Raw genomic sequence first — 57059 nt, 5'->3', positions numbered from 1 at the left:
AGCCTTCGCGCCTGGCCGCCTGACACGGAGCAGTCGATGACCCAGACCACCAGCTTGAATCAGGGCGACATCATCGTCGCCAGCCAGTTCGACCCCAAGGTCAACGCGCTGCTGGCCCAGCGTACCGGCCTGGCCGTGCGCGACGTGCCACCCGGGCCGCTGACGGCGCTGCCGCGGGGCGCCGACGTGCTGTTCGCGCTGCCCGCCCCGAAGGGCCAGACGCTGTTGCAGACCCCCGCGCCGGCGGGCTGGAACGAGGTGCGGTGGGTGCAACTGGCTTCGGTCGGCATCGACTACTATCCCGACTGGCTGTTCGACGGCCCGGTGGTCACCTCGGCGCGCGGTACCGCCTCTGTGGCCATCGCCGAATACGTGCTGGCGGCGATCTTCACGGCCGCCAAGCACATTCCGGAAATCTGGCTAGGTCAGGCCGCCGACTGGCGCCGCCTGTCGCTTGGCCTGGTGCAGGGGACCACGCTGGGCCTGTACGGCTTCGGCTCGATCGGCCAGGCGCTGGCGCAGCGGGCGCTCGCGCTGGGCATCAAGGTGGTCGCGCTGCGCCGCTCGGACGCGCCGTTCGGTGTCGAGGGCGTCGAGCGGGTCGACTCGCTCGATCAGCTGGTGGCGCGCTCGGACCATCTGGTCCTGGCGGCGCCGTCGACCGCCGAAACGCGCCACGCCATCAGCCGGTCCGCGCTGGCCCATGCCAGACCCGGTCTGCACCTGATTAATATCGCGCGCGGCAACCTTGTCGACCACCAGGCGCTGCTCGACGCGCTCAACGAAGGCAAGGTCGCGTTGGCGACGCTGGACGTGACCGACCCCGAGCCGCTGCCGGCCGGGCATGCGTTCTACGGCCATCCGCGCGTGCGCCTGTCGCCGCATATTTCGCCCAGCACCGATCAGATCGTGCCGGCGCTGATCGACAAGTTTGTTCTGAACCTGGACCGCTTCCGCAGCGGCGAACCATTGACCGACGTGGTCGACACCGCGCGCGGCTACTGAACCCACAAGGAACCACCATGAGCAGCTCCTCACCACTTTATTCGGCGCCGCTGTCGCGGCCACACCTGCGCCAGGTCGGCAAAAGCACACCGCGTCCGGCGATCTACGCGGCGCCGCGCGACGCCAACGGTAGTGTCATCTTCGCGGAGCCGCCGCCGCCGCCGACCATCGAAGGCCAGCGCCAGTACCGCAAGGAGCGGCTGGCCGTCTCCTTCCGCCTGTTCGCGCGCTATGGTTACGACATGGGCGGGGCGGGGCACATCACCGCGCGCGATCCGGAATACCCGGATCACTTCTGGGTCAATCCGGCCGGCGTCTACTTCGGTCACATTCGCGTATCGGACCTGATCCTGGTCAGCCACGACGGCAAGGTCGTGGAGGGCGACGGCCTGCTGAACCGCGCCGCGTTCGCGATCCACTCGGAGCTGCACAAGGCGCGGCCGGACGTCATCGCCGCCGCCCATTCGCACGGCTTGTATGGCAAGGCGTTCGCCGCGCAGGGCCGGCTGCTCGACCCGCTGACCCAGGACTCGTGCGCGTTCTACCAGGACCACGCGATCTTCTCGGATTTCAGCGGCGTGGTGCTCGATTCGAGCGAGGGTGAACGGATCGCCGCCACCCTGGGCCGGCGCAAGGCCGTGATCCTGCAGAACCACGGCTTGCTGACGGTGGGCGCGTCGGTGGAGTCGGCGGTGTGGCGCTACATCGCCTTCGAGAACGCCGCCCAGGCGCAGTTGTTGTCCGAAGCGGCCGGGCCGACCAAGCCGATCCCGCACGAGGTGGCGCTGCATACGGCCGGCCAGATCGGCTCCGACGCCGGCGGCTGGTTCAGCTTCCAGCCGCTGTGGGACGTGATCACGCGCGAAGAGCCGGACCTGTTCGACTAATCAAGGAGGACCATCATGTCTAGCGCCACATTGTCATTTCACGACGCATACCAGAGCGACCAGGTCGACGCGGTAGCGCTGCGTGCTGGATTCGCTACTTCCTACCTGAACGCGGCGGCGGCCAAGCCGGCCGGCTGGCTGCGCAGCCCCGGCGCCGCCGGCACGCTGCTGGTGCATGGCGCGGCGCTGCTGGCTATCTGGAGCTTCTCCAGCACCGTCGTCAAGCCGTCGGCGCCGCCGCCGGTGGTGGAGCTGATCCGCCTTCAGCCGGAGCCGAAGAAGGAACTGGCGCCACCGAAACCGGAGCCGGTGAAGGCGAAGCCGCTGCAACTGGCGCCGCCGAAACCGGTGGCCCGGCCCTTGCCGACGCCGAAGACGGTGGAGACCTCCGCCGACAAGGCCGAGACCTACACACCGCCCGCGCCGCCGGTGCAGGCCGCGCCCATCGGACCGGTGACGCCGGTGGCGCCGGCGCCGCCGCAGCCGCCGTCTCCAGCGCCGGTGGTTGCCGCCCCCAGGCAAATCAGCACCGAAGGCATTCCGACAGACTATGTCAACCAGGTCTACGCCCGCATCAACAGCAACACCGATTATCCGCGCGAAGCCAAGATGCGCCGCCAGCAGGGAAAGGTCGGCTACCGGCTGACGCTCAACCCGCAGGGTGCGCTGCTCTCCTTCGATATCCAGTCGTCCGGCGTGGAAGCGCTGGACGAGGCGGCGCGCGACGCGATACGGCGCGCGGCGCCATTCCCCCGGTTGCCCGATCTGGGCGGCAGCACTTATCTGCTGGCCGGGAACATTGTCTTCAAAATTAACTAGTCAAGGAAAACGCCATGAGTGCTACCCAAGTTGTCGCCCAGTCTGTCGCCCATCTTTCGCCGCTCCAGCTGTTCGAGCAGGCCGACTTTATCGTGAAATCCATCATGGTGGTGCTGGTGCTGGCGTCGCTCGCCAGCTGGGGCGTCATCATCGACAAGCTGCTGCGCTTTTCGCGCCTGCGCCGCAACGCCATCGCCTGGACCGGCGCGCTGGCCGGACAGCGCTCGCTGACGCGACTGGCGCAGGAGCTCAAGCAAAATACCGAGGACCCGTTCGCCCGCATTTATCACGCCATCGTCGACGAGTGGCACACCAGCCATCGCCAGCACCTGCATATCGACGCGGCGGGGCGCGACAGCCTGAAAGAGCGCATCAACCGGGTGGGCCAGATCAGCAGCAACGTCGAAGTGGAGCAACTGCAAAAGGGCCTGTCGATACTGGCGACGGTCGGTTCCGTGGCTCCTTTTGTCGGCCTGTTCGGCACCGTCTGGGGCATCATGAACGCGTTCCAGGGCATCGCCGCCAGCAACAGCACCAGCCTCGCCGTGGTGGCGCCGGGGATTGCCGAAGCCTTGTTCGCCACCGCGCTGGGCCTGGTGGCGGCGATTCCCGCCGTCGTCGCGTACAACCGCGCCTCCGGCGACTTGAATGGCTACGCCGCCCGCCTTTCCACCCTGGTCGGACTGGTGGAGGTGCAGCTATCGCGCCAACTGGAAGCCGGGGAGGCGCTGGTGGAGACTATCGATGCCGCGCCGGCGAAGTCCGACCGCGCCGCCCGCAACGTCACGCCGCTGGCGGCGCAGGGAGCCTGACATGGGTGTCCGCTTATCTTCAGGTCCGGCCCACCGTCCAGGTCCGGTCAGCGATATCAATGTCACGCCGCTGGTCGATGTCATGCTGGTGTTGCTGATTGTGTTCATGGTGGCTGCGCCGATGATGACGGCCGGCGTCAAGGTCGATCTGCCGACTTCCAGCGCCAAGCCGCTGGAGGAACCCAAGCCGCCTATCGTCGTCAGCATCGACGCCAGTGGAACGGTCTTCGTCAACCAGACCGCCGCCACCCCGGACACCTTGCTGCCGCTGATGGCGCGGGAGGCGGCCGGCGACAAGGAGCGCCGCATCCACCTGCGCGGCGACCAAGCGCTGGCTTACGGGCGGATCGTCAAGACGATGGGAACCTTGAACGACGCCGGCTACGCCCGCATCGCGCTGGTCTCGGAAGCGCCAGCGCCCTAAACATTCACTTATCACAGAGGCTGGAAAATGGATTCGATCACTTCGAAGGGCGGCACTCGCCGTCAATTCCTGCGCCGCGGCGCGCGATTGGGCGCCGGCGCGGGACTGGCCGCGCTGCTGGGCGGCTGGAGCAGCGCCACCCGCGCGGCGGCCGTTCAGCTGCGGGACGCCACGCTGCGTGTGGGTACCTACAAGGGCGGCGACTCCTATTACTTTAACGAGGCTGGCGTCGCCGGCATTCCGTACAAAACGGCATTGGCCGAATTCGCGGCCGGGAATCTGATCGTCGAGGCGCTGGCATCGGGTTCGCTGGATTTCGGCTCCATGAGCGAGATTCCGCCGATCTTCGCCGCCGCCAGCGGGGCACCGCTCAAGGTCATCGCCGTGCTGCGCGGTGACGTCAACAACCAGGTGGTGCTGGTGCCGAAAAACTCGCCCATCACCGATCCCGCGCAGTTCAAGGGCAAGCGCATCGGCTATGCGCGGTCGACCACGTCGCACTATTTCCTGCTGCAGCTGCTGAAGGAGAATGGCCTTGGATTCAAGGATATCCAACCCGTGGCGCTGCCACCGCAGGACGCGTTCGCGGCCTTCAAGAGCGGCCAGATCGACGCCTGGGTGATCTACGGCCTGGTGGTGGAACTGGCCAAAAGCCAGGAGGGTGCGCGCGTGCTGCGTACGGCGGACGGCTACCTGTCGGGGAACTACGTAATCAGCACGTCCGCCACCGCGATCGCGGATCCGCTCAAGCACGCCGCCATAGGCGACTACCTTCAGCGCGTGGCGAAGGTCTACGACTGGATCAACCGCAACCCGAAACCGTGGGCGGCCAAGAGCGGGCAGATCGCCGGCGTACCGCCGCAGTTCTTCCTCAACCAGGCCACGCACCGCAGCCAGCCTTACAAGCTGGCGGCGGTGGACGACGCGGCGATCAAGTCGCAGCAGCAGGTGGCCGATGTGTTCTCCGATGCCGGCCTGCTGGCGCGCCGCATCGACGTCAAACCAATCTGGGACCGCAGCTTTGCCAAGTACCTGGCCTGACCAAATATACATAACGATATAGGGAATCAACGCATGCAGCACTATAAGAAAAATCAACCAAAACTGAATGCCTTGCGCCTGGCGCTGCTGACAACCGGCCTGCTGGGAGGGGCCGGTGCCTTGGCGCAGACCAGCGTCGGGCAGGTGCAGGACGTCGTGGTCACCACCGGCGTGCGCGGCGAAGCGCGCACCGTGGCGGACAGCCCGGCGCCGATCGACGTGATCAGCGGCGAGCAGTTGATCCACACCGGCCGCGCGGAACTGGCCGAGGCGCTGGGGCGCCTGCTGCCATCGTTTAATTTTGGCACCAACCAGGCGGGCGTCAATTCGGTGGTGCGGCCGGTCAGCAACCGTGGCCTGGGGCCTGCCTACACGCTGGTACTGGTCAATGGCAAGCGCCGTCACAATTCGGCGCTGCTGACCAATGGCGGCGGCGACACCAGCGGCGTGAACGCCATCGATCTCGATACCATTCCGCTCAGCGCCATCGACCATATCGAAGTGCTCAAGGACAGCGCGGCCGCGCAGTACGGATCGGACGCCGTGGCCGGGGTGGTCAACGTCATCCTCAAAACAGGCAATCATGGCGGCCAGATCTCGGCCAGCTATGGAGAGTTGAAGAGCGGCGCCGGCGACCTGTCCAACAAAAAGCTGGAAGGCGACGTTGGCTTCGCGCTAGGCGACGATGGTTTCGTCCACATCGCCACCGCGCTGCGCAAGCGCGGCCAGTCCTGGGACAACTTCCCGTCGAAGAACCTGGTCGCGTATTCGCCCGCGTCGAATCCCAAGAACGCCACCTGGAACCGCGACGGCGCGCACAACGGCGATCCGGGGATCGAAGCCTACGACCTGGCCTTCAACGCCGAGAAACCGTTCAGCAAGGACATCACGCTGTATGCCTTCGGCACCGCCGGCACCCGCAACACGGTGGCGGGTAATAACTTCCGTCGGCCCAACGGGTTGGCGACAATCGCGCAGGTCTACCCGGACGGTTACTTCGCGCTCAATAATATGAGCGCCTTCGACTTCCAGTTGAACGCCGGCGCGCGCGGACGCAACGCCGGCTGGAACTGGGATATCAGCACCGGCTACGGTAAGAACCGCGCCCGCCAATACAGCAACCTGACCTTGAATCCTTCGCTGGGACCGACGTCGCCGACCAGTTTCGATAACCTGGCCGTGTATCAGTTCGAGCAGTGGACCACCAACGAGGACTTCACGCGCGCCTTCGACATCGGCCTCAAAAAGCCGTTGCAGTGGTCGTGGGGGCTGGAGCAGCGTGTCGAGCGCTTCACCACCTATGCCGGCGATCCTCTGGGTTACATCAACGGCGGCTACATCTTCAAGCCCGGCGACCAGGAGGGCAATCCGAATGTCGGCAAGCCGGCCGCCGTCGGCGCGCAGGCCGGCGTGGCGCTGTCGCCAGCCGACGCGACCAGCATCCAACGCACGGTGCTGGCGGTCTACAACGATATCGGCTTTTATCCGATCGAGAACCTGTTCGTCGATGGCGCGGTGCGCGCGGAGCATTACAACGACAGCGCGGGCAACACCGCCAGCGGGAAAATCAACAGCCGCTACGACTTCTCGCCGAAGTTCGCGGTGCGCGGCACCGTCGGTTCCGGGTTCCGGGCGCCTTCGCTGACGCAATCGGGCTATTCGCAGACCGACAACCGCACCAACATCAATCCCGTCAGCGGCGTGGTGGAACCGAGTTTGTCCAAGCTGCTGCGCAACGACTCGGCGCTGGCCCGCCAGTTCGGCGCACGCGATCTCGATCCCGAGAAGTCGGTCAACTTCGGTCTCGGCCTGGTGCTCAAGCCGGCCGACAACATCAATATCACGCTGGACGGCTACCAGGTCAAGGTCAAGGACCGCATCATACGCACCGGCTACATGTTCGGCCCGGCCTTCGCGCCGACGCTGATCGCCGGTGGACTGACCGGCACCGAGTGGGTGCAGTACTTCGCCAATGGCGTCGACACGCGCACCCGCGGAGCCGACCTGGTGGCCGACATCACCAGCGACTACGGCAGCTATGGATTGGTGCGGTGGGGCGCGGCGGTCAACTGGAACCGCACCACGATCACCAACATCAAGGCCACGCCGTCGGAAATCACAGGATTGGGCGCGAATCCGGGCGGCAGCTCGGTGTGGTTCGGCTACTCGGCCGGCGGGGGCATTGGCGATCTGACCGCCACGCCGAGGACCAAGCTGATATTGTCGGCGCGCTGGTTCTTTGGGCCGGTGGAGGCCAACCTGCAAACCACCCGCTACGATTCCTCCACCTGGCAGACCACCGCCGATCGCGCCAGGGATTACCACTTCGGCGCCAAGTGGCTGACCGACCTCGATGTCAGCTATGCCGTCACCAAGCGCGCCAAGCTGGTGGTGGGGGCGGCCAACCTGTTCGACACCAGACCGGATCGCAACGGCCCCGGCGACGCCAATTCCGGCAGCAGCGGCTTTGTCTACGGCCCCGCGCCATTCGCGCCAAGCGGCGCCTACTACTACGGCAAGGTCACCTATGACTTCTGATCCCAATCGCATCCGGCGCATGCTGGCGATGCTGCCGGCGGCCGCGCTGCTGGGCGCCTGCGGCAAGGCAGGCGATGTCGGCGAGGCGCCAAACACCGGTGCTCCGGTCGACCTTTCCAAGGTCACCGTGGTGCTGGGCGACCAGGTCAAGCTGCTGCGCACCAAGGCGGAAGCGGCCGGCGTGCTGCGCGACGTGCCTTACAAGATCCAGTGGGCCAGCTTCCAGGGCGCGGCGCCGCTGTTCGAGGCGGTGGTGTCGGGCGACGTGGACACGGCGATGGCGGCCGATACGCCGGCCCTCGCGGCGGCGGCGGGAGGCGCGCGCGTCAAGGTGGTGGCGGCCAGCGTGTCGTCGCCGACCGGCGTGGCGATACTGGTACCCGCCGGCTCTGCGATCAAGTCGGTGGCCGATCTCAAAGGCCGTAACGTCATCGTCTCGTCGGCGCGCGGCAGCGTTGCGCACTACCTGCTGTTTGGCGCGCTGCGCGAGGCGGGGCTCAAGCCGGACGACGTCACCACCGGTTTCCTGCTGCCGAGCGACGCCGCCGTCGCCTTCTCCAGCGGGAAGATCGAAGCCTGGGCCACCTTCGGCACCTACCAGGCCAACGCCGAGATCCACGGCGCGCGCGTTTTGCGCGACGGCGTAGGCATCAATTCCGGCATCGGTGTGATCGCCGCGTCGGACGCGGCGCTGGCCGATCCGGGCAAGCGTGCCGCCCTGGCCGACGTGCTGCGCCGCCTCGCGCTCTCCAACACCTGGGCCAATGCGCATCCCAAGGAATACGCCGAAGTTTTCCAGCGGCTGACCGGTTTGCCGGCCGATGTGGTCAAGCTGGTGGTCGATCGCGACCGCCCGCAGCTACGCCCGGTCGATCGGCAGATCGTCACGCAGCTGCAGCAAGTGGCCGATACATTTTTTGAAGCGAAGCTGTTCCCGCGCCGGGTCGATGCCAGCCAACTGGTCGACACCACGCTTTTCCGGCCGGCCTAACGCCGGTTCCGATCCCCGGTTTCCATCTCATTCAGGAGCATCGTCATGACCACATCACACACAAAGCGTCAACTCAAACTCGGTTTTATCCTGCACGGCGTCGGCCCCGGTTGGGGCGACTGGCGTCATCCGGACGCCGACCCAAGCGCCAGCACCAATATCGATTTCTACCTGCGCCAGGCCAGGCTGGCGGAGCAGGGCAAGTTCGATTTCCTGTTCGTGGCCGACAGCGTCCACATCACCGAGAAATCCAGCCCGCACTACCTGAACCGCTTCGAGCCATTGACCATCCTCTCGGCGCTGGCCACCGCCACCAGGAACATCGGGCTGGTGGGCACGCTGACGGTCAGTTACAGCGAGCCGTACACGGTGGCCCGGCAGTTCGCGTCGCTGGACCACATCAGCAAAGGCCGCGCCGGCTGGAACGTCGTCACGTCCTGGCTGTCGGGCAGCGCCGAGAACTACGGCAAGCCGACGCACCCGCCGCACGAGGTGCGCTACCGGATCGCCGCCGAGCATCTGCAAACCGTGCAGGGGCTGTGGGATTCGTGGGAGGACGACGCGCTGGTGCACGACAAGGCCAGCGGTCAGTTCATCGATCCCGACAAGCTGCACACGCTGCACCACCAGGGCGAGTTCTTTTCGGTGCGCGGCCCGCTCAACATCAGCCGCTCGCCGCAGGGGCAGCCGGTGATCTTCCAGGCCGGCGCCTCCGAGGACGGCCGCAATTTCTCGGCACGCCACGCCGAGGCCTTCTTCACAGAGGGATCGAGCTTCGAATCGTCGCAGGCCTACTACGCCGATATCAAGAAGCGCGCCGCCGCCTTCGGCCGTCCCGCCGGCAAGCTGGCGGTGCTGCCGGCCCTGCGCGCCATCGTCGGCAAAACCGAAGAGGATGCCCAGCGCCTCTACCGGGAAGCGGTGGCGCTGGTGCGCATCGAGGACGCGCTGGTGGCGCTGGCGCGTTCCTTCAACGAGCATGATTTGACGCAGTATCCGCTCGACGGCCCGTTCCCCGACATTGCCCAATACGGCGCCGAGAGCAACCGCAGCGCTTCCGAGCGCATCATCCGCACCGCGCGGGACGAAAGCCTGACCTTGCGCGAGACCGCGCTGCGCTACGCCAGCCCGCGCAAGGAGTTCGTCGGCACCGGTGTGCAGGTGGCCAACGCGATCCAGCACTGGTTCGATGGCGGCGCGGCCGACGGGTTTATACTGTTTGAATCGCTGCCTCGCCAGCTGGACGCGTTTGTCGCCGAGGTGGTGCCGGTGTTGCAGCAGCGCGGCCTGTTCCGATTGGATTATGAACACGCCACCTTGCGCGGCAACCTGGGACTGGACGTGCCGGAAAACCGCAACACCGCCGCGCGCCGCCAGGCCGCCTGACAGGGGCGGCGCAAACGAGGAGATATCGATGAGTACATCACCAGGTTTTGAAACGCCGGCCCGCCTGCGGCATTTCGTCGAGGCGCTGGATGCCCTGCTGGAGCAGGGGCCGGAAGCGGACGAAACGCAAATCGTCGCGCAGGGCTCCAAACTATTGCGCGACCTGGTCGCCCACGACGATTGGCTGCCGCAGCAGGCCGCGCTGCCGGACCCGCAGTATTACCGCCAATACCTGCTGTACCGCGATCCGGCGGCGCGCTTCTCGGTGGTCAGCTTCGTCTGGGGACCGGGCCAGTCGACGCCGATCCACAACCATACGGTCTGGGGCCTGGCCGGCCTGCTGCGCGGCGCCGAGATCTCGCAGGACTACCGCCGCCGCGCCGACGGCGTGCTGGAAAAGGTGGGTCAGCCGCAGCGGCTGGAAACAGGTGTGGTGACGGCCGTGTCGCCAACGCTGGGCGACATCCACCAGGTCTTCAACGCCTACGACGACCGCATCTCGATCGGTATCCACGTCTACGGCGCCGACATCGGCGCGGTGGACCGCAGCGTGTTCACGCCGGAAGGCGCGGTCAAGCCTTTCCGCTCCGGTTACGCCAATGCCGCCTGATCGCCAAACACAATCCAAGGAATCCGAAAGCCATGACTAAAAACCTGCTCCAAACCGGCCTGCTTGGCTTCCCTTACCGCAGCCCGCAGCAAGTGCGCGAGGACCTGCTGGCGCGACGCGAGATCGCGCTGCTGGACGTGCGCGAGGAAGACCCGCACGCGCAGGCGCACCCGCTGTTCGCCGCCAACCTGCCTTACGGCCGCATCGAACTCGATGCCTACGCCAAGCTGCCGCGCCGCGATGTGCCAATCGTCGTGCTGGATGGCGGCGAGGGCCTTGCGGTAGCCGCCGCCAGCCGCCTGCGCCAGTTGGGGTACACCGACGTCTCGCTGCTTGCGGGAGGCGTGGCCGGCTGGCAGGCCGCCGGCGGAGAATTGTTCCGCGACGTGAATGTGCCCAGCAAAGCCTTCGGCGAGCTGGTGGAAGCCCGCAACCACACGCCGTCGCTGTCGGCGCCGGAGGTCAAGGCGCTGATCGACGGCGGCAAGGACATCGTCATCCTCGATGCGCGCCGCTACGACGAGTACCAGACCATGAGCATTCCGGGCAGTTTCAGCGTGCCCGGCGCGGAGCTGGCGCTGCGCGCGCGCGAGCTCGCGCCGAACCCGAAGACACAAATTATCGTCAACTGCGCGGGCAGGACCCGCAGCATCATCGGCACCCAATCGCTGATTAACGCCGGAATCCCCAATCCGGTTGCTGCACTGCGCAACGGCACGATAGGCTGGACTTTGGCCCGTCAAAAACTGGAACACGGCCAGTCGCGAAGCTATCCGCCGGCGTCCGACGACAACCGCCTGAGCGCCGCCGCCGACGCCAGATCGCTGGCCGACCGCACCGGCGTGCGCAGAATTGATCGCGCCGGACTGGACCAACTGCGGGCCGACGCCACGCGCACCATCTATCTGTTCGATGTGCGCGGCCCGGCGGAATTCCGCGACGGCCGACTGCCTGGCTTCCGCTCCGCCCCCGGCGGTCAACTGGTGCAGGAAACCGAACAGTTCGCGCCCGTGCGCGGCGCCCGCATCGTGCTGGCCGACAGCGATGGCGTGCGCGCCAACCTCACCGCGCACTGGCTGGCGCAGATGAATCACGAGGTTTATGTGGTCGAAGGCTTGCTAGCGGCCGACTTCAATCTCACGCAGGCATGGGCCGACGACCTTCCGCCGCACCAGGAAGTACGCGAAGTCGGCACGGAGGCCCTTGCGCAATGGCTCGCCGACGCGCCGGAGCAAACGGTGCTGCTGGACTTCACCTCCGGCGTCAATTATCAAAAGCGTCATATTCCGGGCGCGTGGTTCGCGCTGCGCTCCCAATTGCCGGCGGTCGTCTCGAAGCTTTCGCCCGGCGCCAAACGCTATGTGCTCACCTGCGGCAGCAGCCTGCTGGCGCGCTATGTCGCCGGCGACCTGCGCGCACTGACCGATTTGCCGGTGCACGTACTCACCGGCGGGACGGCGGCGTGGGCCGCCGCCGGACTGCCGCTGGAGCAGGGGCCGACGCGCTTGGCGTCCCCGCTGATCGATCGTTATCGCCGTCCTTACGAGGGCACCGATAACCAGGACGAGGCGATGCAGGCCTATCTCGATTGGGAGTTTGGCCTGGTCGAGCAGCTCGGACGCGACGGCACACACGGGTTTGTGGTCTTCTGACTAAGCTTCCTTGCAACAAGCGCAACGCAATGCGTCACTTAATGGATGCATGCGTTGCGTTTTGGTTGCGGCGCAGCGTAAATCTTCTCATTGTTGTCTTGTGGTAATACGGTTCCGGTATACTTAAATGTAGCCGAGCAATAATCGAATCTTTTAACACTTTTATGAGAAAAGTCACCATGACTATTACCAAGCGCTTGATTCTGACCCTGTCATTGGCGCTGCTGGCGCTGATCTTCGTCGGCTTCACCGGCCTGAATCAATTGTCGCGCGCCCAAGCGCGGCTGGACCTGGTGCAAACCCGTTTAGACCCCAGCATCGCGGGCCTGAACGAGGCCAAAGGCTACCTCGCGGATAGCCGCCTGGCCGGCTACCGCCTGTCGGTGTTCTCCAACCTGACCGACAAGACGGCGCTGGACAAGGCGTACAACGACGCCCATGCCAAGTTCGACACCGTCATCGCGACCTATGAAAAGGAACGCATCTTCGACGAGACCGACCGCAAGCTGCTGGAGGCCGACAAGGCCAACATGGCGGCCTATCGCCAGGCGCTGATTCCGTTCCTGGCCGGCGCCCACGCCGGCGACATGGACGCGGTGCGCGCGACGCTGATGCCCGGCACGCCGCTGGCACTGACCGCCGGCGCGCTGAAAAAAGGCTTCGACGACCACATCGCCTATAACAACAAGCTGAGCGACGATATCCGCAACGAGAGCAGCGCGGCGTACACCTTCGCGTTCCGCCTGATGCTGTCGGTGATCGTGCTTGGCCTGCTGGTGACCGGCGCGCTGGCCTGGCAGCTCTATAGCATCATCAAGAACAGCCTCGAAAGCATCCGCAGCACCCTGGTCAACGTCAGCCAGACGCTCGACCTGACGCAGAAGATCCCGGTCCAGCGCATGGACGAAATCGGCCACACCGCCGTCGCCTTCAACAAGCTGCTGGAGCAGATCGCCGGCGTGATCGACACCGTGCGCGCCGCCACCAGCGCGGTCGGCACGGCTTCGCAGCAGATCGCATCGGGCACCGGCGACCTGTCGAACCGCACCTCGTCGCAGGCCGCCTCGCTGGAGGAAACCGCCGCCAGCATGGAGCAGTTGACGTCCACCGTCGGCCAGAACGCCGACAACGCGCGCCAGGCCAACCAGCTGGCACGCTCGGCGTCCGACGTCGCGGCGCAGGGCGGCAGCGTGGTCGAACAGGTGGTCGTGACCATGGGTTCGATCAACGAATCGTCGCGCAAGATCGTCGACATCATCTCGGTCATCGACGGCATCGCCTTCCAGACCAATATCCTGGCGTTGAACGCGGCGGTCGAAGCGGCGCGCGCCGGTGAGCAAGGTCGCGGCTTCGCGGTCGTTGCGACCGAAGTGCGCAACCTGGCGCAGCGTTCGGCGGCGGCGGCGAAAGAGATCAAGGCGCTGATCGACGATTCGGTCGAAAAAGTCGGTTCCGGCACCAAGCTGGTCGAGCAGGCCGGTTCGACGATGAACGAAGTCGTCTCCAGCATCAAGCAGGTGACCGACATCGTCGGCGAAATCAGCGCCGCCACCCAGGAACAGAACGACGGTATCGCCCAGGTGCACCAGTCGATCACGCAGATGGACGAAACCACGCAGCAGAATTCGGCCCTGGTGGAGCAAACCGCGGCGGCTGCGCAAACCCTGCGCGACCAGGCGGATGCACTCGAACGTGTGGTCAGCGCGTTCACGATCGGCGCGCAGCAGGTCAGCTACACGCCGCCGGCACGTCCGGCCGTGCGTAGCGCGCCGGTGGCGAAGAAGCTGCCTCCGAAGCCGGTGGCGAAGCCCGCCGCCAAGCCGTTGGCATCGCCGCAGAAGGCCAAGACCACCGCCGCCGCGACGTCGAGCGGCGAATGGGAAGAGTTCTGATTCGGGTAGGCTTTTAATTTGGCGGACGACGTGATGTTGTCGTCCGCGCTACAATCGGGAACCAACGCGCCACCTTGCCGTGGCGCGTTTCACGTTCTGGAGGGTAGCCATGAATCACAATCGTTTAGGAAAATCCGGTTTGCGCGTGCCGGAGCTCAGTTTTGGCACGGCGACTTTTGGAGGCGGCAACGACTTCTTCAAAGCCTGGGGCAGCACCGATGCCGGCGGCGCTTCGCGCCTGATCGATGTATGCCTTGAACACGGCGTGTCGATGTTCGACACCGCCGACGTCTATTCGGATGGCCTGGCGGAGGAAGTGCTGGGCCAAGCCATCAAGGGCAAGCGCAACCGCCTGCTCATCTCCACCAAGGTCACTTTCCCCACCGGCGGCGGCGCCAACGATTTCGGCTCCTCGCGCCAGCATTTGATCGATGCCGTCGACAACTGCCTGCGGCGCCTGGGTGTCGAGCATGTCGACCTGCTGCAGCTGCACGGCCAGGACAACAACACGCCGGTCGAAGAGACGCTGTCGACGCTGGACCAGCTGGTCCGCGACGGCAAGGTGCGCTACATCGGCGGCTCCAACTTCTCCGGCTGGCACATGATGAAATCGCTGGCGGTGTCGGACCGCTACGGCTATCCGCGCCACGTCGCGCACCAGATCTACTACTCGCTGCTGAACCGCGACTACGAATGGGAGCTGATGCCGCTGGGCGAGGATCAGGGCGTCGGCGCGATGGTCTGGAGCCCGCTGGGCTGGGGCAAGCTGACCGGGAAGATCCGGCGCGGACAGCCGGCCAAGCCGGGCACCCGCGCACACGACATCGCCGGCACCGGCCCGCATTTCGAGGAGGAGCGCCTGTTCCGCATCGTCGACGCGCTGGACGTGGTGGCCGAACAAACCGGCAAGACCGTGCCGCAGGTGGCGCTGAACTGGCTGCTGGGGAAGCAGACCATCTCCAGCGTCATCATCGGCGCGCGCGACGAACAGCAACTGATCGATAACATCGGCGCCACCGGCTGGCGTTTGAGCCCGGAGCAGAACGCGCTGCTGGAAGCGGCCAGCGACGTGTCGCCGGCCTATCCGGTGTGGCACCAGCGCGGCTTCCCGATGCTGAACGAGCGCGCCGGCTGATTAGAAGGTCTTGAGCAGCGTCGCCCGCAGCGAGCGCGATTCGATGGGGTGGAAATGGATGTCGGTCACCGGCTCCGCTTCGCCCCTCAACTGCGAGGCGTAGTAGTAATCGATGGCGGAATCGCGGCGGTTGGTCAGGTTGAACGCCTCTAGTTCCAGCGACAGGTCGGGGGCGATCTTCCAGCCCAGGCGGCCGTTCAGGGTCATGCTGGAATTGGAGCGTACGCTGTTGTCTTCGATCAGCGGACGCGGACCGAAGTAGCGCAGCTTCAGCGAACCGGAAAACGGCCCGCCATTATCGACAGTCACCGCCAGCTGGCCGGTCCCCTCGATCGCTCCGGAGATGCGGTTGCCATCCGGCGCTTCGCCGCGCGTGCGCGCGCGCGCATAGGCCAAATCCAGGTCGACCGACAGCCATTTGAGCGGCTTGTAGTAGTTCGACAATTCCACGCCGTAGCGGCGGCTCGGTGGCCCCGCCTCGGTGGTGCCGGCGTCGCCGACAAAGGTCAGCTCGGAATCGAAATCCAGGCGGTAGATCGAGAACGACGACTGCAGGCCTGGAAGCCAGGTGCTGCGCGCGCCCAACTCCATGCCGCGTGAACGCACCAACGGCGAGACCCTGCCGGTCGCCAGTCCGGTTTTCGGATCGATGGCGATCGTGGCGCCGCGCGCGTCGTTGCTGTGGAAGCCGATGCCGATATTGGCGTACAGCTCGGCCGTCTTCCACGGCCCGTAGATAACGCTAAGGCTAGGGCTGGCCAGGTGTTCGTCGGCGGTGCCGGAGTTGGCCGCCAGATCGCTGCCCACGTCGAAGCGGTAGCCATCGATACGCGCGCCGGCCACCGTGCGCCATGCGTCGTTCCAGCGCGTGCTGTTCTCGATGAACAGGCCGGCGCTGGACTCGACGATGTGGTCCTGGCGCGTGGTGGAGACGCGTTGGCGCGCCTGCGTGTTGTACAAACCATTGAAGATATTATCGTTCTGCAGTTGCAGGCCGATGGTGGTCTCGCTGTTCCAGCCCTCGCCGTGCTGGTGCCAGCTATGGCTCGCATTCAGGCCGCTGGTCACGCGCTTGTCCGGCTGCGCGAACTGGTCGCCACGTACCGGATCGTCCATGAAGTAGGTGAAATTGGAGAACAGGTCCAACTGGTTGGCGATGATGTAGGCGTTGACCTTGGAGGAACTATCCTGCGTCGTGCGGCGCCACGCGCCCGATAGGCTGTAGCGGTGCGCCTCGCCGCCGTCGGTCGGGTCGATGGCGCCGTAGCGGCCGATCTGTCCGTCCCGCACCGCGCGCAGCGGAATCTGGTCGGTGGCGTTCCAGTCCGCGCGGTACGCCATCAAACCGATATTGAAGCCGTTGTTGGCGTAGCCTTCGCTGTAGCGCAGCACCGCGTTGAGCTTTTGATAGTTGTCCGGATTTTCGAACGGTCCGTCGTTGTGCAGCACTTCCAGCGCGTACAGCAGGCTGCCGCGCGGCAGTTCGACGGAATCCGCGAGCAGCGCGCGGCCATAGCCGTTCTGGCCGGCCGATACGCTGGCAAGGCCTTGCGTCAGCCGGTTGGCGTACACCACCGATGCCGCGCCGGCGGAGGCGAAGTCGCCGTCCTCGGCGGAGTAGGGGCCTTTTTTGTAATCGAGCCGCACCGCCAGTTCCGGTATCAGGAAATTGAGATCGGTCCAACCCTGGCCGTGCGCGTGGCTGCGCTGGTTGACCGGCATGTCGTCGACGGTGGTGCGCAGGTCGGTGCCGTGGTCCAGATTGAAGCCGCGCAGGTAGAACTGATTGGCCTTGCCTTCGCCGCTATGCTGGCTGACGATCAGGCCGGGCATCGCTTCCAGCAGTTCGCCCGGACGGTAGACGGTGCGAGCCGCCAGCTCCTTTTGCGACACGCTGCCGGCGCTGGCGGCATCGGCGACGCCTAACTGGTTGGCGCGCGAACCGTCGATGGTCACCCTTTGCAGCAGTTCGTCGGCGTGGGCCGGTGCGTGGAAGGCGATCGTCGCCAGCGCCAGCGGGATCAGACGCTTAGCGCACGGTTTGATCGATGTGGTCTTGATCGAAAATGAGGGTTTGGATGGCGCCATCTGTTTGCAGGTTCACTGTGTTCTTTTGCGAAGGCAGGAAGTCTATCAGCAGAAGGTTGTGAATGCGAGTGCCGGGTTTGAGTCTGGTGCCGGCGATCTCCTGGAAGATGACGACGCTGTCGGCGTCGGCCTTCACGCCGATCCATTGCAGCGGCAGCCGCTGGTTATCCGGGCCGGCGAGCTGGAACTGCTTTTCGACGTAGCGGCGCAGCGGTTGTTCGCTGTCCGCCTGGCCCAGGTCGAAACTGCGGCCGTACAGATTGGCGAGCAAGGTGGAGACATCGTGCGACGTATAGGTGTGTACGATTTCGGTGTTGCCGGTGCGCTCGTTGTAGCTGATATCGGCTATGCCCATGTGAAAATTGTGGGCGCCGGCCGCCGTGCCGGCGAATGCCAGCACGGCCAAGGCCAACGAGCGTAGGGCGCGCGGGGTCATTCGTCCGCCGCGTCCTTGTTGTCGTCGTCCGCTTTGCCGGACTTGTCACCCTTGACCTTGAGCGGGGTATTGAAGTCGCGCATCAGGTTATTGCGGTCACGTTCGGTCTTGAACAGCTCCACGCGCGACTGCGTCAGCTTGCGCGGCCAGGCATTGTTGCTGGTGTCGATATCGGCGGTCTCCCAGTACGGGTCCTGCGTCAGGCCGACCATCGGCTCGTCGGTGACGATCAACTTGGTGATCTTCTTCGGCGAGAAGCGCCATACTTCGGCGGGAACGCGCTCGATGTACTTCTTGCCGCTCTTGAGTTCAATCTCCAGCACCAGCGGCATGACCAGGCCACCGATGTTCGAGAAGTCCACCAGGTACAGGTGCTTGCCCTGGTCGAGCAGCTTCTTCTCCCACGGCTCCAGCTTCCCGACCGCCTCCGCGTAGCTGTTGCGGTCCTTGTTGGTGACGGTGAACTCGTCATGCTCGTTGTAGAAGTCCTTTAGCTCCGGATGGCTGTCAAGGCGCTTCGGCATCGCCTTGTTCAACTGCTGCGAAACAGAAATCGGCTCCGCCTCTTTCTGCGCCTTCTTCCAGGCCTTTTCCTTTTCCGGGTCCTTGGTGCTCACGCCGTATTCGCTGATGCCGTCGACGCTGATGTCGACCGCGTCGGTGGTGTAGAACCAGCCGCGCCAGAACCAGTCCAGATCCGTGCCGGAGGCGTCTTCCATCGTGCGGAAGAAATCGGCCGGGGTGGGGCGCTTGAACTTCCAGCGGCTGGCGTATTCCTTGAAGGCGTAATCGAACAGCTCACGTCCGAGAATGGTCTCGCGCAGGATATTGAGCGCGGTGGCCGGCTTGGCGTAGGCGTTGTTCCCGAATTGAAGCAGCGACTCCGAGTTGGTCATGATCGGCACCTGGTTCCGGCTGCGCATGTAATCGACGATGTTGCGCGGCTCGCCCCGGCGCGACGGGTAGTTTTGTTCCCACGCCTGCTCTGCCAGATACTGTACGAAGGTGTTAAGCCCTTCATCCATCCAGGTCCACTGGCGCTCGTCCGAGTTGATGATCATCGGGTAGTAGTTGTGGCCCACCTCGTGGATGATCACGCCGATCAGGCCATACTTGGTCTGCTGCGACCAGGTCAGCGCGCCGGTCTTCTTGTCCTTGGTCGGACGCGGACCGTTGAACGAGATCATCGGGTATTCCATGCCGCCCACCGGACCGTTGACCGAGATCGCCGCAGGGTAGGGGTAGTCGAAGCTGTACTTGTTGTACTGCTCGATGGTATGGATGATGGCCTGGGTGCTGTACTGGCCCCACAGCGGATTGCCTTCCTTCGGATAGTAGGACATCGCCATCACGTTGGTGCCGTCCTTTTTGTAGCCTTGCGCGTCCCAGATAAACTTGCGGCTCGACGCCCACGCGAAGTCGCGCACGTTGGCGGCCTTGTAGTGCCAGGTCTTGGTGGCGGTGCTGACGGATTTCTCGGCCTTTTCCGCTTCCTCCTGGGTGACGATGAGCACCGGCTTGGTGGCGGTCTTCGCCTTGGCCAGGCGGTCGCGCTGCGCCGCGCTCAGCACCTCGCCGGGATTTTGCAGGTCGCCGGTGGAGGCCACCACGTGGTCGGCCGGCACCGTCAGCTGGACGTCGTAGTCGCCGAATTCCAGCGTGAACTCGCCGGCGCCGAGGAACTGCTTGTGCTGCCAGCCCGTCACGTCGTAGTAGGCCGCCATGCGCGGGAACCACTGGGCGATTTCGAACAGGTCGTTCTTGTCTTCCTCGAAGCTCTCGTAGCCGGAGCGCCCGCCCAGCACTTTTTGTTCGTTGATGTTGTAGGACCAGTCGATATTGAAGGCGTAGCTCTGGCCCGGCTTCAAAGGTGTCGGCAGGTCGATGCGCATCATCGTGCGGTTGATGACGTATTTCAGCGGCTGGCCGCCGGCGCTCACGCTCTTGATCTTGAAGCCGCCGTCGAAGTCGCGGCCGGCCAGCACGCCGCGCAGGCCTTCGAACTTGTAGCTGTCGTTCGCGGTCGGCGGCTTGGCCCACGCCTCGCGCGACGGCTGCGTCAACATCATGCGCGCGTCGGAGTCCTTTTTGAAGATGTTCTGGTCCAGCTGCACCCACAGGTAGTTCAGCGTGTCGGGCGACTTGTTGTGGTAGCGGATTTGCTCGCTGCCGGTGAGAGAGCGTTTGGCTTCGTCGAGGGTGGCGCGGATGGTGTAGTCCGCGCGCTGCTGCCAGTAGGCGGCGCCGGGGGCGCCGGAGGCGGTGCGGTAGGTGTTCGCGCTGGGGAGAACCTCGTCCAGCTGGCGGAACTTGTCCTCGAAAGGTTCGGCCGCGAAGGCGGACACCGTAAAGCAAATGGCGACGAAGCCGAATGTTTTGCGCATATTCTGTGTTCCTGATCTTTGTCAGAAGAAAAGAAACTAGTGTATCGCAACTTCTTAAAGTATCACCGGCAGATACAATAAAATACAATCGATGATACGGTTTATATTATTTACATGAACCGCTTTTGCCGCCGCCGGCCCTGGTCAGTGTTTTTTTTGCATCTCGGCGTCCTGGAACTGGAAGCGGGCGTCGTCGGTGGCGGTGACGGCGCGCGACGTCGCGTCCAGGTGCATCAGGCGGGAACCCGCGCCGCTGCTGGCGCGCGGCCATTCCGGCAGGCCGGCGCCATTCGGATTGCCGGTCTTGATGAAGTTGGCGAAGTAGCCTTGCATCAGTGTCGACAGCGCGCGGTCCTCGGCGCTCCACGCATACACTTTATTCCCGTCGAGGTTACCCAGGGCGTATTCTATTTCGGCCGAGTGGGCGGCGCCGGTGTCGCCGGGGCGCGGGCGGCTGTAGTAATAACGATACACCGGCTTGCCGCCGGTGCGGGCATGCGTATCGATCCACTTCCACGTGCCGTAGACGATGAAGCCATCGCTGGCCAGCTCCGTTGCCGCCTGTTTCACGTCGCCGGCGTAGGCGAGACGCGCGGCGCCGGCCTGGTCGCCGTAGAATTTTTTCAGCACTGCGTTGAAGTTTTCTTCTGTTGGCTCGGTGTCGCCCAGCACCTGCTTGTAGTGGCCCTCGTGCGAGTTCCAGCCGGCCAGCAGCGGCACCTTGGCCTGTTCGCCGGCGGCGTACATCGCGCCCGGCGCGCGTGGCAGCACGTAGCCGTCCCGGGTCGCGCTGAACCATGGCGCGCCCGGCTGGCGCAGCGTCTCGAGCAGTTGCTGCGCCGGCAGCGCGCGCAGCGCGGCCAGGGTCGGCGCGCCGATGTTCTCGGCGAAGGCGGCGCCGGCTTTTTCGGCGTCGGCCAGTGCCGGTGGCGGGTTCATGCCGAGCAGCGAGCCGCTTTCGCCGATGGCGCCGGCGATCAATCCCTTCGACAACGGCGAAATCATCTGCGCGCTGACCGACCACGAACCGGCCGATTCGCCGGCGATGGTCACGCGCGAGGGATCGCCGCCGAAGGCCGCGATATTGTCTTTCACCCATTTCAGCGCCGCCGCCTGGTCCATCAGGCCGTAATTGCCGGATGCCTTGTTGGGCGACTCGGCGCTCAGTTCCGGGTGCGCCAGGAAGCCGAACACGTTGAGACGGTAGTTGACGGTCAGCGTGACGATGCCCTTGGCGGCCATGGCCTCGCCGTCGTAGCGCGGCTCGGAGCCGTCGCCGGTGGCCAGGCCGCCGCCGTAGAAGTACACCAGCACCGGCAGCTTCGCCTTCGGCGACTTGGCTGGTGTCCAGACATTCAGGTACAGGCAGTCCTCGCTCATGCCGTTGGAGCGGAACACCATGTCGCTAAACAGCGGCAGTTGCATGCCGCGCGGGCCGAAGTGGTCGGCCTTGCGCACGCCCGTCCACTTCTGCGCCGGCTGCGGCGCCTTCCAGCGCAAATCGCCCACCGGCGGCGCGGCGAACGGGATGCCTTTATACGATGTCACGCCGGACGCCTCCAGCGTGCCTTGCACCACGCCGGTGGCGGTGGTGGCGCGCGGCGCCCCGGCCGCCGCCGCGTACACGGTCAGGGAAGAGGTGAAAACGCCGAAGGCGATCAGCAGCAAACCGAATTTGTTCATGTCTTTTGTGGCCCGGAAGGAAAGAGTGGCAACTATAGCTGGAAGCCCTTCCATTGGCGACCGATTTTCGAGGTCACGGCCGTTCGGCCAAGGTGCGTTAGCGAACATACATTGCGTATAGGCATTGTTAGGATGACTTATCGAACCCATCGAACTCATCAATAACGCGAACTCATCATTAACGAGGCAAACATGGCAAACGCAAATCAAGTACTGGTCGTCGACGACAATGTCGATGTGGTGGAGTCGTTATCGGCGCTGCTGCAGTGCCACGGCTACCAGACATCGGCTGCGCATAACGGTTACGAGGCGTGCGACTCGGTGCGCGACGCGATGCCGAAGGCGATCATCATGGATTTGGGGATGCCTTGGATGGATGGTTTCGGCGCGGTGCGGGCGATTCGCCGCATGCCCGGCACAGAGGCCTTGCCGATTATCGCGTTGAGCGGCTCGGCCGACAGCGAGTCGGCGCGCAAGGCGATGGCGGCCGGCTTCAGCCACCATTTTTCCAAGCCGCTCAATTTCGAGCATTTGAACCAGTATTTGGCCAGCCTGAATTAGGCCTCTGACTTAACGCAGGGTCTCGGTCAACACCCGGCCCTCGGCGCCGGCCGGTGGGCGAACGCGCAGGATGTTGGCCAGGGTGGGCGCGATGTCGACGACCTCGGCGTACTGGCCGTAGTTCCCCGGCTTGATCCAGCGTTTGCCCATGATCAGCAGCGGCACATTGGTGTCATACGCGTACGGCGAACCGTGCGTGGTGCCGGTGTCGCCGTAGCCGAAGTACCAGTACGGCTTCGTCACCACCAGCAGATCGCCCGACGATTCGCGGTTCCAGGCGCGGCGCATCAAAGTCGCCATGCGCGTGCCTTGCACCGCGCCGCTCTCGAACTGCGTGCGGGTGAAGACGTCGGCGATGCCTTTTTGCTGCAGCAGGAATTGCGCGGCGGTGTTTTCCACATCCGCACGACGCAGGCCGCTCTTTTCGATCTGCTCGTAGTCCAGGTGCACGCTAGGCAGCGACCACGCGGTCAGCAGCTTGGCGCCGCCGAATTTATCCGACAGGTGCTTGCCCAGGTCCTTCATCAACTGGTCGCCCTTGATGCGCTGCGCGTCCAGATGACGCGATTGCGAGAATTCGGCGGTGTTGGCGAATCCATGGTCGGCCGTCAGCACCACCAGCACATTGTCCATTCCCACCCGCTTGTCCAGGTAATTGAAGAACTGCGCCAGCATGCGGTCGACCCGCTGCAGGTGGTCGTGCGACAGCTTGCTCTCCGGGCCGAAGGCGTGGTTCACGTAGTCGTGCGCCGACAGGCTCACACCCAGCAGGTCCGGCACGCCGTCTGGATTGCGTCCTAGGTTTTCGCCTTCGATCGCGGCCTGCGCGAAGTCCAGGGTCAGCTGGTCGAGGAACGGACCGGTTTTCAGGTTGTTGTAGTAGCCGGCGTCGGTTTTGCCGCTCTCGCTGTAGTAGGTGTACGGCAGGCGGTTATGGCCACCCGGCTTGGCCGGGGTCAGCTCCTCGCTGGCGTCGCCGGCATACGCCGATTCCGGCAGCAGCGGCGCCCACGCCTTGCCGTAGTAGCGGTCCTGAGGCTTGGCCGTTTGGTATGTCTGCACCCAAGCCGGGTGGGACTTCATATAAAAGGTGCTGCTGGCGAAATTGCCGGTTTGTTCCATGTACATGTACGCGGTGCCGGTTTTACCCGCCAGCAGAATCGCGCCCCGGTCCTTGCCCGAGACGGCGACCACCTTGCTGCGGTTGCCCGTGGCGTAGCGCAGCTGGTCGCCCAGCGTGTCGACCCGCAGCTTGGTCGGCGCGGTGCCGTCGCTCGGATCGGTGTGCTCGCCGATGTAGGTGTAGTTGGTGTCCTCGGTGCAGTAGACCGATTTTTTGGTGACCGGATCGATCCAGTTATTGCCGATGATGCCGTGGACGTAAGGGTAGGCGCCGGTCAGCACGGCGCTGTGGCCGATCGCGGTGACGGTGACGCCGTGCGCCTGGTGCGCGTTGCTGAACGACGCGCCCTGGTCCAGCAGGCGGCGCAAGCCGCCCTCGCCGAATTGGTCGCGGTAGCGCTGCACCTGTTCATTCGGCAGCCCGTCGACCACCAGCACCACGACCAGCTTGGGCTGGGCGCTGGCGGAAGTGGCCTTGGCGGCCGGCGCGGCGATGGCGCCGGCGTGCAGGGCGAAACAGGTGGTCGCGATCGCGAGTACGGGCAGGGACAATTTCTTCGTCATGTTGGGTCGTCGTCAGGTGAGAAGGTTAGCAAAAGCGGTTAGCAAAAGCGGTTGGTAAAACCGAATAGCCTATCATGCGCCCCGGTATGCTACCTGATTCTTATGACTATGACATGACAGTTTGAAGGCCGCGGCTCGAAGGCCGGGCTTGGGCGGGGCGCGGCCTTCAATCCGGCGCCGGCGCGGCGCCGTCGCTGACCGCTATGGTTGCGGATCCCAACCGGCGCCACCGTTCCACGCCGAGAACACCAGCGCGCGGTTGGCGAAACCGGCGGCGACGTCGGAGGCGCTCAGTTGGAAGCCGCCCACGCGTGCCGCGAGGTTGATCGGATCGCCGCCCAGGGTGGTGCTGCCGTATTCGCGCCAGCCGCTGGCCGCCGTCGGCGTCGCCGGATTGGGCGCGGGCTGGCCGTTGACACCCGCGCCGGCCCATCCCGCCGCGGCGACGTGCGTATCCATCTTGGTGTTGACGAAGGCGATGTTGTCCCAGGTGGCGGTGCCGCCGGGGCTGCGCGCCAGCCAGGTGGCGCCGTCCGGCACGTCGCCGTGCAGCGGGCCCGGACCGGGACCGTGCGTCAGGCGGCTGTTGAGGAAGACAAAGCCTTTGTCGGTGGCGTTGGGCACGCGCGCCTGCAGGATGTAGCCGCCGCCGGTGGCGCTGGTGGTGTCGCCGACGGAGCGGATTTCGCTTTCCTCGAACAGGGCGGCGCGGCTGCCGCCCCAGATGAAGTCCACATTGCCGGCCACCAGAGTGCGGTAAAACCAGGCGTATCCCTTCAGGTTCAACGTATCCTGCTCGCTGAAAAAGGCGGCGTTCTTCGCCGCCAGCCGGCCGTTGTCGCTGTTGAAGTAGATCGCCTCCGCCTGGGCCGAGATGGTGCTCGAACGCAGTGTGGTGTTCCGCAGCGTGATCGAATCGAGGGTCAGCATGTCCGTCGCTTCCACCAGCATCACCGAGCGGCCGCCCGATGTCGCCGAGCTGTCTGGCGACTGGCTGGCGCCGGTGCCGCTATTCAGGCTGTCGTAGTTGGTGTACTGGATGACGGCGCCGTCGCGGCTTTCGCCGGCGATGCTGACGTTGTTCTTGCCCCGCAGGTAAAGCAGTTCCGTGTACGTACCGTTGCGCACCTTGATGGTCAGCGGATCGTTGGCCGCCACGTCTTTCATGGCGTAGTTGAGCGCCGCCTGCACGGTGGCGAAGTCGGCGTCGTCGGCCGCGCCCACGGTCACGCTGGCGCTACCCGGCGCCGGTCCCGTCGCGCGCGTGGTGAACGACCAGTCACCCAGTTTGCCGATGCCGACGAACGGGATGCCACCCAGCGAGGCGCCGCCGAACACGCCGTTGGAGATGGCGACATAGTACTCGGTGCCGTATTCCAGCTTGTTGCTGTGCAGTTGGATGGTCGCCGTGTTGCCGCTGATGGTGACCGGCGTGGTGTTGACCTTGCGGACCGCCGCCTGGCCGGCGTAGCCCAGCGTATCGGTCTCGCCGGACAGGCGGATGACATCGACCAGCGCGTCGTCCGCCTTGCGGAAGATGCGGATGCTGCCGCCCGCGCCCAATGTCGGCGGGTTGTCGAAGGTCAGCCTGAGCGCGGCGTCGACGTGGGCCGATGGGGCGGCGGCGGCCGGATGCGTGGCGCCGATCAGCGGATAGGCTTGCGACGGCTGCACGAACCGCGGGCTGATGGTGGCCGAGATGGTCCGCTGCAGCGTGGGGTCCGAGCCGCTGGAGACGGTGATCGTGGCGGTGCCCGCGCCGAGCGGCGTGACGGTCAAGGCGCCGCCGCTGGTGGCGACGGCGGCCACACCGGGCTTGCTGGAGGTCGCGGCGAAGGAGTCCACCGTACCATCCGGCTTGACGGCGTTGACGTTAACGGTCAACGGCGTGTCGCCCACCTCGGCGATGTAGTTCAGCGACGTAGGGTTGAGCGTCAACTGCGCCGGCTTGAGCGATGGATCGCCGATGCGCACGTCGTCGATCTGGAACGACTTGTTGGTGGTGTACAGGCCGACCAGGCCGCGCTGCGCGAAGGAGGCGTCGGAAACGGTGCCCAGCGCCTCGCCGTCCAGGTAGACGGTCAGCGCGGTGCCGATCATCTCGAAGCGCACCGTGTAGAACTGCGCGTCCATCACGATCGGCTTGCGCACCTGCTTGGGGCGCGACAAGGTGGCGTTGAGCATGCGCGCGATCTCCACTTGCGTGGTGGCGCTGGAGTTCTGCACATTCAGGCCGGCGCCATACCAGTTGGCCGCGTCCTGGTAGCGGGTGATCAGATACAGCTGCTTGTTGCCCGTCGTGCTGTTGGTCATCGGCTTGATGCGCGCCTCGACGTAGTAGTCGGCCGACGGCACGGCGCTCAACGCGGCCGGCTTGAGCAGGGCCAGCACGCCACCGGTGGAGGCGGCGGTGTACTGCATCACCATGTTGGTCGCACCGATGCTTTCGGCCTTGACGCTGAAGCTGCCGTTGGCTCCCGCGACCGGCAACAGGTTCCAGTTGGCGGTACCGCCGTTCTGGAAGTCGTCGCAGAAGTAGAGGCCCGACGGCGGGCAGTTCAGCGTGACGGTGGTGTCGGGGCTGACGTCGCCGCTGCCGCTGACGGTCGTCGACAGCTTGCCGCCGCCGGCCTGCGCCAGCGCGTTGGCCTTGACCAGCGCCAGTGGACGCGCCGCATACGCATACGGCGCGCTGAAGGCGACGCCGTTCGGCACCGAGCAGCCGGCCAGCGCGGCGCCGTTGAGCGTCGATCCGGTGTCCCTGAAGGCGCCGGGGATGGTGCCGCCTATCGGTTCGACGACGTCGTCGCAGCGCAGCGCAATTCCGCCGGCGCCGGCGCCGGCGATGTCGAACACGTTGTTATGCGACAGGATCTGCGACGCGTGGCCGACGCCGATCGAGTATTCGTGCGGGTAGACCGGATTCGCCTTGCTGCCGACGAAGTAGTTGTTGAACATGTGGATCTGGCCATAGCGCACACGCGGCGCGCGGCTGACGATGTCGCGGAAGACGTTGTTGCTGAAGCTGACGCGCAGCTTGCCGGTATCGGCGGGGTCGTTGTCGCTGGAGCCGATCAGGTTATTTTTACGGTGCTGGCCGAAGACGTTGTACGACACCGTCACGAAGTCCGACGCCTTGGTGATGTCGACCGCGCCATCGTGGCACTGCTTGATCTGGCCATTTTCGATCGGCAGCTTGTCGTCGGTCATGGCGCCGTCGGTGAAGGTGTTGTGGTCGATCCAAACGTGGTCCGACGTCGTCACGCCGATGGCGTCGAAGGCCGAATTCCAGTTGCCCAGGGCGCCGTCGTTGGGGTCCCAGACCGGGCCGACGTCGCAGGGATTGACGATTTTCAGGTTGCGCACGATGACCTGGGAGACGCCGGCGACGACGATATGGCCGTTGACGATGCCGGCGCCCGCGCCCTCGCCGATCAGGGTGGTGTTGCTGGGCAGGCGTATCAGTCCCCGGCTGGCCTGGTCGCCGGTGTTTGCGAACGGAACGCCTTCGCTCATGTCGATGGTGCCGCGCAGTTTGACGATCTTCGGGTTGGCGGCGCCGCGCCGCAGCGCCGCCAGCAGCTCGGCGCGATTGGTGGCGGTGTAGATCTGCGACGGGATCGCGGCGGAACCGCCGGCGGTGCCGCCGGCCTGGCCGGCGAAGCCGTCGGCCGGCGCGGTTTGCAGGGCGGGGTCGATGGCGGCGCCGGCGGCGGTGGCGGCCATCAGCGACAGCAGGACGGGCAGTGAACAGGACAGGCGTAACGCGGCCCTGAAGCGAGTCAGTTTCATTTGAAGCTCCTTGTTTTACACGGGCGTTGTTAGCGTGGCGAAGTATCGGTGGCGCGGGCGCGGCGGCGCGCCAGTATGCCCATGCCGGCCAGGCCGGCCATCATCATCCAGGCGGTGGCCGGTTCCGGCACCGCCGTCACCGGTCCCTGCAAGGTGATCGCGGTGGTCAGCGCGCTGAAGTCGCCGTTCCACGCCACGCCGGACAGGTCGATCGAGATGGTATGGCCGTTGACGATGCCCAGGACCGGCGCGCCGGTGGTGATGCCGGCATCGAGCACGCTGAAACCGACGATGGGCGCGGCCAGGGTGGTGCCGAAGTCGAAGGTGGCGCTGTAGGCGCCGGTGGGGAGGGCGGCGTTGTTGAAGATGGTCAGGCGGCCGTCGGGCGCGAAGTCGAACCCCAGCAGGTAGTCGCTGGTGAGGAATTCGGCGCCCGGCTCGATCGGATCGAGGCCACTGACATTGCTGCCTGCTTCATCGGCGAACAGGTGGTCGGCGCCCAGCATGCCGCCGGGCTGGCCGTTGTAGCTGGCGGCGATGATGGCGTTGTGCAGCGGATCGGCGGCCGCGTGCGCGGCGCCGGCGGCCAGCGCGAAACATGCGGCGGCCACGGCTTTGGATAGTGAGGTGTGCATTTTGTCTCCAGATATTGAGTTCAACAACGCCGGTCTTTGCCGGTCGCCGGTCGGCACACCTCGCGTATGCCGTGCCACCGCGAGGAGGGCGCGGGAAGCGCCGAGCTCTTGGCTGGTCAAAAATCTGTCGTAAAGGTCGTGTCGCGCGACGGATCGCGCGCGGGACGGCGATGTAAATTTGCCAATTCCTGTGGTTAATTCTACGGTGGTCTGACCAATCCCGCAAGGCGGACTGGCCAATAAAACAACGCCGGCAAATCGGTCGCGGATTGCTGCTATGTATAGAAACTATGGCAATCGGAAAGCGATAAATTTTGACGATAATGCGGACACTTTTTCGTGCGGAAAATCAACTATTCGGTCCCGCAGGCCGCTAAACATGGTGCCTGTTGGTAAATTTCTTGATAGAATTGTGCTGTGAGGAATCTCCCAACAGGAGTCGATAATGATTATGATAAATGCCATAGGTGGCGCTACCCGGTTTGCAGCAGTGGTTGCAGAGGCGGCGCTCGACCCGAACAAAAACCGTGATGCATCGAACGAACCGCAAAGTTTCGAGTTGAACGCTTCCGTGGCCTCATACTTGTCGCTGCCGGGGTTCAACGCGTCGACGCAGGTCGATTCCAGCGAGGCCAGCAACACGGTCACTGCCGCCGAGAAGGCCAGCGCAATGGTCAAGGCCGTGACGGAGTCGGATGACATCGGCCTGAAGGAAGCATTGAAGCAATTCGACGACGGCCTGAAACGCCTGGCCATGCGTCCCGAGACCCAGATCTTCCAGGCCAAATATGGTCTGGACAACGGCGCCGTGGAAAACCTGGTGTCGCCCGATCCGTTGCCCGGCGTGAGCGAGGACGGCGTGCTGGGCGTGACGAGCAAGGAACACGCCGCCGCCGACCTCGACAACGATGGCAAGATCAGCGAAGACGAACGCCGCCGCTATCAACTGCCGATCACTTACCGCAGCAGCGAGCGCTCGACCGACGCGCTGGCCGACGGCCCATCGGCGTTCTCGCTGACCGAAGCCAACCGCGCATACGGCGTGGTGGCGGCCGCGCTGGCCTGATCCCCACCAGTCAGTCTCCCCGAGGAGGGCTTTGCCGTTGCGGCAAGGCCCTTTTTTTTCGCGGATACGCCACCGCCGGCGGTGCCGCACGGCCAACAAAAAGACATCGCATCCAAAAAATGCGAACATGTGGTCGAATAACCATCTGATCTTGGAGCTAATTGAATACCGGGCAACGGGCGGGAGACGCTCGTCCCGGACATAACGGAGGTTTGTTATGGCAAAAAAACAATTTAGTGGTCGGGTCTTGGCGTTGGCGGCGCTGGCGGCCGGCGTGAGCGCGTGCGCGCTCGGGCCCGAATTCCAGACGCCGGCGCCGCCGGCCGCCGCCACGGACCGCTACACGCCGACCCCGCTCGCGGCGCGCACCGCCTCCGCGCCGGCGACCGCCACCGGCGGCGCGGCCCAGCAGTTTGCCATCGGCCAGGACATCCCGGCCCAGTGGTGGACGGTGTTCCGCTCACCGGCGCTGGACCGCTTGATCCGCAGTGCGCTGGCGCAGAACCCCAGCATGGCGGCGGCCGAGGCGACCTTGCGCCAGGCGCAGGAAAACTATGCCGCGCAGGCGGGCGATCTTTACTGGCCCGCGGTCACCGGCCAGCTCGGCCTGTCCCGCCAGAAGGCCAACGCCGCCGGCACCGCCGGCCCGCCCGGCGTTTTCAATCTGTACAACGCCTCGGTCGACGTGTCGTATACGCCGGACGTCTTCGGCGCCACGCGCCGCACGCTGGAGGCGGCGCGGGCGACGGTCGATTACCAGCGCTTCCAGGTCGAGGCCACCTACCTGGCCCTGAGCGCCAACGTGGTGACGACGGCGATCCGGGAGGCCTCGCTGCGCGCGCAGCTCCAGGCCACGCGCGAGGTGCTCGATGCGTTGACTAAACAGCTGGGCGTGATCGAGAAGCAGTTCGAGTACGGCGCCATCCCGCGCACCACGATCCTGAGCCAGCGCAACCAGGTGGCGCAGGTCGCGGCCACCTTGCCGCCGCTGGAAAAAGCGCTGGCGCAAAGCCGCCACCAGTTGTCGGTCCTGGCGGGCCGGCTGCCCAGCGAGGCCGGCATGCCGGAATTCGCGCTCGATTCCCTGACCCTGCCGGAGACGCTGCCCGTGTCCCTGCCGTCGGCGCTGGTGCGCCAGCGGCCCGACCTCCGCGCCAGCGAGGAACTGCTGCACCAGGCCAGCGCGCTGGTCGGCGTGGCGACGGCGGCGCAGTATCCGCAGTTCACCCTGAGCGGCAGCTACGGCGCCTCCAGCCCCGCCTTCGGCAATCTGTTCGAGGCCCATAGCGCGGTCTGGAGCCTGGCGGCCGGACTGGCGGCGCCGATCTTCAACGGCGGCGCCTTGAGCGCGCAGCGCCGCGCCGCCGAGGCGGCGTACGACGCGGCGGCCGCGCAGTACCGGGCGACGTTGCTGACGGCGTTCCAGAACGTCGCCGACAGCCTGCGCGCGCTGGATTCGGACGCGCAGACGCTCAAGGCGCAGGCCGAGGCGGAGGCGCTGGCGGCGGAATCGCTGGCGCTGGCCACCGAACAATACAAACTGGGCGCGATCAGCTATCTGGCGCTGCTCGACGCGCAGCGCAGCTACCAGCAGGCGCACATCAACTTGGTGCAGGCGCAGGCGGCGCGCTACGCCGATACGGCGGCGCTGTTCCAGGCGCTGGGCGGCGGCTGGTGGCAACGCGCCGACGGCGTGCCGGCCGCCACGCCGGTGTCGGCGGCGCCGTCGATCGGCAAAAGCCCTTAGCGGCCATCCTCTTTAACACTTGCGCGCTAGCGTACTTCGCAGGACATATCAAAGACGCGGGAGGCTGATTCATGACCAAGCGTATGCTCATCATGGTAGGGTGTGTCATCCTACTGATCGCCGTACTGGCATTTGGAAAATACCTTCAGATTCAAAAACTCATCGCCAGCTCGCCCAAGCCGGGCGCGCAGGTGGTCACCGCGATCAAGGTGGCGGCGGTGGAATGGCAGCCGCAGCTCACCGCCGTCGGCACGCTGGTGCCGGTGCGCGGCGTCGACGTGACGACCGAAATCGCCGGCCTGGTACGCAAGGTCAATTTCAAATCCGGCGACGAGGTCAAGGCCGGCCAGGTGCTGTTCGAGATGAACGCCGAATCCGATATCGCCCAGCTGCGCTCCCTGCAGGCGGCGGCGGACCTGGCGGCGACGGTGCTCAAACGCGACAAGCTGCAGCTGGCGGCGCAGGCGATCAGCCAAGCGCAGGTGGACAACGACGAGGCGGACCTGAAGAGCCGCAAGGCGCTGGTGGCGCAGCAGCAGGCGCTGGTCGACAAGAAAACCATCCGCGCGCCGTTCGCCGGCAAGCTGGGGATCACCGCCGTCAATCCGGGCCAGTACCTCAATCCCGGCGACGTGCTGGTGACCTTGCAGACCATCGATACCGTCTACGCGGATTTCTTCGTGCCGCAAAAGCAGATCGCCGGGCTGTCGATCGGGCAGAAGCTCAATCTGACCAGCGACGGCTGGCCCGGCGTCGCGTTCCCGGCCAGGGTGACGGCCATCAGCCCGAAAGTCGATGCCGCCACGCGCAACGTGCAGGTGCAGGCGACGGTGGCCAATCCCAAGCGCCAGCTGTTGCCGGGCATGTTCGCCAATGTCAGCCTGGATCAGGGCGAGCGGAAAAAATACCTGACATTGCCGCAGACCGCCATCACCTACAACCCGTATGGTTCGACCGTGTTCGTGCTGGCGCCGGCCAAGGCGGAGCAGGGCAAGCCGCCGCCCAAGGATGATAAAGGCAACCCGCAACTGGTGGCGCGGGAGGTATTCGTCACCACCGGGCCCACGCGCGGCGACCAGGTGGCCGTCCTCACCGGCATCAAGGAAGGGCAGACCATCGTCACCAGCGGCCAGCTGAAACTGAAGAACGGCACGCCGGCCGCGATCAACAACGCGGTGCAGCCGGCCAACAGCCCGAATCCGGCGCCGCAGGAACAGTGAGGACGGACGCGCCATGAACTTTACCGACATCTTCATCAAACGTCCGGTGCTGGCCAGCGTAATCAGCCTGCTGATCGTGGTACTGGGCCTGCGCTCGCTGTTCAGCCTTCCGATCAACCAGTATCCGAAAACACAAAACGCGGTGGTCACGATATCGACCACCTACTATGGCGCCGACGCCGCCACCGTGGCCGGCTTCATCACGCAGCCGCTGGAATCGGCGATCGCGCAGGCGCAGGGCATCGATTACCTGTCCTCGTCGAGTAACAGCGGGGTGTCGACCATCACCGCCACCTTGCTGCTCAATTACGTCTCCAACCGCGCGCTGACCGAGATCACCACCCAGGTCAACTCGGTGCGCAACCAGTTGCCGCAACAGGCGCAGCAACCGGTGCTGACGGTGCAGATGGGCCAGACCACCGACGCCATGTACATGGGCTTCTACAGCGACACGCTGCCGACCAATAACGTCACCGACTTCCTGGCGCGGGTGGTCAAGCCCAAGCTCGATTCGATCCAGGGCGTGCAGACGGCCGAGCTGCTGGGCGCGCGCCAGTTCGCGCTGCGCGCCTGGCTCGACGCCGGCAAGATGGCGGCCCACGGCGTGACGGCGGCGGAGGTCAGCGCCGCGCTGGCGTCGAACAATTACCTGGCGGGCCTGGGCTCGACCAAGGGCCAGATGGTCAGCGTGCCGCTGACCGCCGGCACCGACCTGCACACGGTGGAGGAGTTCAAGGCGCTGGCCGTCAAGCAAAGCGGCGGCGCCATCGTGCGGCTGGAGGACATCGCCAACGTCACGCTGGGGTCGGAGAACTACGACTTCAACGTCGCCTTCAGCGGCGTGCGCTCGGTCTTCATCGGCATCAAGGTGGCGCCGGAGGCCAATATCCTCGACGTGGCGAACCGGGTGCGCGACGCTTTCCCGGCGATCAGGGAGCAGCTGCCGACGGGGCTGACCGGGGAGATCGTCTACGATTCGACGGAGTTCATCAACACCTCGATCCACGAAGTGGTCTTGACCTTGGTGGAGGCGCTGGTGATCGTGACGGTGGTGATCTACCTGTTCCTGGGCAGCGCGCGCGCTGTGATCGTGCCGGTGATCGCGATGCCGCTGTCGCTGATCGGCACCTTCTTCATGATGCTGATGCTGGGCTATTCGATCAATCTACTGACCCTGCTGGCGATCGTGCTGGCGATCGGCCTGGTGGTCGACGACGCCATCATCGTCGTGGAAAACGTCGACCGGCATATGAAGGCCGGCATGAAGCCGTTCGACGCCGCCATCATGGCCGCGCGCGAGTTGGGCAGCCCGATCCTGGCGATGACGGTGGTGCTGATCGCGGTCTACGTGCCGATCGGCTTCCAGGGCGGCCTGACCGGCGCGCTGTTCACCGAGTTCGCGTTCACGCTGGCTGGCGCGGTCGCGGTGTCCGGCATCGTCGCGCTGACCCTGTCGCCGATGATGTGCGCCTACTTCTTCGATCCCGAACAGGACCAGGGCAAGTTCGTCAAGGCCATCGACCGTGTGTTCGGAAAGGTCCACGACGGCTATCTGCGGCTGCTGCATAGTTTGCTCAATACCTGGCCGGTGCTGATCGTGCTGGGCGTGATACTGAGCGCGTTGCTGGGCGTGATGTTCACGATGTCGCAGTCGGAGCTGGCGCCGGAGGAGGACCAGGGCATCGTGCTGTCGCAGGTGGTCGGCGCCCCAACCGCCACTTCGGAGCAGATGCAGGCCTACGCCAAACAGATTTTCGACATCGCCAAGGCGCTGCCCGAATACGACCAGATGTTCCAGATCACCGGAGTGCCGACCACCAACGCCGGCATCGGCGGTGTGCTGTTCAAACCGTGGGACCAGCGTACCCGGTCGGCGGCCGAGATCCAGCAGGAGCTGCAGCAGAAATGGGCCAACGTGGCCGGCGGGCGCGTGGCGGCGTTCCAGTTCCCGGCGCTGCCGGGCAGCTCCGGCCTGCCGGTGCAATTCGTCATCACCACCACCGAGCCGTTCGAAAACCTGAACAACGTGGCGCAGGCGGTGCTGGCCAAGGCCACCAAGGACGGCAAATTCTATTTCGCCGACGTCGACCTGAAGATCGATTCGCCGCAGGCCAGGGTGGAGGTGGACCGCGACAAGCTCAGTACCCTGGGGTTGACGCAGCAGGACTTCGGCAACGCCATGGCGGCGGCGCTGGGCGGCGGCTACGTCAACTACTTCTCGATCTCCGGCCGCTCGTACAAGGTGATTCCGCAGGTGCGCCAGGTCGACCGGCTCAATCCTTCCGATGTGCTGAACTTTTATATCAAGACCCCGGGCGGCGGCATGATCCCGGCCAGCACCGTGGCCGGCATCAAGTACAGCGTGCAGCCGGAATCGGTCACCCGCTTCCAGCAGCTCAATTCGGCCACGATTTCCGGCGTCAGCGGGGCCTCGCAGGGTGAGATCCTCGAGTACCTGCGCAACACGGTGCGGGAGGTGGCGCCGTCGGGTTATTCGATCGACTATTCCGGTTCGTCGCGCCAGTTCATGACCGAATCGGGCGGCTTCGTCGTGACCATGGCCTTCGCCGTGATCATCGTGTTCCTGGCGCTTGCCGCGCAGTTCGAGAGCTTCCGCGATCCGATCGTGATCCTGTTCTCGGTGCCGATGGCGCTGTTCGGGGCGATGACCTTCATCTTCCTCGGTTTCGCGTCGATCAATATTTATACGCAGGTCGGGCTGGTGACATTGATGGGACTCATCTCCAAGCATGGTATCCTGATCGTCGAAGTGGCGAACCACTTGCGGGCGGCCGGAAAGGGCAAGCGCGAAGCGATCGAGGAAGCCTCCGCCACCCGTCTGCGGCCTATTTTGATGACCACGGCCGCCATGGTGTTTGGCGTGGTGCCGCTGGTGATCGCCTCCGGCGCCGGCGCCGCCGGACGGCACGCGATGGGACTGGTGATTTTCACCGGGCTGTCGATCGGAACGCTGTTTACGCTGTTCGTGGTGCCCGCCGTGTACATGCTGCTGGCGGGGGAACACAAGGCCGGGGCGCCTGCGGGAGAAAGGCCCGCGCCGCCAACAAAGGCGCACGCGCCGGTGTCATAAAAATAGAAATTCAAGAGACGACTGCTACCTTTATGCCTGAATTAGAGAAGATGTTTGGCGGCCGGCTGGCCTGGCTGTCGGCGCGCCGCAAACGCAGCAAGGAAGAAGTCATCCTGTTGTTGATGTGCTCATTGAGCATACCCAGCATCCTGCCGTTCGGTATCTACCGGCTGCTGCAGGGCAGCTGGATCTCCGCCGCCGTCGACCTGGCGCTGGTGGCGGCCATGCTGGCGGTGATCGTCGATGTCTGGCGCACCGGCCGATACAAGGCCGCCAGCCTGGGCGTGACGCTGTTTTATTCGGCCGGCATGCTGGCCACCATCCACCTGCGCGGCCTGTCGCTGGTGTACTGGGTCTATCCGACCATGATCGCCGCGTACTTCATGCTGCGTCCCGCCGTGGCGCTGGCGATCAACAGCGTGTCGATGCTGGTGCTGGTGGCGCTGCTGACGCGCGAGCTGGAGTTGCTCAACTTATTCACTGTGGTGGTGACGATTTCGCTGGTTAACCTGTTCGCTTATATCTTCTCGTACCGCACCGGCTTGCAGAACCAGGAGCTGCATACGGAGGTCGAGCGCGACTTCCTCACCGGCGTGGGCAACCGCCGCGCGCTGGACGGCAAGCTGGAAGCCTATGCCGCCGAGCGCAGGCCGCATCCGGGATCGTGCCTGCTGCTTCTCGACCTCGACCACTTCAAGCAGGTCAACGACCGGCACGGGCACGCGGCCGGCGACAAGGTGCTGGTACGGCTGTGCGAATTGATGCGCAATCACACCCGCTCGTCCGACCAGATCTTCCGCTACGGTGGCGAGGAATTCGCCATCATCGCCACCGGCGCCGGCCTGGGCGCGGCGAGCCGTCTGGCCGAGGGTTTGCGCGCCGCGGTGGCCGAGGAACCGCTGATGGACGGGCATCCGATCACCGTGTCGATCGGCGTGGCCGGCATGGACAAATCCGCCACGCCGGAAGAGTGGCTGATGCGCGCCGATAAAATGCTGTACGCCGCCAAGCAGGGCGGGCGCAATACCGTTCGGGTGGACAACCCGGCAGCGCCGCCGGCAAATGCGGAACGGGTTTAACGTCGCGGAGTCGGCATGCGGGACGGTGATGATTTCTACTTCACCGCGTCCGGTTCCAGCGCCTCGATGATCGCGGCCAGCAGGGCCTGCGGCTGATAGCCCAGCCGTTCCGGCGTCAGGCCGAGCCGCACCAGCACCAATCCCCTGGAAGGGACGATGGCGATGGACTGGCCATCGTGGCCCAGCATCCAGAAGGTATCCGCCGGCAGCTTGAAGGGCAGGTCCGGATTTTGGCCCGGCGGCGTCGCGCCTTGCGGTCCGTGGCGCCAGACCTGGCCCTGGCCGTATTGGCCGCCCGACGCCGGCGCCGGCTGGCGCATCGCTTCCACGAAGCCCGCCGGCAGCATCCGTTTGCCCTGCCAGACACCGTCCTGCAGCAGGAACTGGCCAAAGCGCGCCCAGTCGTGGGTGCTGGCGTACATATAGCTTGCGCCAACCAGGTTGCCGCGCGCGTCGGCTTCGATCAAGGCGCTGCTCATGCCCAGTGGTGCGAACAGCCGGTCGTGCGGCAGCGACAGCACCGCCACCGATGCCGGTCCGTTTTTGGCGGGGAGGGCGCCGGCGATGGCCACCCTTTCGCCGGCATTTGCGCCGTCACCCGCACCGGCGTTCGTGCCCGCCGCCGCGCGCTGCCAGATGCGCGACAGCAGCAGCGCGGTGCCGCTCGAATCGTTCCACGCCGTCCCCGCCGGCTGCACCAGCGGCTGGGCCGCCGCGTAGGCCGCCATGTCCGGCTCCAGATACAGCATGCGCGTGAGGTCGGAAACGCCGCCATAGGTCTCGTCGAACCGCAGGCCGCTGCTCATCGCCATCAGGTGGGACAGCGCGATCCGCGAGCGGCCGTCGGCGCCCGCCGCCCAGAAGCCGCTTTGTTGCGGCGACAGTTTACCTTCGGCGATGTGCATGCCCACCAGCGCGGCGTTGACGGTCTTGGTCAGCGACCAGCCCAGCTGCGGGGTGCGCAGGGCGAAACCGTCGCCGTAGCGCTGCGCCACCAGCCGGCCGCGATGGATCACGGCGATGCCACGCATGCCGGGGCCGGACAGCGCGTCCTGGTTCACCAGCGCCTGCACCCCCGGTACGGTTTCCGCCATCGACCCGGTCGGCCACGGCACGCTGGGCGACGGCGACCAGATCTTGATCGGTACAAAATTATGGAGCGAAGCGCGCGCCACGTCGCCGTCGGGAACCACGGCGCAGCCGGTGCCGGGACGATAGACCGCGACGCCGCCGCCGATCACGCCGAACAGGTCGGCGCGCACCACCTTGCGTTGCTGGTCGATTCGTACTTCCAGGTGTTCGAGTATCGGATGGCCGGGCGCCTGGACGTCGTGCGCCAGCACGCCGGCGCTATCGCGGCCGGCGACGAAGACGTTGGAGCAGACTGTTTTGGCGGCGTACGCGGCGCCGATGCGCAGCAGCTCCGGTGGATTGGCGATCGCCGCCCACGCGGCGGCGGCAAGGATAATCAGGAGGGCGCCGATGGCAAGCATCAATCGGAACAACAGCCGGGGGAATGCGCGGGACGCCATCTACACCCTTGCCGTCAAGGTCCGGCGGGTGTTGCGGCGATCGCAACGATCAAAATTAGGGCAGGGCATGTCATCTTCCGCGTGAGGCTTCGCTTTGATTATGCCTACATCGATTGCTTAATACAACGGGCACGCGCGCCAGCCGTGCATTAAAGGATAGGCAACCGGGGCGCCCCGGTTGCGCAGTCGCTTAAGACCTACCCGATGCTACACGCGGTATCGTCGCATTGGACGGCCGAAGGCGCGGCTGCCACCTCGCCCAACAGCCTGCCGATCTGCGCGCCGACGGCCATGTCGTCGACGCGGCCGAAGTGGCTGTGGCGCAGCCGTCCCTGGCGATCGATCAGCAGCAGTGTCGGCGTGCCGCGCAGCCCATACCGCTCCATCGTCAGCGGGATCGCTCCATCGGACGACGGCTGGTCTATCGCCACCGGAAACTGGATGCGGTACTCGTGGACGAACGCCTCCAGCGCCTTGCGTGTCATGACGTCGTGGTGCTCGAACACCGAGTGCAGTCCGATCACCGCGACTTCCTGGTCGCTGAAGGCCGCGCGGATCGCCTTGGCCTGCGGTATGCCGTGCGACACGCAGCCGGGGCACAGCATCTGAAAGGCGTAGATGGCGACCACCTTGCCTCGCAGCTGCTGCAGCGACAAGGCGCCGCGCGTGTTGAGCCAGGCCGCGACCTGGAGTTCGGGAGCGATGGTGTGCATGGCCGCTCCTTACTTTGCGCGCAGTTTGACCGACGGGAAGTCGACCGGCACCTGCAACGCCACGTTGACGTAGTTGGTGAACAGGTTGAGCGCCACATGGGCCATGATTTCGACGATGGCTTCGTCGTCGAAGCCGGCCTGGCGGAGCGCCGCGACATCCTCGTCGCCGATCTGCGCGCGGTTGTTGACGATCGCCGTGGCGAAGCGCAGCGCGGCGGCGGTTTTCGGATCGGCCGACTGGCCGGCCTGCGCCGCCGTCATCTCCTCGGCGCTGGCGCCGGCTTTGCGTCCCAACGCGGTGTGCGCGGCCAGGCAATAGTCGCACTCGTTGCGGTCGGCGATGGCGACGGCGATCTGCTCGCCCAGCTTGGCGCCGATCACGCCGCCGCCGAGGGCGCCGAAGGAGCCCCACATGCTTTTCAGCGCGGCGGTCGAATTGGCGACGGCCTTGAACATGTTGGGGGTGGCGCCGAAGGCGCCCTGGATTTGTGTCAGCAGTTGTTGGCGTTCGCCGGTGGTGTCGGCGGGGGAGACGAGTGCGATGCGGGTCATGATATTTCCTTTCAGTGGTTGAACTACGGGTTGGTACGACGGTTAATGAAAATAGGAGTCCTAACTAATATGGTCAAAAAAAATCAGGCGAACACCTTCCAGTTGCGCTGCCTGGTGGCCGGATCGGCCGGCAGCTGTTCCGGGCAGTCGAGCCGCAGCAGCGCGACCGACAGCGGCACATTGAGCATCGCGCAGTGATGCGGCGCGGATTTGCCCGGGTGGCGGTTTGGTTCGAAAAACTGGCACGACAGGCAGGCGCGCATCTCGGGAAACCGGTCGGTCTTCTGCAACTGCGCGATCAATTTAAACAAGCCGCTCAATAATTCGGTCTGCCGCGCCACCGGCAGGGCGGCGGCGGCGTCCTCCGCGAATCCGAGCGCGCCGCCGATGCGGGCCGCCATCGCCGCGCCTTCCTCCGTCAGGAACAATGCGGTGGCGCGGCCGTCGTCCTCGGCGCGGGCCTTGTACAGCAAACCCTTGGACACCAGCGCCGATACCGAATCGCTGGCGCTGGCGGCGCTGATCGACAGCTGCGCCGCCAGCCAGGACAGGCGCACGCCCTGGGAACGGCTTTGCAGCAGCTGCAGGATTTCGGCCTGCGCCGGGTTCAGGTTTTCGGCCGTCGCAAACTCCCACATCCCGGAGCGCATCACGCTGGCGATGCGTCCGATGGCGGTGACGATACGGGCGGAGATCTCCGGCGTATCCTTCCACGGGTTGTCTGATTTGGTGTCCATGCCCTGCATTATACACAGTGATTCGAGATTAGCAAGGACTCCTAATCATTATTTTGGATCGTGCGGCGGCAACCGCGCGGCGGCGAAAAAATCGAGGCCGGCGCCGGCGTTGCTTCCGGCGTCGGCGCTCATGTTCAGAAGCTGGTCGACAGGCCCGCGTACAGCGTGCGGCGCGCACCGTACTGCGGCGCGCCGACGCCGACGCCGGAGCCGTCGCGCAGCAGGTAGGACCGGTCGAACAGGTTGATCACCGCCAGCCGCCCTTCGACATTGCCGACCGGGGTGTTTTTCCAGTCATGCGTGAGCGTCAGGTTGGCCGTGACGTAGCCCGGTAGCGCGCCCGAATTCGGCGCGCCGCCGTCCGGCGTCATACGCAGGCCGCTGCCATACAGGACGTCGCCACTGACCTGCGAGTCGCCGAAGTGGTAGTGCGCCCCGCCCGAGACGGTGTAGGTCTGGTCGTGGTCGACGAAGATGTAGTGGTTGGCGATGTACGCCAGTTCGTCGGGCGCGAACAGCGACTGGCCGGAGGTGATGTTCTCCGCCTTGGCCTTTTGCGACGTCACGTTCAGGAAGGCGCCCCAATTCTTCTCGTTGTAGACGGCCGACAGTTCCAGCCCCTTGGCGTAGCCGCGATCGTAATTAAACGGCGACAGGATCAGCGCCTGGCCGAACTGGCCTTCGTCTAGCATGTTGTGGATCTTCTTGTAGTAGGCGTCCGCCGTCACCGTCAACCGCTCGTTGAATTTGTGGCTCAGGCCGGCGTCGAAATAGTTGGTGCGTTCGGCTTTGACGTTGTCCGACACCGGCACTTCCGGCGCGTTCGACGTGCCGGCGTACTTGTCGATGCTGGACTGCGCGGCCAATTCCTGCGGTGGCGGCGTGAAATAGCGCGAATAGCCGGCGTGCAGCGTCGTGTCGCTGGACAGCTGGTAGGCCAAATTCGCGCGCGGACTCCATTGGTGCTCGTTGATGAAGGCCGACACCTTGTCGTAGCGCAGACCGTAGTTCAGGGTCAGCGGAGCGGCGATATGCCATTCATCCTGCAGGTAGATGCTCGACAGCTTGCCGACCTGGCGGCTGTTGTCGACGATGGTGCGTGGATCGGTGCCGGCCTGGGTGCCGTCGGCGTTCATGTCGAACACGGAGACGCTGTTGTCGCTGTGCGTGTTCTGGCGCGAGTAGGCCAGGCCGGTGCGCACCGTATGGGAGTCGTTCAGTTTATAGCTGGCGTCGAACTGCACGCCGCTGGAGGAGTTCGAACGCAGGGTATCCGATCCGACGCCGTTGTACACCAGATCGCCCACCGGGTCCGGCGTGTAATGCAGCTCGGAGTATTGATGGAAGGCCGAGACCTGGTAATTCAGGTCGCCCAGGCTCTTTTGCAGCGACAGCACCAGGAAGCGATTGACCTCGCGTTGGCGCTCGTCGAGCTGCGACGACGGCAAGGTGCTGGTGCCGGCGGCGGCATCGCTTTGGCCGGTGAGCGAAAACGCCGGCGCCTGGTCCGGATTGTTCGGGATCTGGAAGCGGCCGTTATAGGTGCCGAACATCAGGCCCAAACGGGTTTGGTCGTCGAGGAACCACGACAGGCTGCCGAACGATTTGGCCTGTTTGGTTTCGTTGTGGATGGCGTCGCGCGTCGGCAGCGGGTTTTCGATGCCCATCTTATTGGTCAGATAGCTGCCGGAAAGGTAGTAGTTGAAGGCGCCCTGGTTGCCGAAGAATTCCGCGCTCGGCGCGACGTAGTCATGGCTTCCCACCAGTACGCCGATGCGGCCGCCCGATTTGCCCGTGCCTTCCTTGGTCTGGATGTCGACGATGCCGGCGGTGCGCAGGCCGAATTGCGCCGGCAGCGCGCCGGTGATGAAATCGGTCTGCTGCACGAAGCGGGTATCGATCGACTGGCCGAAGCCGGTGATACTCTCCGGCAGCTGCACGCCGTTGACGCGGTACTGCACGTTGGCGTGGTCGTCGCGCACGTGGATCGAGCCGGACGCCTTGGAGTCCTGGGCCACGCCCGGGAGGCGCAGCAGCACTTCGTTGAACGGCGTGTTGTCGCCCTGGCCCAGCTGGTCGATCATGTGGCGGTCGATCGAATAGACGGTGGTGCCGACGTTGGGCGACAGGTCGATGCGCGCGCTTTTCAGGTGGGCGACGATGTCGACCTGCTGCACCGGTGCGGCGGGAGCGCCATCGGCGGCGGGCGTGTCCTCGGCGTGGGCGTGGGAGGCGTAAAAGGCGGCGGCCAGCAGCAGTGGCAGGGTACGGAGTTGTGGAGTGCGGTGCATGTTCGATCCTTGAATGTTCAGGCGCGTGCGGCCGCCGGCCGCACGCCACATATCGAAACGTGTCGGGCAGGCGCGCGGCTGCGCAGATTCGCGCAATGGGGCGTTACGGTTGGTACGGTGACGTCAGGTCAGCAGAGAACAGCGAAGGGCGGGGCGTGCGAAGGAGGAATGAGGTAGCCGGCGCTGGCGATCCAGGCCTGGCGCGGCAGCGCGGTGACGGCGTAGGCGACCAGCGAGGCCGTCGGCACCACTTGCGCCGGCGGTGGCGGCGCGCCGAACGGCATGTCGGTGATTTCGCACGCCGCGCAATCGCTTTTGTGGTCGTCGGCGTAGGCGTGCGTATGCGACACGGCCCCGATCAGTTGCAGCGCCAGGAACACCAGCACGAACAACATCACCACGCGCTGGTAGCGCGTGTTGCGATGTTGTGTGGCCGGCGAGAGCGTCATTGCGTGCATGCCGCGATTTTACAGGGGTTATGCGCGAACAGACAACGCCTATTCGTGTCGCCAGCCGATAGGGAGGGAGGACGCGGTCAGTGCTGGCTATGGGCGCCGTCGCCGACCAGTCCCCGGCGCGTGGCCAGCACTACCGCGTGGGTGCGTGCCGTTGCGCCAAGCTTGTCGAAAAGGCCTTTGACGTGCGTCTTGACGGTGCCGACGCCGATCCCCAGTTCGCGCGCGATCGACTTGTTGCACTGGCCTTGTGCCAGCAACTGCAGCACGTCGGTTTCGCGGCTGGTCAGGCCGATGCGGGTAAAGCTGTCGGCCACGCAGCGGCTCAAGTCCGCGCTCAGGTAGCGCATGCCCCGGCTCAGCGAACGCACCGCCGACAGCAGCTGGTCGGCGGGGCTGTTTTGCAGCAGGTAGCCGTGCACGCCGGCCATCATCGCCGTGCGCACTTCCCACTCGCGGTCCAGCTGCGTGACGATCAATACCTTGGGCAGTTGTTCGATCTGGCCGTGCTGCGCTTCGGCGCGCCGGCGCATGTGTTCCAGCGCGCCTTTGTGGTCGGCGATGACGACGTCGGCGCCGCAGAGAAAGGCGTCGTCGGCGGCGAGGCCGCTGCGGACCGCGATGTCGGCGCCGGCGCCGAGCAGCGCGGCCAGGCCGGCGTTGACGATGGCGTCCGCGTGCGCCACCAGCACATTGATTTTTTCGCCCTGATGGAGGATGGCGGCGGTCCCATTGCTACCTCCCATGGCCGTCTGTGGCCAGGTTTTGCTATCGAGTCGCATGTCGTTACTCCCAAATGAACGTCTGACTAAAATCGGTTGTGGTCCGCGGCGCTGGCCGGCAGCACCAGTCGGCGGCGGCCGAACAGCCGCGCGTCCGCCGCGTAGGCGCCCGGCCCCAGCAGCACCAGCGCGGCGGCGGTGAAGGCGCCGACGATGCACGGCGAGGCCTGCGACCAGCCGGCGTGGCCAAGGCACGCCAACTGGCAGAGCGTGGCGACGGCGCCGGCCACCGGTGTCAGCATGCCGAGCACCAACAGCACCGTCAGCAGCACCGACAGCAAGGCCGCCAGGCCGGCCGGCAGCATGGTTAGCCACCATGGCGACACTGCGCTGAACAAGGTCTCGGACAGGAGTTGCAGGGCCACTGCCAGCCGCAGGAGCAGCAGGCCGACGCCGCCGCCGCCGCGCGGAAAGCTGGTACTGAATCCACGCATGTCTGTCGGCCCTCGCTGGTTTGCATTTCTGGTAGCCAGCTTAAGCGTTTTCGACGCGTTTGCCACGCCCCGATCCGGGGTGGAAGGCATACCTAGATCGGGGTATGTTCAAACCCCACCGCTTGTGACATTGTTCGGGCAACAGCACCGCCGCCGGTGGCGTCCACTGGCACAAAGGCAGGGGCGCGGCCCGCGGCTCAGGGAGTACAGTTTTAGCTTTAAGGAGCCAGCCATGAAAATTTACATCGTCTCGATCGCCACCGGCCTGCTGGTCGGGATCATCTATGGATTCCTGAACGTGCGCTCGCCGGCGCCGCCGGTCATCGCGCTGGTCGGCCTGCTGGGCATCCTGCTCGGCGAGCAGGTGCCGCCGTTGCTGCGCCAACTGTGGCAACCGCCGCATGCCCAGGCCAAGCAGGCATCGTGGATCGAAGACCACGTCAAGCCGCATTGCTTCGGCCAGTTGCCCGGCGCGCAGACTGAAGATCAAACCAAAAGGAAAGCATGATGACCCCCTCCACCTCCAACTCCAGCCACGCCAGCCCCGACCTGATTTTGCACCGGGGCCTGTTCACCACCCTGGACCGCTCCAATCCGCACGCGGAAGCGGTGGCCATCAAGGATGGCCGCTTCACCCACGTCGGCCGCGCCAACGAGATCATGTCGCTGGCCGGTCCGGCCACCAGGGTCATCGACCTGCAGGGCAAGCGCGTGCTGCCAGGGCTGATCGACAACCACTGCCACATCATCCGTGGCGGCCTGAATTTCAACCTGGAGCTGCGCTGGGACGGCGTGCGCAGCCTGGCCGACGCGATGGAGATGCTCAAGGCGCAGGTGGCGATCACGCCGGCGCCCCAGTGGGTGCGCGTGGTGGGCGGCTTCACCGAACACCAATTCGCCGAGAAGCGCCTGCCGACCATCGCCGAATTGAACGCGGTGGCGCCGGACACGCCGGTGTTCATCCTGCACCTGTACGACCGCGCCTTGCTCAACGGCGCCGCGCTGCGCGCAGTCGGCTACGACAAGAACACGCCGGCGCCGCACGGCGGCGAGATCCTGCGCGACGCCGCCGGCAATCCGACCGGCCTGCTGCTGGCCAAGCCCAACGCCGCCATCCTGTACCAAACGCTGGCCAAGGGGCCGAAGCTGCCGCTGGAATACCAGGTCAACTCGACCCGCCACTTCATGCGCGAACTCAATCGCCTCGGCGTGACCGGCGCCATCGACGCCGGCGGCGGCTTCCAGAATTATCCCGAGGACTATCAGGTGATCCAGCAGCTGTCGGACGCCAAGCAACTGACGATACGCCTGGCCTACAACCTGTTCACGCAAAAGCCGACGCAGGAAAAAGAGGACTTCCTCAACTGGACGCAAAGCGTGACCTACCAGCAGGGCGACGACTACTTCCGCCACAACGGCGCCGGCGAAATGCTGACCTTCTCGGCGGCCGATTTCGAGGACTTCCGCCAGCCGCGTCCCGACATGCCGGACAATATGGAAGACGACCTGGAAGGCGTGGTGCGGGTGCTGGCGCAGAACCGCTGGCCGTGGCGCATGCACGCCACCTACGACGAGACCATCAGCCGCGCGCTCGACGTGTTCGAGAAGGTCAACCAGGACATCCCGCTGGCGGGACTGAACTGGTTCTTCGACCACGCCGAAACCATTTCCGACCAGTCGATCGACCGCATCGCCGCGCTGGGCGGCGGCGTCGCCGTGCAGCACCGCATGGCCTACCAGGGCGAATACTTCGTCGAGCGTTACGGGCACGGCGCGGCCGAGGCCACGCCGCCGGTCAAGAAGATCCTCGAGGCCGGGGTGAAGGTCTCCGCCGGCACCGACGCCACCCGCGTCGCCTCGTACAACCCGTGGGTGTCGCTGGCCTGGATGATCACCGGTAAAACCGTGGGCGGCATGCAGCTGTACCCGCGCGCCAATTGCCTGGACCGCGAAACGGCGCTGCGCATGTGGACCGAAAACACCACCTGGTTCTCGAACGAGGAGGGCAAGAAGGGCCGCATCGAGGCCGGCCAGCTGGCCGACCTGATCGTGCCGGACAAGGATTTCTACGCCTGCGCCGAAAGCGAGATCGCCGATATGAGTTCGCGCCTGACCATCGTCGGCGGCAAGATCGTCTACGCGGCCGGGGAGTTCGCCGGCCACGACGAGGCGCCGCCGCCGGCCATGCCCGACTGGTCGCCGGTGCGCCGCTTCGGCGGCTACGCCGGCTGGGGCGAGCAGATCGGCAACAACCGCGCCGCCCTCAAGGAACTGGAACAGCGCAAGCGCCAGCAGGCGCAGTTGCGCGAGCAGCAGGCCGCCTGCGGCTGCGCCAAGCAGTGCAATGTGCACGGCCACCAGCACGCCACGGCGTGGACCAGCAAGCTGCCGATCGCCGACCTGAAAAGCTTCTGGGGCGCGCTGGGCTGCGCCTGCTGGGCGGTGTGACGATGGGTTTCCCACACGACTTCCCGGCGTTTTTGCGCGCCCCGTGGGTGCGCTGGTGCGGTCTGCTGCTGCTGTGCTCCGCGTATCTGCAGGGGGGCATCGTCAAGCTCACCGACTTCGGCGGCGCCGTCGCCGAGATGCAGCACTTCGGCGTGTCGCCGCCGGCGCCGATGGCCGCCGTGGTGATCGGCGGCGAAATCGGCGCCTCGCTGATGATACTGGCCGGCTTCTACCGCTGGCTGGGCGCCGGCTACCTGGCGGTGTTCACCTTGATGGCCACCTTCATGGCCAACCGCTTTTGGGAGGTGACCGGGCCGGCGCGCTTCATGGCCGAAAACGGCTTTTTCGAACACCTGGGCTTGACCGGCGCTTTCGTGCTGGTGGCCTGGTACGATATTCAGAAAGGTAAGGATGGAACGCGGTGATATCAAACAGGGCGTCACGCTCGGCTTCTTGGCCGGCTACGTCGACACGCTGGGCTTTATCGGCCTGTTCGGATTGTTCACGGCGCATGTCACCGGCAACTTCGTGCTGATCGGGCGCTCGGTGGTGCAGGCGGCGCCGGAGATCTTCCTCAAGCTGCTGGTGTTCCCGGTGTTTATGCTGTTCGTGGCGATCGCGCGCCTGCTGATCCTGCGCTGGCAGCGCTCCGGCGGCAAGCAGTTGCGCAACAGCTTCCTGACGCAGCTGCTGCTGATGGTGGCGACGGTGGCCTGCGCGTGGCTGGCGGCGCCCATCGTCTCGGCCGACGCGCCGCTGAGCATGGCGACCGGCATGCTGTGCGCCGGCGCGATGGCGGTGCAGAACGCCTACGGCAAGCTGCTGCTGGGTAAATCGGCCGCCACCACCGTCATGACCGGCAACGTCACGCAACTGGTGATCGATCTGGTCGATTCGGCGCGGGGCGACCCGGAGGCGATGGGCCGCTGCAAGAAACTGGCCTGGCCGGTGCTGGCGTTCGCGCTCGGCTGCATGGGCGGCGCGCTGGCGTTTGTCGCGGTCGGCTTCAACGGTTTGCTGTTGCCGTGCGCGCTGTTGCTGTGGCTGGCCATGGCCGCCGTCGACTGAACTTGATTGGCAGTACGACTAAATCGTCGAAATACTGATAATGCCGCGCTTGAGGGCGATCGTCACCGCATGGGTGCGGTCGTTCGCGGCCAGTTTGGCCAGCACGTTTTTCATGTGCGCCTTGACGGTTTCCTCGGAAATCGACAGGTGCTCGGCAATGCGGCGGTTCGAATTGCCGCCGGCGGCGTGATTGAGCACCTCCATCTCGCGCGCGCTGAGCGGCCCCTGGCCCATGTGCTGGGCCAGTTCCATGGCGATTTCCGGCGGAATGCGGCGCTGACCCATGTGCACGCCGCGCACGGTATCGAGCAATTCGCGCCGCAGCGTGCTTTTCAGCAGGAAGCCGCTGGCGCCGCCTTGCACGGCGCGCAGGATCTGGGCGTCCCCTTTGTAGGTGGTCAGCATGATGATGCGCGCGCCGCCGTGTTCGCGGCGGATATGTTGCAACGCCGTCACGCCGCACATTTCGGGCATCGCGATGTCCATGATGGTCACGTCCGGACGCAGCGCCTCGTAGCGCTCGAGGGCCTCGCGGCCGTTGTTGGCCTCGCCGACCAGGCGCATATCGTCCTGGCTGGCGATGGCTTCGCCGAGGCCGGCGCGCAGCAGCGGGTGGTCGTCGACGACCAGCACGGTGATGGGGCGGGGTGCGTTGCTCAGTTCCATGTTGTAAGGGATGCGATCTTCCGATTAGCAGGAGTTAACCCAGGAATTTATACCAGTTTGGGCGACTGCGCCGAAGGCTTGCGATTGTGGTGTGCAATGCAACACAAAGTATGCACTTTAGCAAAAAATGGCACAATAGCACTTCCGGCAAATGTCTTTTGCACTTTCCGCAAATGGTTCGTCAAGGGGAGAATGGGATGATCGATGCCTTGCAATGCCTGATCGCGGTGGTCGAGCACCGCAGCCTGTCGCGCGCGGCGGTGCAGCTGGAGATGGCGGTGTCGTCGGTGTCGCGCAAGCTCGACGCGCTCGAGGCGCAACTGGGCGCCCGCCTGCTGGTGCGCAGCTCGCGCCACGTGGTGCTGACCGACGCCGGCGAGCGCTTTCTGCCGCGCGCCCGCAATATCCTGGCCGAGCTTGCAGAAGGGCAGGCGGCGGTGCAGGAAACCGAGAGCGAGCCGCGCGGGCTGTTGACGATCACCGCGCCGGCCGGCTTCGGCCGGCTGCATGTGGCGCCGGCGATCGCGACGTTCCTGCGCCGCTATCCCCGGCTGCAAGTCGATTTGCACGTCAGCGACAGCGTCGTCGACCTGGCCGCGCGCCGGGTCGACGTGGCGGTGCGGGCGGGCGTGCTGCCCGATGGGGATTTGGTGGCGACCCGGCTGGTGCCGCAGAACCGCGTGGTCAGCGCCAGCCCGGCATATCTGGCGCGGCATGGCTGGCCGGCCTCGCCGGAGGATTTGCTGAACCACCAGTGCCTGTCGATGGTGGGCAAGTCGCCGCGCGCGTGGTGGCGTTTCGAGGGCGTCAATCAAAACCAGCCGCTGGACGTGAAAAGCGCGCTGCGCTGCGACGATACCGATACCTTGATGCACGCGGCGATCGCCGGGGCGGGGCTGGTACATCTGGCCAACTGGATGGTCAGCGGGGCGATCGTGGCCGGCAAGCTGGTGCCGGTGTTTCCGATGGCGCCACTGCAAAGGGATGTTTCAGCGGCGCGGCACGACCCGGCCGCCTCGGCGATCCACGCCGTGCACATGCCCGGACGCTCCAACCAGGCCAAGTCGCACCTGTTGATCGATCATTTGCGGGAGTATTTCGGCGATCCGCCGTATTGGGATGTGGCCATGGAGGCCGCCGGGGCGGGCGAGCGCCGCGCCCCGGCTTGACTACATGATGTTACTTAATTCCATTCGTCGCTGCCGCCGCCGGCATCGCCGCCGCCGGCGGAATCATCCCAGCCGCCGCTGACGCCAAAGTCGTTGCCGCCCATGTCGTTGCTCTGCGCCGGGTCGTCGTAGACGATGTCGTTGCGTCCCTGGTCGTTGGCGGCGTTGCCGCCATTTTCATGGCCGCCGGTGAACTGGCGGGCGATCGCCTCGCCGGCCACCAGGCCCGCGCCCAGCGCCGCGCCGGTCGCCAGGCCGCCCATGATGCGGCCACCCATGCCGCTACCCTGCGGTTGCTGGCCGTAGCCGGGACCATAACCCTGCTGCGGATAACCGCCGCCAGGAGGATAGCCCGGTGGCGCGCCGCCCGGATTGAAGCCCGGGTTGCCGTGATTGAAACCGGCCGCGCCCGCGCCACCCTGCTGCGCGCGGCGCGACATGAAGCGCGAAGCGATAAAGATGAAGCCGACCAGCAGGCCGCCCATCAGCAGCACCGTGCCCCACGGGATGCCGCCGCCGCCCGAGCCGGTGCTGGCGCCGTTGGCATAGCCGCCGCTGTTATAGCCGGCCTTCTCGGCCGCTGGTTTGTGCTGCGTGAAATTTTCCTTCGGCTTGGCGTCGCCGGCGGCGATCACCGCGCGCAGCTTGCCGACGGCCGTGGCGTCGACCTTCGGCAAGCCCGGCGACAGGCGTTCGGCCGTGTCCAGCGACTTTTGCGCGGCCGCGTACTTGCCTTGCTTGGCCAGCAGCTCGGCCTCGACGAAGTGGGCCTTGGCGCTGTTCGGATGCTCCTTGAGCACCTGGTCCATCAGCGCCTGCGCTTCGGTGAATTTTCCGGCTTCGGCGGCGACGTAGACATCGTGCACGGTGGGAGCCGCCGCGAACACCGGCGCCGCCAGCGCCATCGCGCCGGCCAGCAGAGTGATGCTTGCTAAGGATTTTGCCTTCATGGTCGATCTCCAGTGGAAACTACGGAACTACTTTCATAATGATGGCAGTTTAGGCCATTTTCAAGGGAACGGCGGTGCGCTGCGCCACAGAGCGCAGATTGGCTTCGACGGTGGTGGCGATCAGGTCGGCGGTGGCGGCCGACAAGGTCCAGCCCAGGTGGCCGTGGCCGGTATTGTAGAAAACGCAAGGCAGCCTGCCCGGGCCGACGCGCGGCATCAGGTTGGGCATCATCGGCCGCAACCCGGCCCACGGCGTGATATTGCGGGTGGAAACGCCGGGGAAGCGCTGCCGCACCCAGTCGACCAGCGGGGCGATGCGGTCGGCGCGGATGTCGCGGTTAAAGCCGTTGAACTCGGCGGTGCCGGCGACGCGGAAGCGGTCCCCGCCCAGCCGGCTGGCGACCAGCTTGGCGGCGTCGTCCTCCAGGCTGACCGTGGGCGCGGCGGCGCGGCTGGCGTCGTCGTCCAGGTGGACGGTGATCGAATAACCCTTGACCGGGTAGACGTTGACCCGGTCGCCCAGCATGGCGGCCAGTTCGCGGCTGGCGGTGCCGGCGCAGACCACCACGCCGTCGTAGACGCCGATGTCGGGCACGCCGTCGCGCAGCACCGTGACGCAGGCGCCGCGCGCGTCCGCGCTCAGGCCGACCACCTGCTGGCCGAAGCACATGCGCACGCCGAGCCGCTGCGCCGCCAGCGCCAGACCGGTGGTGAATTTGTGGATATCGCCGGAGCTGTCGCTGTCGGTGTAGTGGCCGGCGTAGTAGTCGCCGGCCAGCGTGGGTTCGATCGCGCGCATCTCGTCAAGCGTGACGGTGCGCCGGCGCACGCCGCCCTGCGCCAGCAGCAGCGAGACGTCCTCGCCGTGTTCGAAGTCGGCGCGGTCGCGGTAGATGTGCAGGATGCCGGCGCGTTTGAGGTCGAATTCGATGCGTTCCTCTTCGGCCCAGCTGAATAGATGTTCGCGCGCCGCCACCGCCAGCTTGGCGATGGCGATGGTGTTTTCGCGGTAGTCCGGCATGGCGGCGATGAACTCCGCCAGCCAGGACAGCTTGTGCCAGCTCGGTTTGGGGTTGAGCAGCAGCGGCGCGTCCTTGCGCAGCATCCACTTCAACCCTTTGGCGACGGTGGCGCTATGGTTCCACACCTCGGCGTTGGAGGCCGACAACTGGCCGCCGTTGGCGAACGAGGTCTCCATCGCCGGATAGCGGTGGCGCTCGAGCAGGGTCACGCGCAGGCCGCGCCTGGCCAGCGCGTACGCGGTGGTGACCCCGGTGATGCCGCCGCCGATGACTGCGATGGTCTTCATGGCGCCGATCAGGCCTTTTTCAGGCCCGCGATGTAGCGGTCGATCACCGTCGGCAGCACCGTCAGCGGCACGCCGCAGCTTTGCACCAGCGCGTCGTTGAAGCCGGGCAGGTCGAACTTCGGTCCCAGCGCGGCCCTGGCGCGTTCGCGCTGGCGCAGGATCTCGTTGTGGCCCACCTTGTAGCCGCAGGCCTGGCCCGGCGACACCGTGTAGCGGTCGATTTCGCTGGTCATCGCCTGTTCGCCGCGGCCGGTGCTCTCGACCAGGAAGCGGATCGCCTGTTCGCGCGTCCACTTCATCGCGTGCATGCCGGTGTCGACCACCAGGCGGCAGGCGCGGAACTGCTGCGCCTGCAGGTAGCCGATCTGGCTGAACGGATCGTTGACGTACAGGCCGAATTCGTCGACCAGCTGTTCGGCATACAGCGCCCAGCCTTCGACGAAGGCGTTAAAGCCCATCAGCGAGGCGATCAGCGGCAGCTCGCTCTGGTGCTCGGCCAGGTAGGCGCCTTGCCAGGCGTGGCCCGGCAAGCCTTCGTGCGCGGTCAGCGTGGCGATTTCGGATTTCGGCCACAAGGTGGTCGACTTCAGGTTGATGTAATAGATCGCCGGACGCGAGCCGTCCAGCGAGGCGAAGTTCATGTAGCCGAGCGGCGCGCCCGATTCGATATCGAGCGGCACCCGGCGCACTTCGAGCGGCGCCTTCAGGTTCATGTTCGAGATCTTCGGCATCAGCGCGCGCACCGCCTCGACGCGGTCGTTGCAGTAGGCGATCAGTTCCTCGCGGCCCTTGTCGTTGTCGGCGTAGAAGCGTTTCGGGTCCTTCGACAGCGCCAGCAGGCGCGCGCCCACGGTGCCCTGGTTGATGCCCTGCGCCTTGAGGATGGCGTCGATGCGCGACTGCAGCATCTTGTTCTGTTCCAGGCCGACCGCGTGCACCTCGCGCGGATTGAGGTTGGTGGAGGTGCCCAGGTGCAGCGCCCACTCGTAGTACGCCGCGCCGTCCGGCAGGCGGTGCACGCCGGCGACGTCGGTGGCCTTGGCCGTGGCGCGGGTGAAGGTGGCGATCTGGCGTTCCAGCGCCGGATAGACCTGGCTTTCGACCAGCGCCGTGACGCGCGCGTTCCAGTCGCCGGCGATGCCCAGCTTTTGGGTGCGCTCGGTCAGCGAGGTGACCAGTTTTTGCTGCGCGACCGCGGTCTTGCGGTAGTCCTGCAACTGGCCCAGCGCCGCGCGGGCGATGAAGTTCGGCGGCAGGATGCCACGGCCGGCCTGGTCGGCGATGCGGGTGCTTTCCTGGTCCAGCATGCGCGCCATGCCGGTGACGCGCTCCAGATAGGCCTCGGCGTCGGCGGCGTCGGCGATCTGGTGCTGCGAGTGCAGGAATTCCGGGATGCGCGTGACCGCGCCGTCCTGCTGCGTGACGGGGAACGGCGCGGTGCCGCCGTTGAAGCCGGAGGCGGCGCCGCCGAAGGAGAAGCGCAAGCCCTCCAGGCCTTCGTTGGCGGCGTAGCGGATGGTGTCGTAGCGGATTTGCGCGTCGGCGCCCAGCCTGGCGCGGTCGATCGCCGACAGGCGCTTGAGCATCGATTTGACCTGGCCGGCCCAGGCGGCGTCGCCCGAGCGGCTGAGGTTTTCCAGCTGCGATTTCAGGCCGGCGCGCTCGCCCTTGTCCAGGCCCAGCGAGGTGGCGCTGGTCGGCGACAGGCGCAGGATCTCCTCGGCAAAGCTGTCGGTCAGCTGGCTGAAGCGGGCGTCGCCGGGAGACGCCGCGGTGGTGGCGGCCGATGCCGCGGCCGGCGCCTGCGCCCGCGCCAAACCGGGCAGCAGGGGCAGCGCGCCGACGGCGGTGGCGGAAAGGGCGGACAGCAGCAGGTCGCGGCGGGTGAAGTTCTGGGACTTGTTGCTCATGACATCCTTTTATTGTTCGTTGGTAATGCGGGCCGGTTGGGCGGGCGGGAGGTTTCAACACCACCCGTCGCCCGGCAGCCGGCGCGACGGTGACCATAGCGCGCCAGCCGGAAAATTGTCAATGAGTATTGTGTGCCGGTTAAGGCCGATTTAATACGGGGACGACGATGGCGCCGGCGTTTGCGGCGATGAATCGGGCGTCGAATGCGCGCGCGCGGGCGGCTGCCCGGTTGCGTCCGGCTCGTCGGTGAAGCGCAGCTGGAAGCGGGCGATCAGCTCGCGCAGGGCGTCCAGTTCCTGGCGCGGCAGCGCCAGCGCCACGTGCATGTCCGGGCGGATCAGGTAGGCCGCGTCCTCGAGCAGGCCGGCCTCGCCGGCGGCCTCCGTCCACGGCCAGGCGTGCAGCGGCAGTTGCAGCACCCGCGCCGCCGCCGCCAGCAGCGGATCGGTGTTGCCATAAACGTGCAATTGCCAGCCCAGGCTGCTCAGCGGGGCGAAATTGTCGCCGCCATCGGCCCGCGGCACCCACGGCAGGCGGTCGCCGCCGATGATCTCGCCCGCGCGTCCGCCGCTGAGCAGGCTGTCGGGATAGTGGATCTGCACCTGCGACACCGTCTTGAACAGCGTGCGGCGCGCGGCGCTGAAGCCGGTCAGCACCGGGAACACATGCGGCACCAGCCAGTTGCGCAACAACTGGCCACCGGCGCCCTGCGACACCACCAGCTGGAAGGCGCGGTCGGTGGTGGTGACCAGCTTGCGGGCGAACGTGAGCCGTTCGGCCTGGTAGGTGTCGAGCAGCGCGCCGTGGGCGCCGGCCCGCAACACTTGCGCCAGCTTCCACCCCAGGTTGATGGCGTCGCCGATGCCGGTGTTCATGCCCTGGCCGCCGGCGGGACTGTGGATGTGCGCCGCGTCGCCGGCCAGGAAGCAGCGGCCGACGCGGAATTGCGACGCCACCCGGTGGTGCACGCGGTAGGTGGAGAACCAGTTGAGCTGCTCGACTTTTATGCCGAGCAACGGCTCCAGCACCGGGCGCACGTCCTCGAAATCGGGCTCGGGTTGACCGGCTTGCGGCTCCGGCATGATGCCGATCAGCCGCTGCATGCCGCGCGAGCGCACCGGCAACATCAGCGCGAAGGTGTTGGCGCCCAGGTGGCCGACCAGGTCGACATTGGGCGGGCCGTCGGTCTTGACGTCGGCGACATAATATAGGTGGTCGTAGGTGCCGCCGCCGAAGCCGACCTGCAGCGAATCGCGCACGCGGCTGCGCGCGCCGTCGCAGCCGCACAGGAAGGCGGTGTTGCAGGCGATGCGCTCGCCGCCGCGCTGGAGCACCGCGCGCACGCCCCAATCGTCCTGCGCGAACGATTCGAGCTCGGTGTTCCAGTCGACCTCCACGCCCAGTGCGCGCAATTGCCTGACCAGGAACCGTTCATGGTCGTCCTGCGGAAACGCCAGCACGAACGGGTAGGGGCTGATGCCGGCGCCGACATCGTTGAGCGGCAACCGCGCGCTGTCGTGGCCGTCCTCGCGCAGGTGGATGGCCTCGATGCGGATGCCCAGATCGACGACGGCGTCGGCGAAACCCAACTGGCGATAAAATTCGAGCGTGCGCGCATGCACGACCATCGCCCGCGAAGCGAGTCCGGGGCCGCTGTTTTTGTCGATGATGCGCACGGCGACCCCGTGCCGCGCCAGCCGCAGGGCGAGTACCAGGCCGGTGGGTCCGGCGCCAACGATGAGAACTTGAGGAACCATCGACCCAGTCTACCCGCGTGCGCGAATGCGGCGCGCGCAATTGGGATGGCGCGAGGGGCTGGCCGGTTGGGTAAATCGGTATTATATTGGATAACATTGCCAATTCTCGCCAACCGGTTCAGCCGACATGACCCATTCCGCCATCCGTCGTACCCTGTTGCTGGCGCTTGCCGCGACGCCACTCGCCCGCGCCCATGCCGCCCCGGGCGCGGTCATGCCGCCCGATCTGCGGCTGGTGCGGCTGGAGGCCCAATCCGGCGGACGCCTGGGCGTGGCGGCGCTCGACACGGCCGACGGCCGCCAGCTGCTGCACCGCGCCGACGAGCGTTTTCCGTTCTGCAGCACGTTCAAGATGATGCTGTCGGCGGCGGTATTGGCCAGGGAGCCGTCGGTGCTGCAACAGACCATCCGTTACGACAAGGCCGAGCTGGTGGCGCATTCGCCGATCACCGAACGGCATCTGGACGGCGGCATGACCATCGAAGCGCTGTGCGCGGCCACCATCCAGTACAGCGACAACACGGCGGCCAATTTACTGATCCGCCATCTCGGCGGGCCGGAGGAGGTGACCGCCTACGCCCGCTCGATCGGCGACCGCCAGTTCCGCCTGGACCGCTGGGAGACCGCGCTCAACAGCGCCATCCCCGGCGACCCGCGCGACACCACCACGCCGGCGGCGATGATGGCGTCGCTGCACAAGCTGACCGTGGGCGAGGCGCTGCCGCCGGCCAAGCGCAAGATATTGACGGATTGGCTGATCGGCAACACCACCGGCGCCACCCGCATCCGCGCCGGCGTGCCGTCGAACTGGACGGTCGGCGACAAGACCGGCGCCGGCGACTACGGCACCATCAACGACATCGCCATTCTGTGGCCGCCGGGCAATAAACCGCCGATCGTGCTGGCGGTTTACCTCACGCAGCCGGGCAAGGACGATAAGGCGCGGGCCGAAATCCTCGGCCAGGCGGCGAAGATTGTCATCGATGCCTTCAAGGTGGGCTAAACTACGGCCCTTAACACTAGTGGGCCACCCATGACGAACAAAAAACAGCCGCCAGCCAAAAATCCCGCCGAGGCGCCGGTCGGCCGCGCGCCCAATCCCTTCCTCAACGCCGAGTTGTATTCGCGCATGCGCGACTACACCGAGCGCGATGCGGCGTTCTCGAAGGAATTGAAGGCGATCGGCGAGAGCGGCGCCGGCAAGCGCAGCACCGACGCCCGCAAGGCGCCGTCGCTGGCGGTGCTGCGCGGGGTGGTCAAAAAGGGCTTGCCGCTGTGGACGATGCTCGACCGCATCGTCGAAGGTGTCGAGAGCGGCCTGTGGGAGCCGTGGCTGACGGCCTACGGCTTCGAGCTGCGCGGCGTCAACTATGCCAAGACGGGCGAGCGCAACGCGCGGCTGGCGCTGGACATCAGCCTCGGCTCGAAAGCGCACACGGCGTTCGCCAACGCCGGCGTCGGCAACTGGCGCAGCCTGGTGGTCGAGGATTGCGCCCAGGTGCAGATCGACAAGCCGACCGAAAAGGCGCCGGCCAAGGCCCACGCCATCTTCTTCCTGGATGCGCCGGCGCAAGCGTAACGCGCCTGCCGGGGCCTAGGTGGATCGGGCCGTTCGGCCTATTTTT

Annotated in this window: 48 protein-coding genes (2 of these 48 running past the window's edge); 27 read left to right on the top strand and 21 right to left on the bottom strand. The window is 65.8% G+C overall.

The genetic code is table 11. The annotated features are described in order from the left end of the window. From BMX85_RS02860 to BMX85_RS02795, 14 genes are all read left to right on the top strand, one after another. Nucleotides 1-23, top strand: the 3' end of a protein-coding gene (locus BMX85_RS02860) for an LLM class flavin-dependent oxidoreductase (protein WP_090314164.1). The gene continues 1093 nt to the left of window position 1, outside the view; 23 of the gene's 1116 nt are visible here — the last part of the coding sequence; its start codon lies off the left edge, out of view; the stop codon is at nucleotides 21-23. 13 nt (nucleotides 24-36) lie between these two features. Beyond that, entirely contained in the window at nucleotides 37-1005 is a 969-nt protein-coding gene (locus BMX85_RS02855; protein ID WP_090314163.1) for a D-isomer specific 2-hydroxyacid dehydrogenase family protein, read from the top strand. 17 nt (nucleotides 1006-1022) lie between these two features. Beyond that, nucleotides 1023-1892, top strand: coding sequence for a class II aldolase/adducin family protein (locus BMX85_RS02850; protein ID WP_090314162.1), 870 nt, complete (start codon nucleotides 1023-1025; stop codon nucleotides 1890-1892). Between the two features lie 15 nt (nucleotides 1893-1907). Continuing rightward, nucleotides 1908-2711 (top strand): TonB family protein, encoded by an 804-nt coding sequence (locus BMX85_RS02845; protein ID WP_143067885.1) that lies wholly within the window; start codon nucleotides 1908-1910, stop codon nucleotides 2709-2711. 14 nt (nucleotides 2712-2725) lie between these two features. Beyond that, a complete protein-coding gene (gene tolQ / locus BMX85_RS02840; protein ID WP_090314160.1) occupies nucleotides 2726-3523 on the top strand; it encodes a protein TolQ in 798 nt (265 codons plus the stop codon). A 1-nt stretch (nucleotide 3524) separates the two neighbouring features. Next, the gene (locus tag BMX85_RS02835) at nucleotides 3525-3947 is read left to right on the top strand and encodes an ExbD/TolR family protein (RefSeq protein ID WP_090314159.1); all 423 of its coding nucleotides are present in this window, start codon (nucleotides 3525-3527) and stop codon (nucleotides 3945-3947) included. Nucleotides 3948-3974: 27 nt separating this feature from the next. Then, entirely contained in the window at nucleotides 3975-4988 is a 1014-nt protein-coding gene (locus tag BMX85_RS02830) for an ABC transporter substrate-binding protein (protein ID WP_090314158.1), read from the top strand. 33 nt (nucleotides 4989-5021) lie between these two features. Continuing rightward, complete coding sequence (locus BMX85_RS02825; RefSeq protein ID WP_090314157.1) at nucleotides 5022-7526, top strand: TonB-dependent receptor plug domain-containing protein; 2505 nt, start codon at nucleotides 5022-5024, stop codon at nucleotides 7524-7526. Beyond that, nucleotides 7516-8517 (top strand): ABC transporter substrate-binding protein, encoded by a 1002-nt coding sequence (locus BMX85_RS02820; protein WP_090314156.1) that lies wholly within the window; start codon nucleotides 7516-7518, stop codon nucleotides 8515-8517. Before BMX85_RS02825 ends, BMX85_RS02820 begins: the two co-directional genes overlap by 11 nt. 45 nt (nucleotides 8518-8562) lie before the next feature. Next, nucleotides 8563-9903, top strand: coding sequence for an LLM class flavin-dependent oxidoreductase (locus BMX85_RS02815; protein ID WP_090314155.1), 1341 nt, complete (start codon nucleotides 8563-8565; stop codon nucleotides 9901-9903). Nucleotides 9904-9931: 28 nt separating this feature from the next. After that, nucleotides 9932-10513: a cysteine dioxygenase family protein gene (locus BMX85_RS02810; RefSeq protein WP_090314154.1), complete on the top strand. Its 582-nt coding sequence runs from the start codon at nucleotides 9932-9934 to the stop codon at nucleotides 10511-10513. A 32-nt stretch (nucleotides 10514-10545) separates the two neighbouring features. Next, nucleotides 10546-12165, top strand: coding sequence for a rhodanese-related sulfurtransferase (locus BMX85_RS02805; RefSeq protein WP_090314153.1), 1620 nt, complete (start codon nucleotides 10546-10548; stop codon nucleotides 12163-12165). Between the two features lie 179 nt (nucleotides 12166-12344). Then, nucleotides 12345-14057, top strand: a complete 1713-nt coding sequence (locus tag BMX85_RS02800) for a methyl-accepting chemotaxis protein (protein WP_090314152.1) — start codon at nucleotides 12345-12347, stop codon at nucleotides 14055-14057. A 109-nt stretch (nucleotides 14058-14166) separates the two neighbouring features. Then, the gene (locus BMX85_RS02795) at nucleotides 14167-15192 is read left to right on the top strand and encodes an aldo/keto reductase (RefSeq protein WP_090314151.1); all 1026 of its coding nucleotides are present in this window, start codon (nucleotides 14167-14169) and stop codon (nucleotides 15190-15192) included. Here the strand turns inward: BMX85_RS02795 and BMX85_RS02790 are convergent, their stop codons facing one another. The 4 genes from BMX85_RS02790 to BMX85_RS02775 form a co-directional block, all read right to left on the bottom strand. Beyond that, nucleotides 15193-17280, bottom strand: a complete 2088-nt coding sequence (locus BMX85_RS02790) for a TonB-dependent receptor (RefSeq protein ID WP_090314150.1) — start codon at nucleotides 17278-17280, stop codon at nucleotides 15193-15195. It abuts the gene before it with no gap. Continuing rightward, nucleotides 17222-17716: a DUF6702 family protein gene (locus BMX85_RS02785; protein WP_090314149.1), complete on the bottom strand. Its 495-nt coding sequence runs from the start codon at nucleotides 17714-17716 to the stop codon at nucleotides 17222-17224. The genes BMX85_RS02790 and BMX85_RS02785 overlap by 59 nt, the downstream gene beginning before the upstream one ends. Continuing rightward, nucleotides 17713-20100 (bottom strand): M1 family metallopeptidase, encoded by a 2388-nt coding sequence (locus BMX85_RS02780; protein ID WP_090314148.1) that lies wholly within the window; start codon nucleotides 20098-20100, stop codon nucleotides 17713-17715. Before BMX85_RS02780 ends, BMX85_RS02785 begins: the two co-directional genes overlap by 4 nt. 144 nt (nucleotides 20101-20244) lie before the next feature. Continuing rightward, nucleotides 20245-21783, bottom strand: a complete 1539-nt coding sequence (locus BMX85_RS02775) for a carboxylesterase/lipase family protein (RefSeq protein ID WP_090314147.1) — start codon at nucleotides 21781-21783, stop codon at nucleotides 20245-20247. Between the two features lie 192 nt (nucleotides 21784-21975). Here BMX85_RS02775 and BMX85_RS02770 point away from each other — a divergent pair, with 192 nt between their 5' ends. Continuing rightward, nucleotides 21976-22344: a response regulator gene (locus BMX85_RS02770; RefSeq protein ID WP_090314146.1), complete on the top strand. Its 369-nt coding sequence runs from the start codon at nucleotides 21976-21978 to the stop codon at nucleotides 22342-22344. Between the two features lie 9 nt (nucleotides 22345-22353). On the opposite strand, the gene BMX85_RS02765 is transcribed toward BMX85_RS02770, so the two are convergent. The 3 genes from BMX85_RS02765 to BMX85_RS02755 all read right to left on the bottom strand — a co-directional run bounded on the left by BMX85_RS02765 (nucleotide 22354) and on the right by BMX85_RS02755 (nucleotide 28457). Beyond that, the gene (locus tag BMX85_RS02765) at nucleotides 22354-24030 is read right to left on the bottom strand and encodes an alkaline phosphatase family protein (protein ID WP_090314145.1); all 1677 of its coding nucleotides are present in this window, start codon (nucleotides 24028-24030) and stop codon (nucleotides 22354-22356) included. Nucleotides 24031-24231: 201 nt separating this feature from the next. Continuing rightward, complete coding sequence (locus BMX85_RS02760; RefSeq protein ID WP_090314144.1) at nucleotides 24232-27822, bottom strand: pectinesterase family protein; 3591 nt, start codon at nucleotides 27820-27822, stop codon at nucleotides 24232-24234. Between the two features lie 29 nt (nucleotides 27823-27851). Next, nucleotides 27852-28457, bottom strand: coding sequence for a PEP-CTERM sorting domain-containing protein (locus BMX85_RS02755; RefSeq protein WP_090314143.1), 606 nt, complete (start codon nucleotides 28455-28457; stop codon nucleotides 27852-27854). A 571-nt stretch (nucleotides 28458-29028) separates the two neighbouring features. Here BMX85_RS02755 and BMX85_RS02750 point away from each other — a divergent pair. The 5 genes from BMX85_RS02750 to BMX85_RS02730 all read left to right on the top strand — a co-directional run bounded on the left by BMX85_RS02750 (nucleotide 29029) and on the right by BMX85_RS02730 (nucleotide 36660). Further along, entirely contained in the window at nucleotides 29029-29523 is a 495-nt protein-coding gene (locus tag BMX85_RS02750) for a hypothetical protein (protein WP_229210259.1), read from the top strand. A 217-nt stretch (nucleotides 29524-29740) separates the two neighbouring features. Continuing rightward, nucleotides 29741-31270 (top strand): efflux transporter outer membrane subunit, encoded by a 1530-nt coding sequence (locus BMX85_RS02745; RefSeq protein WP_090314141.1) that lies wholly within the window; start codon nucleotides 29741-29743, stop codon nucleotides 31268-31270. A gap of 71 nt (nucleotides 31271-31341) precedes the next feature. Then, a complete protein-coding gene (locus BMX85_RS02740; protein ID WP_090314140.1) occupies nucleotides 31342-32490 on the top strand; it encodes an efflux RND transporter periplasmic adaptor subunit in 1149 nt (382 codons plus the stop codon). A gap of 13 nt (nucleotides 32491-32503) precedes the next feature. Continuing rightward, nucleotides 32504-35581 carry an efflux RND transporter permease subunit gene (locus tag BMX85_RS02735; protein WP_090314139.1) on the top strand — a complete coding sequence of 1026 codons (3078 nt, stop codon included), beginning with the start codon at nucleotides 32504-32506 and terminating at the stop codon, nucleotides 35579-35581. A 32-nt stretch (nucleotides 35582-35613) separates the two neighbouring features. Then, nucleotides 35614-36660 carry a GGDEF domain-containing protein gene (locus BMX85_RS02730; protein WP_090314138.1) on the top strand — a complete coding sequence of 349 codons (1047 nt, stop codon included), beginning with the start codon at nucleotides 35614-35616 and terminating at the stop codon, nucleotides 36658-36660. 35 nt (nucleotides 36661-36695) lie between these two features. On the opposite strand, the gene BMX85_RS02725 is transcribed toward BMX85_RS02730, so the two are convergent. The 8 genes from BMX85_RS02725 to BMX85_RS02690 form a co-directional block, all read right to left on the bottom strand. Then, a complete protein-coding gene (locus tag BMX85_RS02725; protein ID WP_177196631.1) occupies nucleotides 36696-38192 on the bottom strand; it encodes a serine hydrolase domain-containing protein in 1497 nt (498 codons plus the stop codon). Between the two features lie 197 nt (nucleotides 38193-38389). Beyond that, nucleotides 38390-38905, bottom strand: coding sequence for a redoxin domain-containing protein (locus tag BMX85_RS02720; RefSeq protein WP_090314137.1), 516 nt, complete (start codon nucleotides 38903-38905; stop codon nucleotides 38390-38392). A 9-nt stretch (nucleotides 38906-38914) separates the two neighbouring features. After that, complete coding sequence (locus tag BMX85_RS02715) at nucleotides 38915-39457, bottom strand: carboxymuconolactone decarboxylase family protein (RefSeq protein ID WP_090314136.1); 543 nt, start codon at nucleotides 39455-39457, stop codon at nucleotides 38915-38917. Nucleotides 39458-39540: 83 nt separating this feature from the next. Continuing rightward, nucleotides 39541-40194, bottom strand: a complete 654-nt coding sequence (locus BMX85_RS02710; RefSeq protein ID WP_090315178.1) for a MarR family winged helix-turn-helix transcriptional regulator — start codon at nucleotides 40192-40194, stop codon at nucleotides 39541-39543. Nucleotides 40195-40328: 134 nt separating this feature from the next. Then, nucleotides 40329-42485: a TonB-dependent receptor gene (locus BMX85_RS02705; protein ID WP_090315176.1), complete on the bottom strand. Its 2157-nt coding sequence runs from the start codon at nucleotides 42483-42485 to the stop codon at nucleotides 40329-40331. Nucleotides 42486-42613: 128 nt separating this feature from the next. Next, a complete protein-coding gene (locus BMX85_RS02700) occupies nucleotides 42614-42943 on the bottom strand; it encodes a hypothetical protein (protein WP_143067884.1) in 330 nt (109 codons plus the stop codon). Between the two features lie 77 nt (nucleotides 42944-43020). Further along, a complete protein-coding gene (locus BMX85_RS02695) occupies nucleotides 43021-43722 on the bottom strand; it encodes a response regulator transcription factor (RefSeq protein ID WP_090314134.1) in 702 nt (233 codons plus the stop codon). Nucleotides 43723-43748: 26 nt separating this feature from the next. Beyond that, on the bottom strand, nucleotides 43749-44156 hold the full coding sequence (locus tag BMX85_RS02690; protein WP_090314133.1) for a hypothetical protein: 408 nt from the start codon (nucleotides 44154-44156) through the stop codon (nucleotides 43749-43751). Nucleotides 44157-44388: 232 nt separating this feature from the next. Between BMX85_RS02690 and BMX85_RS02685 the strand changes: the two genes are divergently transcribed. Genes BMX85_RS02685 through BMX85_RS02670 form a run of 4 tightly spaced genes read left to right on the top strand, consistent with a single transcriptional unit; the run spans nucleotide 44389 to nucleotide 47672 of the window. Next, nucleotides 44389-44664 (top strand): DUF1427 family protein, encoded by a 276-nt coding sequence (locus tag BMX85_RS02685; protein ID WP_090314132.1) that lies wholly within the window; start codon nucleotides 44389-44391, stop codon nucleotides 44662-44664. Next, nucleotides 44664-46604, top strand: coding sequence for an amidohydrolase (locus tag BMX85_RS02680; RefSeq protein ID WP_090314131.1), 1941 nt, complete (start codon nucleotides 44664-44666; stop codon nucleotides 46602-46604). The genes BMX85_RS02685 and BMX85_RS02680 overlap by 1 nt, the downstream gene beginning before the upstream one ends. Before the next feature lie 2 nt (nucleotides 46605-46606). Next, complete coding sequence (locus tag BMX85_RS02675) at nucleotides 46607-47029, top strand: DoxX family protein (RefSeq protein WP_090314130.1); 423 nt, start codon at nucleotides 46607-46609, stop codon at nucleotides 47027-47029. Further along, the gene (locus tag BMX85_RS02670; RefSeq protein ID WP_090314129.1) at nucleotides 47016-47672 is read left to right on the top strand and encodes a YoaK family protein; all 657 of its coding nucleotides are present in this window, start codon (nucleotides 47016-47018) and stop codon (nucleotides 47670-47672) included. Before BMX85_RS02675 ends, BMX85_RS02670 begins: the two co-directional genes overlap by 14 nt. An 18-nt stretch (nucleotides 47673-47690) precedes the next feature. On the opposite strand, the gene BMX85_RS02665 is transcribed toward BMX85_RS02670, so the two are convergent. Then, a complete protein-coding gene (locus tag BMX85_RS02665; RefSeq protein WP_090314128.1) occupies nucleotides 47691-48338 on the bottom strand; it encodes a response regulator transcription factor in 648 nt (215 codons plus the stop codon). Nucleotides 48339-48535: 197 nt separating this feature from the next. Between BMX85_RS02665 and BMX85_RS02660 the strand changes: the two genes are divergently transcribed. Further along, the gene (locus BMX85_RS02660) at nucleotides 48536-49507 is read left to right on the top strand and encodes a LysR family transcriptional regulator (RefSeq protein WP_090314127.1); all 972 of its coding nucleotides are present in this window, start codon (nucleotides 48536-48538) and stop codon (nucleotides 49505-49507) included. A 14-nt stretch (nucleotides 49508-49521) separates the two neighbouring features. Here BMX85_RS02660 and BMX85_RS02655 read toward each other — a convergent pair whose 3' ends face one another. The 4 genes from BMX85_RS02655 to BMX85_RS02640 all read right to left on the bottom strand — a co-directional run bounded on the left by BMX85_RS02655 (nucleotide 49522) and on the right by BMX85_RS02640 (nucleotide 55434). Next, nucleotides 49522-50457 carry a tetratricopeptide repeat protein gene (locus BMX85_RS02655; RefSeq protein ID WP_090314126.1) on the bottom strand — a complete coding sequence of 312 codons (936 nt, stop codon included), beginning with the start codon at nucleotides 50455-50457 and terminating at the stop codon, nucleotides 49522-49524. Nucleotides 50458-50506: 49 nt separating this feature from the next. Beyond that, entirely contained in the window at nucleotides 50507-51766 is a 1260-nt protein-coding gene (locus BMX85_RS02650) for a D-amino acid dehydrogenase (RefSeq protein WP_090314125.1), read from the bottom strand. Between the two features lie 8 nt (nucleotides 51767-51774). Further along, a complete protein-coding gene (locus BMX85_RS02645; RefSeq protein WP_090314124.1) occupies nucleotides 51775-53676 on the bottom strand; it encodes a DUF885 domain-containing protein in 1902 nt (633 codons plus the stop codon). Nucleotides 53677-53826: 150 nt separating this feature from the next. Beyond that, the gene (locus tag BMX85_RS02640; RefSeq protein WP_090314123.1) at nucleotides 53827-55434 is read right to left on the bottom strand and encodes an FAD-dependent monooxygenase; all 1608 of its coding nucleotides are present in this window, start codon (nucleotides 55432-55434) and stop codon (nucleotides 53827-53829) included. A gap of 127 nt (nucleotides 55435-55561) precedes the next feature. Between BMX85_RS02640 and bla the strand changes: the two genes are divergently transcribed. Both bla and BMX85_RS02630 read left to right on the top strand, forming a co-directional pair. Then, nucleotides 55562-56437 carry a class A beta-lactamase gene (gene bla, locus BMX85_RS02635; protein ID WP_090314122.1) on the top strand — a complete coding sequence of 292 codons (876 nt, stop codon included), beginning with the start codon at nucleotides 55562-55564 and terminating at the stop codon, nucleotides 56435-56437. 30 nt (nucleotides 56438-56467) lie between these two features. Continuing rightward, entirely contained in the window at nucleotides 56468-57013 is a 546-nt protein-coding gene (locus BMX85_RS02630) for a hypothetical protein (protein ID WP_090314121.1), read from the top strand. A 38-nt stretch (nucleotides 57014-57051) separates the two neighbouring features. On the opposite strand, the gene BMX85_RS02625 is transcribed toward BMX85_RS02630, so the two are convergent. After that, nucleotides 57052-57059, bottom strand: partial view of a polysaccharide deacetylase family protein gene (locus tag BMX85_RS02625; protein ID WP_090314120.1) — the 3' portion only. The gene runs 736 nt beyond the window's last position; 8 of the gene's 744 nt are visible here — the last part of the coding sequence; the start codon falls outside the window, past its right edge; it ends in the stop codon at nucleotides 57052-57054.

The sequence above is a fragment of the Duganella sp. CF517 genome (assembly GCF_900110275.1).
Lineage (GTDB): Bacteria > Pseudomonadota > Gammaproteobacteria > Burkholderiales > Burkholderiaceae_D > Rugamonas.
This window is presented reverse-complemented; position numbering and strand designations above follow the sequence as displayed.

What these genes read in the sequence shown, in the direction of transcription:
- BMX85_RS02855 (WP_090314163.1), top strand. Translation starts at nt 37, where the DNA reads ATGACCCAGACCACCAGCTTGAATCAGGGCGACATCATCGTCGCCAGC.
- BMX85_RS02850 (WP_090314162.1), top strand. Translation starts at nt 1,023, where the DNA reads ATGAGCAGCTCCTCACCACTTTATTCGGCGCCGCTGTCGCGGCCACAC.
- BMX85_RS02845 (WP_143067885.1), top strand. Translation starts at nt 1,908, where the DNA reads ATGTCTAGCGCCACATTGTCATTTCACGACGCATACCAGAGCGACCAG.
- tolQ (WP_090314160.1), top strand. Translation starts at nt 2,726, where the DNA reads ATGAGTGCTACCCAAGTTGTCGCCCAGTCTGTCGCCCATCTTTCGCCG.
- BMX85_RS02835 (WP_090314159.1), top strand. Translation starts at nt 3,525, where the DNA reads ATGGGTGTCCGCTTATCTTCAGGTCCGGCCCACCGTCCAGGTCCGGTC.
- BMX85_RS02830 (WP_090314158.1), top strand. Translation starts at nt 3,975, where the DNA reads ATGGATTCGATCACTTCGAAGGGCGGCACTCGCCGTCAATTCCTGCGC.
- BMX85_RS02825 (WP_090314157.1), top strand. Translation starts at nt 5,022, where the DNA reads ATGCAGCACTATAAGAAAAATCAACCAAAACTGAATGCCTTGCGCCTG.
- BMX85_RS02820 (WP_090314156.1), top strand. Translation starts at nt 7,516, where the DNA reads ATGACTTCTGATCCCAATCGCATCCGGCGCATGCTGGCGATGCTGCCG.
- BMX85_RS02815 (WP_090314155.1), top strand. Translation starts at nt 8,563, where the DNA reads ATGACCACATCACACACAAAGCGTCAACTCAAACTCGGTTTTATCCTG.
- BMX85_RS02810 (WP_090314154.1), top strand. Translation starts at nt 9,932, where the DNA reads ATGAGTACATCACCAGGTTTTGAAACGCCGGCCCGCCTGCGGCATTTC.
- BMX85_RS02805 (WP_090314153.1), top strand. Translation starts at nt 10,546, where the DNA reads ATGACTAAAAACCTGCTCCAAACCGGCCTGCTTGGCTTCCCTTACCGC.
- BMX85_RS02800 (WP_090314152.1), top strand. Translation starts at nt 12,345, where the DNA reads ATGACTATTACCAAGCGCTTGATTCTGACCCTGTCATTGGCGCTGCTG.
- BMX85_RS02795 (WP_090314151.1), top strand. Translation starts at nt 14,167, where the DNA reads ATGAATCACAATCGTTTAGGAAAATCCGGTTTGCGCGTGCCGGAGCTC.
- BMX85_RS02790 (WP_090314150.1), bottom strand. Translation starts at nt 17,280, where the DNA reads ATGGCGCCATCCAAACCCTCATTTTCGATCAAGACCACATCGATCAAA.
- BMX85_RS02785 (WP_090314149.1), bottom strand. Translation starts at nt 17,716, where the DNA reads ATGACCCCGCGCGCCCTACGCTCGTTGGCCTTGGCCGTGCTGGCATTC.
- BMX85_RS02780 (WP_090314148.1), bottom strand. Translation starts at nt 20,100, where the DNA reads ATGCGCAAAACATTCGGCTTCGTCGCCATTTGCTTTACGGTGTCCGCC.
- BMX85_RS02775 (WP_090314147.1), bottom strand. Translation starts at nt 21,783, where the DNA reads ATGAACAAATTCGGTTTGCTGCTGATCGCCTTCGGCGTTTTCACCTCT.
- BMX85_RS02770 (WP_090314146.1), top strand. Translation starts at nt 21,976, where the DNA reads ATGGCAAACGCAAATCAAGTACTGGTCGTCGACGACAATGTCGATGTG.
- BMX85_RS02765 (WP_090314145.1), bottom strand. Translation starts at nt 24,030, where the DNA reads ATGACGAAGAAATTGTCCCTGCCCGTACTCGCGATCGCGACCACCTGT.
- BMX85_RS02760 (WP_090314144.1), bottom strand. Translation starts at nt 27,822, where the DNA reads ATGAAACTGACTCGCTTCAGGGCCGCGTTACGCCTGTCCTGTTCACTG.
- BMX85_RS02755 (WP_090314143.1), bottom strand. Translation starts at nt 28,457, where the DNA reads ATGCACACCTCACTATCCAAAGCCGTGGCCGCCGCATGTTTCGCGCTG.
- BMX85_RS02745 (WP_090314141.1), top strand. Translation starts at nt 29,741, where the DNA reads ATGGCAAAAAAACAATTTAGTGGTCGGGTCTTGGCGTTGGCGGCGCTG.
- BMX85_RS02740 (WP_090314140.1), top strand. Translation starts at nt 31,342, where the DNA reads ATGACCAAGCGTATGCTCATCATGGTAGGGTGTGTCATCCTACTGATC.
- BMX85_RS02735 (WP_090314139.1), top strand. Translation starts at nt 32,504, where the DNA reads ATGAACTTTACCGACATCTTCATCAAACGTCCGGTGCTGGCCAGCGTA.
- BMX85_RS02730 (WP_090314138.1), top strand. Translation starts at nt 35,614, where the DNA reads ATGCCTGAATTAGAGAAGATGTTTGGCGGCCGGCTGGCCTGGCTGTCG.
- BMX85_RS02725 (WP_177196631.1), bottom strand. Translation starts at nt 38,192, where the DNA reads ATGGCGTCCCGCGCATTCCCCCGGCTGTTGTTCCGATTGATGCTTGCC.
- BMX85_RS02720 (WP_090314137.1), bottom strand. Translation starts at nt 38,905, where the DNA reads ATGCACACCATCGCTCCCGAACTCCAGGTCGCGGCCTGGCTCAACACG.
- BMX85_RS02715 (WP_090314136.1), bottom strand. Translation starts at nt 39,457, where the DNA reads ATGACCCGCATCGCACTCGTCTCCCCCGCCGACACCACCGGCGAACGC.
- BMX85_RS02710 (WP_090315178.1), bottom strand. Translation starts at nt 40,194, where the DNA reads ATGGACACCAAATCAGACAACCCGTGGAAGGATACGCCGGAGATCTCC.
- BMX85_RS02705 (WP_090315176.1), bottom strand. Translation starts at nt 42,485, where the DNA reads ATGCACCGCACTCCACAACTCCGTACCCTGCCACTGCTGCTGGCCGCC.
- BMX85_RS02700 (WP_143067884.1), bottom strand. Translation starts at nt 42,943, where the DNA reads ATGCACGCAATGACGCTCTCGCCGGCCACACAACATCGCAACACGCGC.
- BMX85_RS02695 (WP_090314134.1), bottom strand. Translation starts at nt 43,722, where the DNA reads ATGCGACTCGATAGCAAAACCTGGCCACAGACGGCCATGGGAGGTAGC.
- BMX85_RS02690 (WP_090314133.1), bottom strand. Translation starts at nt 44,156, where the DNA reads ATGCGTGGATTCAGTACCAGCTTTCCGCGCGGCGGCGGCGGCGTCGGC.
- BMX85_RS02685 (WP_090314132.1), top strand. Translation starts at nt 44,389, where the DNA reads ATGAAAATTTACATCGTCTCGATCGCCACCGGCCTGCTGGTCGGGATC.
- BMX85_RS02680 (WP_090314131.1), top strand. Translation starts at nt 44,664, where the DNA reads ATGACCCCCTCCACCTCCAACTCCAGCCACGCCAGCCCCGACCTGATT.
- BMX85_RS02675 (WP_090314130.1), top strand. Translation starts at nt 46,607, where the DNA reads ATGGGTTTCCCACACGACTTCCCGGCGTTTTTGCGCGCCCCGTGGGTG.
- BMX85_RS02670 (WP_090314129.1), top strand. Translation starts at nt 47,016, where the DNA reads ATGGAACGCGGTGATATCAAACAGGGCGTCACGCTCGGCTTCTTGGCC.
- BMX85_RS02665 (WP_090314128.1), bottom strand. Translation starts at nt 48,338, where the DNA reads ATGGAACTGAGCAACGCACCCCGCCCCATCACCGTGCTGGTCGTCGAC.
- BMX85_RS02660 (WP_090314127.1), top strand. Translation starts at nt 48,536, where the DNA reads ATGATCGATGCCTTGCAATGCCTGATCGCGGTGGTCGAGCACCGCAGC.
- BMX85_RS02655 (WP_090314126.1), bottom strand. Translation starts at nt 50,457, where the DNA reads ATGAAGGCAAAATCCTTAGCAAGCATCACTCTGCTGGCCGGCGCGATG.
- BMX85_RS02650 (WP_090314125.1), bottom strand. Translation starts at nt 51,766, where the DNA reads ATGAAGACCATCGCAGTCATCGGCGGCGGCATCACCGGGGTCACCACC.
- BMX85_RS02645 (WP_090314124.1), bottom strand. Translation starts at nt 53,676, where the DNA reads ATGAGCAACAAGTCCCAGAACTTCACCCGCCGCGACCTGCTGCTGTCC.
- BMX85_RS02640 (WP_090314123.1), bottom strand. Translation starts at nt 55,434, where the DNA reads ATGGTTCCTCAAGTTCTCATCGTTGGCGCCGGACCCACCGGCCTGGTA.
- bla (WP_090314122.1), top strand. Translation starts at nt 55,562, where the DNA reads ATGACCCATTCCGCCATCCGTCGTACCCTGTTGCTGGCGCTTGCCGCG.
- BMX85_RS02630 (WP_090314121.1), top strand. Translation starts at nt 56,468, where the DNA reads ATGACGAACAAAAAACAGCCGCCAGCCAAAAATCCCGCCGAGGCGCCG.